The following is a 57,671-nucleotide window of genomic DNA, read 5'->3' as shown; positions in this document are numbered from 1 at the left end:
TACATTCGTAACGAAGAGGAACGCGGAGTAGCCAAAGTCCTAAACGCAGCTGCATTAACGTACGTTGCCGCCGCGCTAGTCTCCTTACTCGAACTGCTTCGTTTGATTACCGTCTTTTTAGGTAACCGCGACTAATACAAAAATACAGCACAAAAAGAAACCCCGGAAGGCTAAGAGCCAACCGGGGTATTATTTTGCCTCGCTTTAAAATAGGATATCAAAAAAGTCCGAAACGAACGTGCAACCAGCGGCAACTTACTATCTGTTCGGTAGATCAAACCAACCGTCCTCGTCACAGCAGGCTCCACAACCCTTACCTGAGCTGGCTGGAGAGGATTCGTCTGATAGAACGCCATCTCCGGCAGAAGGCTTACACCCATCCCTGCCGCCACTAAACCACGTATGGTATCAGTCTCCCCACCTTCGAATGCAATCTGTGGTTGAAATCCCGCCTGCAAGCACGCTTGCCAAACGATCGGTCTCAAAGAATAACCTTGACTGAATAGAACAAACTTTTCATTTTGAAGCTGCTCCAGTCGGATCTCAGATTCTCCTGCCAGCTGATGATTCTGAGGAAGTATTGCAAATAACTCTTCAGTCATAACAATATCTCCAGAGACATGCTCATCATTTTCCGGAAAAGGCGAAATAAATGTTAAATCCACCTCTCCAGATAATACGTCCTTTATCAGCGAAGGGTAAGAGCCCTGCTTAAAGCGAAACTTAACATGGGGATAGTGCTGGCGGAATTCTGCAACGATAGTCGGGATAAGATGCGTTCCAAGACTGTGAGGAAACCCTATACGAATCTCTCCACGTTCCGGATCTAGAAATTCATGCACTTCATTTACCGAATGTTCCAATTCCTTAAGAATACTATCCACCCGCTTGCAAAAGAGCTGTCCAACCGGCGTAAGCTGCAAATTACGCCCTTTTTGCATGAACAAGTCAACCCCAAGCTCTTGCTCCAATTGATGAATCTGACGGCTTACCGCAGACTGCGCTACATGAAGTTCCTCCGCCGCTCTTGTTACATGTTCTTTTTGGGCTACCTTTAGAAAATATTGCAGCTGTCTTAGCTCCACTCCATCATCGCCCCTGTCTTAGGCTTTTTTTAAATATACGAATAATAAGTCCATATAGGAAAAAGCCAGAAACCAAGCCTCCGATATGCGCAACCCAATTCACATTTGGTGTTGCAAACGACATAATGATCCCGATTACAAGCAAACCGTATAACGTCTTTCGCGAGCCTTCGTCCATCATCGCCCGTTGAATAACAGCAATGTATAAAAATGCGCCATAGACGGCGTAGATTGCTCCAGAAGCACCTACCGAGACCGTACCTACCTCTAATACTGAGCGACTGCTGATTGCAATCGTTAGAAAATTCGCAAGAACTCCACCTACCACATAAAGAATTGCATATCGCCACCAGCCAAGCAGGCGCTCCAGAGGCGGTGCAAATACCAGTAGAGCGAAGCTATTAAAGAATAGATGGGAAAACCCATTATGTAAAAAAATAGCCGCCACATAACGCCACAGTTCCTCTTTATACGGGCTAACATCAACTATAGCACCAAAATTAACAAGTGTTTGTATATTGGTGGATCCACCATTGAACGCCATGAGCATAAACATAATCACATTAGCTACAATGAGAAGACATGTTACCGGGTAATACCGGAGATAACTTTTCCAATTTTCATACCTAATAAATATCATTACACCCATCCCTTTACATTTATATCTTGCTCTGTTGGACATCTCCCTGTAAATAAGATTATAATTTATTGTGGCAGTAAGAGCCAATATTACAATTCGAGGAGGAAAACAAGGATATGACGCAAGAAAGAACAGGCGTAGCTACTTTCAAAAGCAGCCCCATCACTCTCGTAGGACCCAAGCTTACAGCTGGTGATCCCGCTCCTGATTTTGTTCTAAGTAAGAATCTACTGGAAGAAGTGTCTCTTAGTGATTATGCCGGTAAAATCAAGCTGATCAGTGTTGTACCTTCTCTAGATACTGGTGTATGTGATGCACAGACCCGCCGGTTCAATAGCGAAGCTGCAGAGCTAGGTGACGATGTAGTTATCCTCACAGTAAGTATGGACCTACCATTTGCTCAAGCCCGCTGGTGTGGCGCTGCAGGGATCGATCGCGTAATCACTCTATCCGATCACAAAGCAGCCTCATTCGGACAAGCTTATGGCGTACTAATCAAAGAATTTCGGTTAGATATGCGTTCTATTTTTGTGCTAGACAAGAACAACACACTCACCTATGTTGAATATTTGAGTGAAATGACTGAGCACCCTAATTACGAAGATGCTATAGCTGCTGTGAAGAGCTTGCTCTAATTCTCTAGAACAGTAAGTTAGCGGCCATTTTCGACAATACTTACTTATCACTGCAAGCATAAATGCCTTTGTCGTCCTTACAAGGGCGACAATGTGTTTATGCGAGAAATATAAGACATAAAGTATAGGTGTAGAACTTATACTTTCTTATATTTTGAAAAAAGCGGAAGAAGGTCCATCCTTCTCCCGCTTTTTTTGTAATAGAAAGATTTATCGATAATATCCAGAGCAGTCATCATTTTCGTAAACGCATTCATACAATCCCTAAGTAAGAAGGTTTAGTAAGAATCTCTGAAAATTAGTCTGCTTTGTATTTTCCTAATTTTTTGTCCAAAGATGCATATAACCGCTGAATGACACGGTAATTAGCACCCAAATCACCTAGCGAACCTCTAGATGCAGAGTACATATCTACGCCACAACGAACAGGTGTGGTATTGAGCACAGAGACAGTAATGTCCAGTGTACGGCCGAATGCCGTTCTCTTCTCCAGAGTGATCTCACCTACTGACTCCACTTCATGAAGCACCTTGAATCCAGGAATCTTCTTAAGCGTTGATGAAACTTCCTCCCAAGCTTTGTCTTTCGTAAGATTGTAATAACGCGTTTTTAATGTCGGATCTTTTGCGCGGTCGCTTGTTCCATCATGACTACGGAATAAACCGACCAAGGTTCTTTTTAACGACAAAATTCTTCCCCCTCTACAAATCCCAAGTTCATTATTCTAAGTGTAACACTCTTGTCTCAGGAACAAAAGGGTATTACTCACTTTCTCCTTGTTCCAGACACACAAAAAAGCGCCCGTTCCCAACTTTCACGGGATACAGGGCGCTTTGGCCTAAACAATAGAAAACCCGCTTATGCCGTCCGGCTACAGTGTCTTCTGAACCTGCTAGAGCAGGTGGGTGATCGCAGAAAACGTTTTTGAATTCCCCAAGTCATATAGACAGGGCTGTTCAGCTGCGCTTCGTGTAGATCTCCCAAGACATTATCATTGGTTCAAAACAACGAGCAACCGTAACGAACATCGCAGGATTTGTTATTATTATATTGCGTTTTAACGAAAAAGTAAACCTGTATGCGCTTTATTTTACACTGGAATTAAATTACTGACGATTTCCAATGTTTAATACTCGTCTTTGTTAAATACGTTTTACATCTTTATCCTCAACATCATCTTCATAATCATCATCGTCATCGTCGTCATCCTCTTGATTGTTCAAAGCAGCTTCTCGCTCTTCTTCCTCTTTCAGTTTCTTCTGCTCCACCTGCAATTGCAGTTTATTATAGGTAGCATAGAAGTTAAAGAAAGCAGCCATCGCAATCAACGTTGGAATACAGATGAAATACAGCGCTGGATATCTAAGACCAATATAAGCTAGCACTGCAGCTGCAATCAAAGTTGAGAACACGCGAATTGGACGTGCTATAGTCAGCAATATTGAGTTAGTCATCACTTGTTTAAAGCTCATTTGATAATGAACGACAATAGAAAAGAAGTTAAACATGGACACTGATAAAATAATCATGAGCACTAACATCAAAATACCAACAATTCTGAAGTTAGGCATTTGTGTCATGTAAACCGTTACATCGACGTACATAATAACGAACATCAATGTGTAGATAATTCCACCGAGCATACTTTTTAAATAATTCTCTTTATACCCCTGAAAAAACGTACGAAAAGTTCCTACATCCGTGTTCCCCATAACCCATTTGCGCACAACGGTAAATAAAGCCGCCGAAGCAGGAAATACTGTAAATGGCGCCAGAATCCCCATAGCCCAGTTCAATGTGAGCTGCTCATTTACTCCACCTGAGCTTGTCCCAAGCATCATCAATTTCATCAATCCAAAAAATAAAAACGGGGCGGAACATAGTGCCCATAAGATATTACTAGCTGCGATACGTGTAATCCATTCTGTGATGCGGTATAAACCACCCATTGCTCCTTTAAACTCCAATTCCCTTCCTCCTCTGTCTCTTGCATACTGCTTATCTTAACTATACCTCATTTGACCTACTCTTTTCCATAGCCCAACTTTCTGAATTCTAGGTCATCGTCTATACATTAAGTCTATAAAGTCCATATATTGGGATTGTGACCATAAGAATTCCCAAAATCACCACAATCTAAAGGAGGTTATTGTATGTCCTCACCTGTTGGCTACGGCGGCTGGACTTCGACTGGTACGATCCTCGTATTGTTTATCCTGCTCGTTATCATCACTCGTACTTTCATTTAAATAAGCTGCTAATTCAATAAACACCCTTATATTTCAGCAAAAAGAAGACGAGAACCGCTATTCGGCATCTCGTCTTCTTATATTTTGATAAATCATCCCCCGCGGGTTCTGATCAAGTATTAATTATCGAAATCTTCGCGTTTTGCTGGACGTGTGCTTGTGCTGCTTGGGCGAGTAGATGGTTTGCGGTCCGCACTGCGGTTCGCTCCACCATCACGGCTAGCTGCGCCATCACGGTTGCCTTTATAGCCACCGCCATAACCGCCACTGCCACTACCATAGTTACTGCCACCGCTGCTGTAGCCACCACGACTTCCGCCACCGTTGTTGTCACGGTTTCCACGGTATCCACCAGTGCTGCCACCGGAAGTTCCACGGTTACCACCATAACCACCATTAGGTTTGCGGCCACTGCGAATGTCGTTCTTACCGCCACGACGTTTAGCACGGATTGGATCTTCAGGAGTCAATTCAATTGCAGAATCCTTCTTATCACCAGTCAGAAGCTTCATTGCAGCTGATAGCAATTGAACGGAATCATATTGCTCAAGCAATTGAATAGAAATACCTTTGTACTCATTCAATTCACCGTTCTCAACCATTTCAAGCAAACGTTCTGCTGTTACGCGTTGTTTACCTTCAATAGCCTCAGCCATAGTTGGCAATGGTTTACGAGTAATACGGTGACGAGTAACGCGTTCGATCAAATGCAGGTGATCCATTTCGCGTGGAGTAACGAAAGACCAAGCTGTACCTTCTTTACCAGCGCGACCAGTACGACCGATACGGTGTACATAGCTTTCTGGATCTTGCGGCAAGTCAAAGTTAATTACATGAGTAACGCCGGATACGTCCAAACCACGAGCCGCTACGTCAGTAGCTACCAGCACATCAATGCTGCCATCACGGAATTTACGCATTACAGCATCACGTTGGTTCTGAGACAGGTCACCATGCAATCCATCAGCAGAGTATCCACGTTTTTGCAAAGCTTCTGCAAGCTCATCAACCCGGCGCTTCGTGCGTCCGAACACGATTGCAAGCTCAGGTGATTCCATATCAATCAAACGACTAAGCGCTTCGAACTTTTGACGTTCAGGTACTTCAACATATGCTTGATCAATCAGCGGAGCACTGATTTGTTTCGGAATAACGGAGACGTGTTGCGGGTTGTTCAGGAATTGCTGTGCAAGACGTTGAATGTTTGGAGGCATTGTAGCCGAGAACAACATAGTTTGACGCTCTTCAGGAACGAGCTTGAGGATTGTCTGAATATCTTCCATAAAGCCCATATCCAGCATTTCATCTGCTTCATCCAATACAACAGTTTGAACATCATCCAAACGAATGGTTTTACGGTTGATATGGTCAAGCAAACGTCCAGGTGTACCAATAATAATTTGTGGTTTCTTCTTAAGACCACGGATTTGGCGACCAATATCTTGTCCGCCATAAATTGCCAACGAACGAAGACCTTTAAAACGGCTTAGCTTACCGATTTCTTCTGATACTTGAATGGCCAACTCACGTGTTGGTGCCATGATAAGTGCCAGAATTTTTTCGTCTTCGCGATTAATCTTCGAAATGAGGGGGATACCAAAAGCAGCAGTCTTACCTGTACCAGTCTGTGCTTGACCGATCAGATCCGACCCAGTCAATGCCAATGGAATTGACTGCTCCTGTATCGGTGTTGCCTCCTCAAATCCTAACTCTGTGATTGCTTGTAGCACTTTTGGCTCCAAGCCAAATTCTGCGAATGTTTTCAAATTATTCATGCTCCTTCTATACAGTGGACATTCCACATGCTTGTCTGTATTCTTAAGTAGCGGTAAACACATTTATATGCTGTCCAATCATGCTCTTTTTTCTGCATGATATAGCGCTTTTGGGACGAAAAGCCTCCCTTTCATCAGGTACTTCATTGTACCTGAGCAACTGTAGCTTTACATCCGATGCAATGCAAAAATACCATTGTAACGTCCTACTCAAGAATATCCTGTACATTATATCACAACTCTAAGTAGGAATACCAGTGGGTTCCTTTCTTTTCATTGCATACATGGTTTATTTTTAAATTTATATATAGAGGTGGATTTGCTTGTTAAGACAGATTTGGAATTGTATTGCAGTTATTTTTGGGGCAGCGTTGATCGCCAGTGGATTTAATCTTTTTCTAATCCCTCATCGCTTACTCAGCGGAGGAGTATCCGGGCTTTCGATGTTAGTGGGTTACTTTACACCACTAAACATAAGCCTCTTGTACTTTCTCTTTAATATTCCATTGCTTGTAGCTGGTTGGTTCCAGCTAGGCCGGAGATTTATTATGCTAAGCATGTTATCCGTTGTGGCAACAACCTGGTTCTTGACGATCATTCCCGAATATTTGGTAGCTACTGATATGCTGCTTTCTTCTGTATTTGGTGGCGTGCTGGTCGGTATTGGCTGTGGCTTCAGCTTCCGTGCAGGTGGTTCATCCGGAGGTTTTGATATCCTGGGATCCATCATCACTAAATTCCGCGATTTCCCAGTTGGAAACGTGGTGGTTAGCTTAAACGGACTCGTTATTCTTGCCGCGGCATATTTTGATAACAACTGGAACTTGGCTCTTGCATCGATGGTATCTATATATGTAACTGGTAAGGTACTGGACATGATTCACATCAGCCATTTAAAGGTAACCGTATATATAGTAACAAATCGTACAGATGAGCTCCTTCAGCATCTAATGGGGCTTCAACGTGGTGTCACAAAGATTAAAACAGAAGGCGCTTATTCTCATGTTGAAAAGGACATGCTAATGACAGTAACAACCCGCTACGAACTTGCTGAACTGCAACGTATTATCCGCACGACAGATCCTCAAGCATTTGTAAATATTGTCGAGACAGTTGGTGTTATGGGCTCCTTCCGAAAAAGATAAAAACTGGCAATGAAAAGTATTAATTTGGAAAATGCACCAATCACAGAATTGTGATATATTATAATCACGCAGAACCCTAACAATTTCATAAAGATTGAGATTTACCCCTCTTTTTTCCAAGCACTTCGTTTTCCGATGATTACTGAATTCCATTCAGACCTATCGAAAAAGGAAAGGGTGATTTTTGTGGAAATGGAAACGGTAAAGCTGTCAGCAATCGTCATGAGGTGGTATCCTGATATGATGCCGTTTCTCAAACAGGACGAATTAAATTCCGTAATCGTTCTGCGTGACGGGCTTAGTATTCTGGAACCTGCAGATGCCATGGATATCATCCATTACAGTATCTGTGAACATCAGAATTCTGCGTATCTTCAATGAGTAAGCCGCAAGAGAAGTCTTGATAGTTGCCGCCTTAAGTTCGGCCATGTTGCCGTTTTGAGGCGGCATTTACTTTTTAACAATACGTTTAGAATCTGTGCGTCCCGGTTATATACATCAAGGATGGATTTTCAGACCCGATCTGAGCCAACATTATTACAACACTGTTCTTTTTAGAAGCAACCGTTCCTATATAATTTAGGAAATGTACATAAAGGGAGAGAATACGAATGAACATCACCTGGGCTCTACTGATGATGGCCTTGGGAAGTGTAGGCGTGCAACAGAATCAACATGACGCTGAAGTGGCAATTGCATTGAAGTCCGCCATGAATCCCCCCATCATCGCTACGCAAAATAATAATTCAAATGGTTCAACTCCAGCTCCAAATGCTACAGCAGAAGCAAATGACTCACAAAGCATGCTACACGCAGATCCTCAGCCGGATGCGCCAAAAGTAAAAGGCATCTATGTTACCGCATACAGTGCCGGTGGAGAACGAATGGAAAAGCTTCTTTCTTTACTTGATCAGACGGAACTAAATTCTATGGTCATCGACATTAAGGATGATGCAGGTTACATCACGTACAAAACCGATAATCCTGAACTTCAGAAACTCGGTAATCCGCAGCCATTTATTGGCGACATTAACAAACTGATGGAAAGATTGAATAAACATGATGTATATCCTATCGCTCGAATTGTTGTCTTTAAGGACTCTATACTTGCCAAAAAGAACCCGCAATTATCCTTTGTTAATGCAGACGGCACAGTATGGAAGAATAAAGGCGGCGATAGCTTTGTTAATCCTTATAATGAAGATGTCTGGAAGTACAATGTCGATATCGCCAAAGAAGCTGTCAAACTCGGCTTTAAAGAAATTCAATTCGACTATGTGCGCTTTCCTGAAGGATTCGAAAAACGTGCAGACACACTTAAATACACCAAAACCAGCGATTCTCGCGTAGATATCATTTCTAATTTTGTGAAATACGCAAAAGCAGAGCTTGCTCCACTTGGTGTTCGTGTATCCGTAGATATTTTTGGATATGCCGCATCTGCTCCTGCTGAGGGCATAGGACAAGACTTCGTTAAAATATCCAAGAATGTGGATGTCATCAGCCCGATGATTTATCCGAGTCATTATTCAACGGGATGGTTTGGAGTGAAAGAGCCTGACTTAGATCCGTATGCTACCATTAAAGGCTCCATGGTTGATACCCATAAGAAGCTTGATCCTCTAGGCAGCTACAAACCTGTTATTCGTCCTTGGATTCAAGATTTTACAGCAAGCTGGCTCGGAAAAGGTCATTATATTAAATACGGTAAAAAACAGGTGGAAGATCAAATACGCGCTTTAAAAGATGAAAATGTAGAGGAGTTTCTACTCTGGAACGCCAATAACCGATATACCTCCGATGTCGATTATGAGAAATAATGTATATAGCCCTAATTATGTATAATTGAAATCAGGTATGATATATAAAGATAAAGATAAAGATAAAGACCCGGCATTTGCCGGGTCTTTTAATGGAGAAAAAGGGAACTTTTACTGTAATCATTAAAAACCAACAAAGAATGAGGCAAAGAACGATGATACAAACCACCTCTTTAAAACAAAAAGCAATGCAATTCTTTCATATTTTATTTCCAATTCTGGTTACACAGATTGCTTTGTCAGCGATAACCTTCTTTGATACAAACATGTCAGGTAAGTTTGGTACAGCCGATCTGGCAGGTGTGGCGATAGGAACCAGTCTCTGGATCCCAATTCAAACGGGCTTAAGTGGAATCCTTATGGGGATTACCCCCATCGTCTCTCAGCTTATCGGAAGCAAAAAAGAAAAGGAAGTAGCCTATCAAGTCACACAGGGAATCTGGTTATCACTGATCGTCTCTGTAATTGTCTTACTAATCGGGAGCTTCGCCTTGTCACCTATCCTTAATTTTATGAATCTGGAGCCGACTGTAAGAGATGTTGCATTTCGTTTCCTAAATGCGATCTCCTTCGGAATTATCCCGCTGTTTGGATATACAGTTCTCCGTAGTTGTATAGACGCTCTGGGACAAACACGAGTGTCCATGTTGATCACACTCATAGCCCTACCCGTGAATGTTGGTTTGAACTACTTACTAATCTTCGGAAAATTCGGGTTTCCTCGACTTGGTGGTGTTGGAGCTGGAGTGGCATCAGCTATCACCTACTGGGTAATTTTTTCGGTTGCCCTGCTGTTCATTTATCGGGTAGAACCCTTTGCAAGCCTTAGAATCTTCCGAAAGTTCTTCTTTATATCGCTAAAAAGCTTCAAAGATCTACTGAAGATCGGTGTACCTATTGGCTTCTCGATTTTTTTTGAAACTGCAGTGTTCTCCGCTGTAACCTTGTTGATGAGTCGGTTCGATACTGTAACGATTGCAGCTCATCAAGCAGCCATTAATTTTGCAACTACGTTATATATGATTCCGCTCAGTATCTGTATGAGCCTTACCATTCTCGTCGGCTTCGAGACTGGATCCGGCAGGCAAAAGGATGCCCGTCAATATGCCATTATGGGAATTGGACTTGCGGCTATCCTCTCCCTGGCAACTGCACTCCTGCTCTTATTTGCTGGCCATCATGTAGCTGGTTTATACACTGATGAACCTGATGTCATATCATTAATTCAGCATTTCTTAATCTATGCGATCTTTTTCCAGATTTCCGATGCGATTGCAACACCTACACAAGGAGCACTTCGTGGCTATAAGGATGTTAATCCAGCCTTCATTATTTGCTTTATAGCTTATTGGGTTATAGGGCTTCCTACAGGCTATGTACTTGCTACTTATACGGATCTAGGAGCTTATGGTTATTGGATCGGCTTGATCACCGGCCTTGCGATTGGGGCTACATTGCTCTTGACTCGGCTTGTTAAAGTTCAACGCCGTTATGCCATACAATATACAGACGCTCAAGCACATCACTAATAATCAAAAGAATACAAAAAAGGAACAGTGCGAAATTCGCAGCTGTTCCTTTTTTGTGTGTTAATTATTGTGAAAGACGGGATGCAAGCTCGTACAACTCCACGTCAAAGTCTTTCTTCGTATTCACTACAAGATCGATATCTGTAAGGGTTAGTTCTCCCTTGATGATACCGCAACCTTTATCAGACTCACCTTCAATTAGTTTACGAACGGCAAAGTCACCAAGACGGCTAGCAAGGTTCCGGTCTCCAGGTGTTGGTGTTCCTCCCCGCTGAATATGTCCAAGTACAGTAACCCGTGCATCCAGAGAAGCATGACGATCTTTCAATGCTTGGGCCACATCTTCGCCTTTACCCACACCTTCTGCAACGATGACGATACTGTGACGTTTACCTCTGACAAAGTTGTCGCGCATACGATCCGCAACTTCATTCAAGTCATATGGCATTTCTGGCACGAGAATTGTTTCTGCTCCAGAAGCCAGACCTGCATGTAGCGCGATATCTCCACAATGACGTCCCATAACTTCTACAATGGAAGAACGCTCATGGGAGGACATCGTGTCACGCAGCTTGTTAATAGCATCTACAACAACACCAACTGCTGTATCAAACCCAATGGTGTAATCCGTGTAGGAAATATCATTATCAATAGTTCCCGGTAATGCCATCGTCTTGATACCGAGTTTACTTAGTTTATTAGCACCTTTATAAGAACCATCTCCACCTATAACCACTAGGCCATCGATGCCCATTTCATTAAGAATATCTGCACCCTTTTGCTGACCTTCTGGTTTTGTGAACTCCAGACATCTTGCAGATTGCAGAATGGTTCCCCCACGTTGAATAATGTCACCAACACTGCGAAGATCCATAGGGAAGATATCGCGATTCAGAAGACCTTGATATCCACGTTGAACTCCAAAAACTTCAATGCCATAATAAAGTGCGCTTCTTACAACCGCACGAACAGCGGCGTTCATACCTTGTGAATCTCCACCACTAGTCAGTACTGCAATTTTTTTGATTTTTGACATTCTGTTGTTCCTCCTTAAAGTTGTGCAATGCCCCATCCGTTGTATAGGTGAAGCTTCGCAGCCTTGTTACAAAAAACGATTGCGTATCCAGCGGCTATTAGCGAAGAAGAACAGCCTTGTAAGCGGACTTCCTCTCATCAGGCTTTTAGACACAGTGCGAACTTCCCGCTGTTCGCTAACTTTCGGATCAGATAAATAAAGTGCCAGCAATCCCTCAATCACCATACGATGCATAGATGATTCCGGAAGTTCACGTACATCCTTACGGGCCCACTCAACCATGGAAGCGATCCGACTTAACATGGTATCCGTGTCGTCATAATAATTGCAGAAATTAAGATCGCCGCCTGCTCGGTCCTCTTCCTGATCAATCAAATAATCCAGCATAATGTGCAATCCACAAACATGTGGAAAATATGCAGCTCGAATCGATTCCGAAGAAGACTTACTTAGCTTCGGATCACATGCAGATAGAAAAAGCATGAATACGCCTAAAGTAGAGCCCGTTGCAGCTGCAAACTCGTTCCAATGCAGATGCGGAGCACGGCTACCCTGCTGCTCCCACCATTCCTTCAGGGCTGTTTCCCTGAGTTCCGGGCGGATATGCTTATATACCTGCAAATCTGTATACAGCACAGCCAAATCACGAATCTCCGCTGCAGCAGCGGAATAACCTGGCAGCAAAGAGATCATCTCCTGGCATTTTCGAACTAGCCTATACAAGTACCCGCCGTCATTCTGTTCATCGCGAAGCGCATAATAATTGACAGGTTCAGCGTTTGGATCAATGGCATCCAGCATAGATTGATGCAGCAGCCTGAAATCTGCAGGATCAAGCGAAGTGCTGCGATCACATAAGTTATCTAGATAATCACTGATAGTTTGATAAGCAACAATAAGCGGAATAAGTATATGTCTCATCGATAAATTGCCGGCGGCATAAATACCTCCACCTATGCAGTGAAACTCCTTTGTTTCAATGCTGGCAAGTGCTTGCTTCCGGAGCTCGGGATCGGGAATCCCATTCGCATCTTGGCGCCAGAAGTGCAGACTTTCTCTCACTTCAGGCAGCACGTACTTATAGACCCTGTTCATAAGCCCAATAGGGCCACGCGGGCTAAGGTAACGGCCTTGCTCTAATTCACTCAATGATAGTGCCTCCACATTGTTGTCTCCTTATCCAAATCACCACTTATTATAATATGATCAGACGTATTTGTACAAACAACAAAATCACTTTCGTAAAATTATGAAAGATTCAGAAATAACGCAATTCAAGAATAAAACACATAACCCTCCATTGCTTTATGCTATACTAGCCATATTTCAATCTCAGAGGAGTGCACTTTCATGTTTTTAAAACGGACCGGAAGCCCTTACAGTGATCAGAATTGGCTTCGTTCCTTTCTTTTTACGATTTATGGCACTAGCGTTCTTGTAGTATCCTACTTTCCTTTATTCTACACACATTTAGGATTTAGCAGTTCTCAGGTGGGCTACTTGTATTCTCTCGGTCCCCTCATCTCCATCCTATCCAATCTCTTCTGGAGTATGATGAGCGATAAGCTAGGTACCATTCGAAAAATCATGTTTATTTTACTCGCTGGGCAATTAGTTACCGGACTTCTATTAGCCAGAGCAACCGAATTTTCTTCCGTTATGCTTATTTTGTCCTTTTTCTACTTCTTCTATTACCCAGTTTTTCCGCTTGCTGATACAATGGCCATCAAAATTGCGGAGCGACACGGACGAAACTTCATTACAATTCGTGTATTTGGCTCATTAGGCTATTCTTTCTTTGCTTTAACTGTCGGTTATGCGCTTAGAGCTTTAGGTGCTACTTGGAGTCTTACCTTATGTATTATTATCATTATAATCGCACTTCTAATTACAATTGGCCTCAAGGATGTCAAAAAAACTGTTCCAGAGCTCCCCAATCAGAAGGCTGTTACTACCAAACCAGGCAAGAAAGAGCATGGGCTTAAAGATATCCTTTTGCGAAAAGAAGTGCTGTGGTTCTTCGGATGTGTCTTTGTACTCGCACTGGGCCATAGAATGAACGAAGCTTTTCTCACCATCAGTTTAAAGAACCTGGGCGCTGGTGAGGAAGTGATCGGTTGGGCATTACTTGCCTCGGCACTAAGTGAAATCCCTGTATTATTTATACTCGGCAAATATGGCGACAAATTTAAAGAACTGCCCTTATTAATTTTAGCCAGTCTCATGTATGCCCTTCGCTTTCTACTAATGGCGCTCGCCGATCACCCAGGCTCTATAATCGCGATTCAAGCCTTGCATAGCCTGACATTTGGCGTCTTTTTTGTAACATGTGTCCGCTATATCACTCGGATTATTCCTGATCGTCTCCGAGCAACCGGTCTTGCAATCTACACAGTTGTTTGGTCAAGTGCAGCTGGACTTCTAAGTGGTACATTTGGTGGAATGATCTATCAGGAAGCTGGACGCTTCACCTTCTATATGGTAGCGGTTGGCTTCAGCCTTCTTGCTTTTGTAGGCTTTTTAGGACAGCATTTATTGGATACCCATCGAGATTCAATGCGCTATTTCAAAAATAAGAACAAAAAAGCTTCCCTATAATAGAACACTTCTGATACTCAAAAATATTAAAAGGTCTTTGCTATCCCTTCACTTGGGAATGCAAAGACCTTTCATCTAAATTGATGTCTATTAGACGTAAAAAAACACAGTTCCCGAAAGAACTGTGTTCTATAGTTGGTAACCACTCTCGCAAGGGCTTGCCAAGTAAATTATATATTTATCGTAGACAGCTTAACTGTCTTTGCCGTTTCTTATAATTTTACTACGTTTTCAGCTTGCGGTCCACGATTACCATCAGTGATATCGAATTCTACTTCTTGACCTTCGTCCAAAGTTTTGAATCCTTCACCTTGAATTGCTGAGAAGTGTACGAATACATCTTCGCCGCCTTCTACTTGAAGAAAACCATAACCTTTTTCTGCGTTAAACCATTTTACTGTACCTTTCAATTGAACAACCTCCTAAAAATAACCGCCATATATGGCGTATAACTATATTATACTGCAATCTTCTACTCAAATCAATCTATCTGGATCTTTAAATATGTGATTTAATTTGCTTTTCCCTTGACCAGTGCGTTATCATTGAGCCAAAAGCCAAAAATCGCCAGGGTGGTAATGATAATGATCAAAAAACATGAAATATACAAAACAGACAAATGGAATATGATGACGGTAGAAGTTCAAGGACGTTATATCGTACTTCGCGAAATCTCCGATCAATGGGGAGAAGAAACACATACTTTCCTTAGTCGTCCAGCTATGATGCAGTGGGTGAACAACCGATTCAACAAAGAATCTTATAAAGATAATGAAGAAGAGTATAAAAATATCATCGCAGCTTTCAAACAGGTATAACAGAATATGAACACAGAAAATATCGCGATTTATGTTGTCCTAGTCTTATGTCTAGGCGCAGTTCTAATTATGACCAAGGATCGTGTCCCGCCGCAGTTTAAGCGGGGCATGGCCTTAACTGCAGTCATTATGATTCTGTTCGCCTTCATCTTTGTTATTTATAGCTTATTGGCATAACTTATACTTTCATATATTTAAAGAAGACTAAATATTAATAATCAGGACTTAATAGGGCATAATAAGCCGACTCTACTTTCAAGAGGAGGATGTTATGCCTATTTCACCCAAGTCCATCCCTCTTCTACTTGTGCTCAGCTTGCTACCGGGTGATTTATCATCTACAGTATTGCCGAGGGAGATTATGCCTACTACATCTCATCATTCTAGGAGGGTTTCTATGGAAAAATTATTGAAAAGAAGCGAAGTACCTGCTGAGAATCGTTGGAAGCTTGAAGATGTGTTTGCTTCTCAGAAGGATTGGGATGCAGAATTTGCTGAAGCTAAATCCTTAATCAAAAAAGCTGCGGATTTTCAGGGTACACTAGATTCCGCGGATGCTCTAAAAAAATGTTTTGAAATGGATGACAAGCTGTCCATCCTAACTGAACGACTCTTCGTGTATGCACATATGCGTCAAGATGAAGACACAGCTAATCCTGACTCTCAAGCTTTGTCCTCCAAAGCGAAAAAGCTTGGTATTGAAGCAGGTGAAGCCTTATCTTTTGTAACCCCAGAAATTCTGGCGTTGCCAGTTGAGAAGTTGGACCAGTTCATCGCTGATCCGAACCTATCCGCTTATAAATTCACCTTAACAGAAATGAAACGTGAAAAAGCCCATGTGCTTTCTAAGGCTGAAGAAGCACTGCTAGCTCAGGTCGGAAATTTAGCTCAAGCACCTCAGAATATTTTCAGTATGCTGAACAATGCGGATCTGAAATTCCCTAAGATCAAAGATGAGGATGGCAAAGAAGTTGAGCTGACTCATGGCAACTATATCAAGTTTCTCGAAAGTAACGACCGTGAGGTTCGCCGAAATGCTTTTAAGGCAGTCTACGATACCTACCGGAAGCAGAAGAACACTATCGCAGCAACGCTTAGCGCCAATGTGAATAAAAATGTGTTCTACTCACGAATTCGCAAATATCCTTCTGTAATGGAAATGTCACTCTATGGTGATAACATTCCTAAAGAGGTTTACACCAACTTGATTGATACGATTCACGAAAGCCTTCCATTGATGCACCGTTATATGAAACTGCGTCAGAAGCTGCTGGGTGTCGATGAGTTACATATGTATGATCTGTTTGCACCGCTTGTTGATGAATATAAATTAGATATCACCTATGAAGAAGCCAAGAAAATCACTAAAGAGGGTCTCAAACCGCTCGGTGAAGATTATCTGAACGTGCTGCAAAAAGGCTACGACAACGGATGGATCGATGTGTATGAGAACGAGAATAAACGGTCCGGGGCTTACAGCTGGGGGCCATACGGTACGCATCCTTTCGTACTGCTGAACCATAATGATAATTTAAACAGTATGTTTACACTGGCACATGAGATGGGCCATGCATTACACTCGTATTTTTCGGATAACGCTCTGAATTATCGGGATGCGCAATATACGATTTTCCTAGCAGAGGTTGCTTCTACTACTAACGAGGCACTGCTAATGGATTATTTACTCAAAAAGTCTACAGATCCTAAAGAAAAAATGTATTTGCTCACCTACTATGCTGATCAGTTCCGGACAACGATTTTCCGGCAGACGATGTTCGCTGAGTTCGAGAAAATCATTCATCAGCGTGTTGAAGAAGGTGAATCGCTTACTCCACAAGATCTTTCGAGCATCTACTATGACCTGAATGTTAAATACTATGGTAAAGAAATGGTTGTAGATCAGGATATCGAGATGGAATGGGCGCGGATTCCGCATTTCTATAACAGCTTCTATGTTTATAAATACGCAACCGGCTTCTCAGCAGCGACTAGCTTTGCCAAACAAATTCTTGAAGAAGGTAAACCTGCGGTAGATCGTTACCTCGGCTTCCTGAAGAGTGGCGGCAGTGACTACTCCATAAATATTCTGTCTAAAGCTGGTGTTGATATGTCTTCTCCTGAGCCGATTCGCGAAGCGATGAGTGTCTTCGAAGATGTTATCGCTCAAATGGAACAGTTGACCAAATAAGGCAGAGAGCTTAGTATTGCATTAATCCCTTGCCCTATTTGGGCAAGGGATTTTATTCTGTTATATCCCCTGAGGAGGAAGAATTCAATGAGAATTCAATGGTCTTTAATTGCAGGTCTAATCTTTGCGCTGCTAACAGCCATATTTGCAGTCATCAACGTGGATCCCGTTCAAGTCAATTTCGGTTTTGATGTAGTTAATATACCGCTGATCCTAGTTATTCTGGGCTGCGCGTTAATTGGTGGAATCATCGTGGGTTCTTACGGTATTTTTCGCCAGTACAAACTACAAAAACAAATTAAAAGCTTAAATGCTGAGCTAACCAAACTTCGTGATGCCGACACTTCTTTAGATTCTTTTAACACAGACAATGATGGCCTAACAGGAGGACTTAACTAATGATTACTATTCAACCAAACGAAGATTACATACTCTCAATCCTAAAAAAATTGCTGGATACACCGAGCCCCAGCGGCTTCACAGCACAAGTAATGAACCTTGTTGCCGAAGAAGCGGCAGCATTAAATGTACCGCTAAGCTGGAATGAAAAAGGCGGCGTAATTCTAACCGTCCCAGGCCTAGATCCTTCCCGTACTATCGGCATCAGCGCTCACGTGGATACACTTGGAGGCATGGTTCGCTCTATTAAATCTGATGGTACACTGCGACTGACCTCTGTTGGTGGCTTCACTATGCACAGCATCGAGAATGAATACTGCGTGATCCATACCCGCAGCGGCAGAACCTATACTGGAACCATCTTAACCAGCCATCCATCCGTTCACGTATATCCAGATGCTCGTGATTTCAAACGTTCAGAGGAGAACATGGAAGTACGGATTGATGAGCTAGTATCTAACAAAGAAGATGTACTTAAGCTAGGCATCTCCGTTGGTGATTTCATTTCCTTCGATGCACGTGCGGTGATTACACCTAGCGGGTATATTAAATCCCGACATCTGGATGACAAAGCGAGCGTTGCTGCCCTTCTTGGCCTGCTGGAAAGCATGAAGCGCGAAGGTTGGAAACCGCTCCACAACCTTTCTTTCCTCATCTCCAACTATGAGGAAGTGGGACATGGCACAGCTTGGATTCCTGGCGAGATTAATGAAATGATCGCAGTCGATATGGGCGCCATGGGCGACGATCTTAGCTGTAAAGAAACCGATGTGTCCATCTGTGCAAAAGATTCTTCCGGCCCTTATGATTATGTTATGACTGGCCGTTTGATTGAGCTGGCAGAAGCACTTGCTATTCCTTATGCCGTTGATATCTATCCAATGTACGGCTCCGATGCTTCCGCTGCCCTTCGAGGCGGCAATAATATTCGTGCCGCACTGATCGGCCCAGGCGTACACGCCTCCCACTCCATGGAACGTACACATAAGCAAGCTGTAGTAAACACTGCTAAGCTTCTCGCTGCTTATGTGGGCACTAACTGAGGCAAGTACTGGCAAGTTAAAGCAGCTCTGGAGACGTAGACAATGGCTGATAGTCTCACTTCTGCTGCTCATGATAGCAGCATCAGCAATCTCGATGTTCCTGTTTTCCAGAAGCCACAAGGAAAATCACTTTGATGGTCTTCCACACGCTTACACTTATTTAGAGACCGTGAGTGCAGAAAATGTTCAACTCTATATGATGTCACTTTCACCCGAAGATATTAAACTCAGAGCCGCTGGTGCCCCCCTTCAGCAGGTGATTGCTTATGGGATTAATGGAGGCTTCTTCTATGGAGATGCACTTCTATCCATTGCTATCATGAATGATATCCCCACTAACGGTGTTAAAAAGGCGTACGGCTCCGGCTGGTTAAACGCTAAATATGCGCGCGGAACCCTGGTCTGGGATGGTGCCAGTCGTAGCTTTTCCGTACAGGTCGTCTCATCGGGAGAAGAATTGAACGTTACGGATCGCCAGCATTATTTTGCGCAAGGCGGCATTAGTATGAATCTGCAGGATGAGGATCTCTGGGAAGATGTGATAGCGAAAGAACATCTTCCTTATTCGGATGAGAAACGAATGCGCTCAGGCATGCTGTATGACGATAATGGCAAGCTGTGGCTGATTGTTACGCCAACACTCTCGACGGCGGCAGAGTTCCGTTCAGCCATCCTACAGAGCGTGCCTGCTGAAGGTCTCGAAGGTATTTTTCTAGATGGTGATGGCTCCTCACAGATGAATGCTGATGAAATCATCTTACCTGGCGACTCTCGTGCCGTGGTGCAAATGATCGCGGTGGACGGAACGAAATAAAGCAAAAAGAAGCGATACTCTACTATTAGAGATCGCTTCTTTTTGTGATTTTATTCAATCCCAGACTTGCTCCAGCTTATCTGAGTAATATGAAATGGCCTTACTATAACTTCTTATTCCTTCATCCGCTGAGGTTTCAGCCAGCAATTTAAGTAACATCCCCATAGCCAGACTATGATCTCCGAGATTGTGCAAGGTCATTGCAAGGAACACCGGAAATTCCTTATTCTCTGGGTACTCTTGAATGGCCTGCTCCAATATTGCTTTGGAATTCTCATATTCTCCGAGTGTTCGGTAGGTGCTACCCAGTCCCAATAGAGCGCCGACTCTCTGCTCCGAAGATAAGCCTAGTGTTAAGCTTTTCTCATAATAGGGTACTGCCTCGCGTTCCAGACCGAGCACATCATGCGTCCAAGCTAATTGATACAGAAGTTCTGCATCATTACTATTCTGCTCATATAGCTCTAACAGCATCACTCTGGCTTCTTCAGCTTTACCTTCGTTTCGCAGGGCTAAAGCTTCCACAAGTTGATTCTCCAAACTGAGCACTCCCTTATTGTCACACTTGGACAATCCGTTTTATGCTTTACCAGCGATTTTCTCTGCAAGCTCATTCAGATAGGTCCAGCGCTCCATTAGACGCTCCAGCTCGGCTTCGGCAAGCCTCTGCTCTTCCACTAACTCCTGCAGTCTCCCAGAGTCAGCAAACGCTGCTTCCATCTCCGCACCAATATCAGTCAAGCGCTGTTCTGCAAGCTCGATCTGCTCGTCAATTCCTTCATATTCACGCTGTTCCTTAAAACTGAATTTGAGTTTGGTCTTGGAAGCTGATGATGCCGCTGTGTTACTGACTGTATCTGTAGTCTCTTTACGCTTTGCATTCCCGTCATCTTTGTTCGATTCTGCATGGCGTGAAGGAACATTATTGGCCAGCCATTCTTCATATTCCGTATAATCGCCAACATGAAGCCGAATTTCTCCATTTTCAAAGGCAATCAGCTTGTCTATAGTCCGATCCAGGAAATAACGGTCATGGGATACGGTAAAGACGACGCCCGGGAATTCATCCAGATAGTCTTCTAAAACAGCCAACGTGCCAATATCCAAGTCGTTCGTAGGCTCATCCAACAGCAATACGTTTGGTGCTCCCATCAATACACGAAGCAGATACAGGCGTCTTTTTTCGCCACCAGACAGTTTGGAAATCGGCGTCCATTGCATCGCAGGAGGGAACAAGAAGCGTTCGAGCATTTGGCCTGCGGTAATGACGCTACCATCAGCTGTACGTATGACTTCCGCTTCTTCCTTCACATATTCAATAGCTCGCATGCTGTCATCCATATCCTGATGTTCTTGCGTAAAGTAACCCAACTTAACCGTCGCACCAAGCTGAACCTCTCCCTTATCCGGCTGCAGCTTACCTGCAATTAGATTCAGAAGTGTTGATTTACCGCTACCATTTGGACCTACAATACCTACGCGATCTTGTGGTACAGCAATATAGGTCAGATCTTTAATCAACTGACGACCATCTAGCGATTTCGACAGTTCATTGATTTCAATGATTTTGCGACCCAAACGTGTGGATGCCACCGAAATATCCAGCGAACCGTTCGAACTGCTTCCTGTACTTTCTTTCAGCTTCTCAAAACGGTCGATTCTTGCCTTTTGTTTCGTTGATCGAGCTTTAGCTCCACGACGAATCCAAGCAAGCTCCGTACGAAGCAGGTTCTTACGCTTTTGCTCCGCAGAGGCTTCACGCTCTTCACGGTCGGCTTTTAGCTCTAGAAAACGGGAATAGTTGGCCTCATAACGGTATAACTGTCCTCCGTCCAGCTCTAGCATGACACTTGCGACACGCTCCAGGAAGTAACGATCATGCGTTACCATTAAGAGAGCGCCGCGCCGTTTCTGTAAATATTGCTCTAGCCAAGCCACGGAGTCCGTATCAATATGGTTCGTAGGCTCATCCAGAATAAGAAGCTCAGATGGCGTAATCAGGGCAGCCGCAAGTGCTACACGTTTCCGTTGACCACCAGACAGCGTATCCATCAGCGCATCGAATTTCACTATACCCAGCTTAGTAAGTACGCTCTTAGCTTCACTCTCCAAATGCCAAGTACCTGCTGCATCGATAGCCTGCCCAATCCGCACCAGTCTGCCTTCCAGTTCTGCATTACCTGGCTCTTGTTCAAGGCGAGACATGATCTCCATATACTCACGCATGGTAGCAAGATCTGGATCATCTCCGGCGAAGACCTGTTGCAGTACCGTATTTGTCGGCTCATAAGGAGGGTTCTGTGCTAAGTACTGCACTCGAACATTATTTCCGATCGCAATTTGCCCACCATCCGGGGTATCCAGACCGGCAATAATACGTAAAAACGTTGATTTACCCGTTCCATTCACACCGATCAAACCAATTTTATCCCGATCGTCCATTCCAAATGAAGCATCACTAAAAAGTACTTTCTCTCCATAACTTTTGGAAAGATGTTCCACGGTCATAATATTCATGCTATTTCCTCGCTTGCCTTATATTTTCATAAAACCGGTCGCAGCATGAAGCTGCTATTCCACCGGTCTATCATCCTGACCTAAATTCAAGTAATCCATAGCCCCTTTAATAAAAAGACCCGCAGCGAAACCAGCGCGTTTATACGCATCTTCTTCCTTAAAAGATGGATCGAACAAAATATCCATCTTCAGTCGATCCAACATCCCTATGTAGGACTGCGCCATAAGCTCAGGCTCAGACACTCCGCCCTCCAGCAATACCTTCACCACTGCCTGCATATATTCTTCCATAAAAAGCGTCATATACGCCACAAGCTCTGGGTTATTGTTCGGTGCGCGGAAAAAGAGCTTCGTGTGTCGCTTACGCTCATAATAATAGTAAAGATGATGTTTGGCGATAATTGACAGTTTACCTGCCAAAGTATCACTAGCCTTCAGCTTTTCCTGTAATTGCTGAAGGAATCCCTCACAATCCCGGCGCGTTACCGCCATGAACAATTCTTCTTTACTCTTGAAGTATAAATAAACGGTGCCCTTAGCAATTCCGGCCTGAACCGCAATTTCCGACATCTTCGTTTCATAAAATCCACCTGAACCGAAGAGCTCGTATGCGGCATCCAGAATGGCAGTATGTTTATGATTGGACGTGCTGCTCATCGGTTCCTCCTTTAAAACATAATCCCACACAATAAGGCAATAGCCCCTCCGAAGATAGAGCTAATAGCATTGACTGCATCATTAGTCATCCACTTCCAGCCACGTGCGTATTCAACCTTTTTACCGCAGTGATGTGTACTTTCCACTTCGCGTCCGCATATGGTGCAACGATTCATCTGCTGAACGGTTGCCCCTAGAATAGAATCCGTGAACGCACCCGCAAGTCCTCCAGTAAGTCCTGCCAATGTAAGCAACAAGAAGGATTGATCTGGCATGCCGGATATCATCCGCAGCAGCCATGAAGATGCACCGATAAGTGCACCTCCTGCGGCGGCGGCCAGCGTACCCAGGCTGGATACACCACCCGAGGCACCGGCCGGAAGTATTTTACCTGTCAGGACAGACCGAGGCGGCTTCTTGCTGAGTGTGCCAATCTCCGTAGCCCATGTATCAGAGGTTACCGTTGCCATAACGCCGATAAATAAAAATTCCCAATGTTCCATCGGAACAATCGCATTCAATAGAACGAAAACCATCCCAAGCCCACCATTAGCAAAGACCTGCCCAGCATCTCGGCGACCTGTCTTGGCATAAGCCAGCTCAAGCTCTGCCTTATTATCATGATGAAGCTTAGACAACAGGCTTGAAGAGATGAAAAAAACCAACAATATTCCAAACCAAAAGGCATTTCCAGCACCAAAATAAATGGTCCCCATGGCTACCGCGGCAAGCATGCCGGAAAGGCTTAAGGATTGTTTCCTATAAGCCGCCCCCGCAACTAACAAAGCGCCAAAGGCGCCGATAATCCATAACATAGATTCATCTCCAACAGATGTTTTTAGCCGATCAGGCAAGTCCCCATCAGCTTGTCACCCCAGTACAATTCAAACGAATCTCCTGATACGGTAGAGCCTACACCTTCTGGTGTTCCTGTGAATATCACATCATCTTTACCCAGCCCGTAACGCGCAGCGATAAAATCGACAATTTTTTGGAGCGAAAAAATCATATTTTTAACATTACCTCGCTGAACTTCAACACCATTTTTTAAAACCGTGAAATCCGTTCCTTCCAGCTCTTCCTTGTCAGGAAACGCAATGTAAGGTGTGAGTGGAGCAGCGTTCTTAAAGCCTTTAGCCGGAGTCCAAGGCAGACCTTTCTTCTGCAGATCATTATGCACATCACGCAGTGTGAAATCCAGTCCCAGAGCCATAACATCCACCAAATCCTCCACGCTCATACCCGGTACATAATCACGCGCGATCCGTAGCACAAGTTCTCCTTCATAATGAACCTGACCTGAATCCTTTGGAAGCTGAATGACTGCTTTATCGAGGGAAACCGCCGCATGTGAGGGCTTCAAAAAAATGAGTGGCTCTACGGGGACATTATTTCCTAATTCCTCCGCATGTAGCTTGTAGTTCCGTCCAACACAATACAAATTATTAACAGCAGCGCACACAGACAATCAGCTCTCTTTCCCATCGAATTGGATTATTTATACTTTTAAAAATGTATCGCCCCATATATCCGGACGGTTTGTACAAATCATTATATCAGAATGCATATCTGCTAAGCGACGCATCTCTTTTCCTTTGTTCACTGTCCAAGCCATAATCTTCACACCTTGCTCCGTCAAAACCTTAGCCAATCTAGGATTTAAACGCGAGAAGCTAATCGACAAAAGAGAACACTCCAGTTCATGCAGCCTTCGAGCAGGATTACCAAACCTTGAATCAAAAATTAAGCCTGTACGAAAGCGGGGGTCTATTTCCTTGATTTTTTTCAACACATCTGTGTCAAAAGAGGTCAAAATCACGTCGTCCCGCATGCCTTTAGAGGAAATAAGATCCGTCACCTTCTGTTCGATGCCAGGATACATATTGCCCACTGTTTTCAGTTCAATATTGAGACGAAGTCTACCGGAGGCTAATGAGAGCACCTCTTCCAAGGAAGGCACCCGCTCTCCCCGAAAAGAACGCCCTTTCCAGCTACCCGCATCGAGACGCCGGATATGTTCCCAATCCATATTCTTCACCTTACCATGACCATTGGTTGTACGGTCCAGTGTAAAGTCATGAATGACAACAGGAACACCGTCCTTCGAGAGCTGGACATCCAATTCCATCCAGTGTACAAAAGGCATGGCAATGGCCATCCGGATCGCTGCTAATGTATTCTCCGGAGCTTTACCGGAAAATCCCCGATGGGCAACACATAAATTGTTCATCATAAGGACCTCCCAGGAACCCTATTTTGTAACTTGAGTCACTTTGCCGTCACTGTTGATCTTAACTCGACCAGCAGATAAAGACTCTATTTTTTTCAGCAAAAGCTGTCCGTTCACCTGATTCATGGGCACGGGCTGAGCTAGCTCAGCAGTCATAGGCTTCAGCTGTAATGAACATTGACCTTTTTTACTACATTCCGCCTGAAATACAGCAGTTTCCCAAGTGGCAGGTACCGTTGATCTCGTAAAAATAAAATTACCAGTGCTGTAGGCGATCCACTTGCCTTTGTACGGCTCCACACCTTGCAATACATGTGGGTGACCACCAATGACAAGATCAGCTCCCGCATCGACAAAGCTACGTCCAAGGGTCTGCTGAGTATTATCGAACTGCTCTACCCGTTCTTTACCCCAATGGACAACTACGACAACCAAATCAGCTTTTTGTTTAGCTGCAGCAATCGCTTTAAGTCCTTCTCTACTATCATATACTGAAGCAAGCCCGGGTTTATTTTTTCCCGCCATCCAATCAGATGCAGGAATCACCCGTGTGAACCCCAGCAAGGCGATCTTAATCCCTTTACGCTCAAAATATTGCGCTGAGAATGCTTCTTTACTATTGAGTCCAGCACCAACATAAGGAATGCCTCTTTCCGAGAGATGACTCAGCGTGTCTCGCAGGCCTTCCTCCCCTTGATCAAGCGTGTGATTGTTCGCCATATTTACTGCATCCACTCCGGCTGCTTTAAGAGCATCTAGTGCTTTGGGCGAGCCTTTGAATACGTATTGCTTATTAGCGGCGCCAACCCCACCCGTGGTCACAGGAGTCTCCAGATTCACAATCGTAAGATCATCCTTCTTGAACATTCCATCGAGCGCGGCATACGAATAGTCGTAACCTTTCTTTTCGAGCAATTCCCCGGCTTTCCCCGAAAAAATAACATCTCCACCAAAATTCAAGGTCACTGTATTGCCAGAAGCCTGGTCATCTGATGGAAGTCCAGACACAGAACCACCATCTGCGACTTGGGAGCTACCTTCATCTGGCGAAGGGGTCTCAGTTGGTACAGGCGCCTGTGTTTCAACATTTTCTTCTCTCTTTGGCTCTGGTGTAGGTGTAGCTTCCGGGGTTACCGTTGGTGAAGGGATGGGAGACTCCGTGGCTTCAGGCGTTGCAGTCACTATAGGTGCTGTCTCCTGAGCAGTACTATTCGGCGTAGGCGAAGCCGTCATTTGCGCCACTGGAGGTGGCTCAGAACTTCCCTTGAATCTGTCATCCATAAAACTATAGCTGAGCGCCACAATAATCAACAGAAGTAGACCTGCATTGACCCACATCCAGGCCGTTCTGCGCTTACGTTTGCTCTTATGTTTGTTCTTCTGTCTAGAACGCGATCGCGGCGGATACATTGTTTCTATGATCTCCTCTACTCTCAAATTGGTTCTATTATAGCATACCTAGCACCTGTCCCTCCAAATACGAGAGTCCATTAAAATAGTATAATCTAATATTTAAACAAAAACGGTGAAGCAAAAAAATCTTCGCTTCACCGTTCATTATATAATTCTAACTCTCCCGTAAATGAACAATTAATTCGATATACGCTTTGCAGCGCTTTGTGCTGTAAGCTTAGCCTGCTTAACACAATCGGGCATTGCCACTCCATCATATCCAGCTCCAAAGACATATATCCCAGGAAGTGTGGTCTCAAGCTCCCTATGGAATTTAGAAAGATTGTCAAGATGTCCAACAGGATACTGTGGCATCGAATGTTCCGAACGAGTAATTTCCGTGAATATAGGTTTCGCTGTAATGCCCATGATCTCTCGTAAATCCTTACTCACTAGCTCCGTAAGAGCCTCATCTGGAAGTTGAACATTCTGCTCATCTCCGGAACGGCCTACATGACAGCGCATAAGTACTTTATCATCTGGACTCGTATGCGGCCACTTCGTTGACGTCCATGTACAGGCAGTAATATTGCGCCCTTCCTTACGTGGCACAAGAAAACCTGCTCCAGCATCATCAATTTCGATATCCTTCTTGTCGAAGGCCATGACTAAGTTCGCAACCGATACATAATTTACCGCATCGAGTGCTGAAACATCCACATGTGGACGCAAAAGTTCGGCAGCAAAAGAATTTGGTGTGGTGATATATATTTCATCCGCAAGCAGCCGTTCGCCACTTTCCAGTTCTAGCTCATAACGAGAAGCATTAGTTCCTGTAGCATGTATAGAGACCACCGCAGCTTCAGTTCGCTGTTCTACATCATGCAGTTCATGAATCAAGCCATGCACGAGACTTTGTAGTCCTTTTCGAAATGTCAGAAAAGTGCTGTTCTTTGTGCTCGTATTTGTCTTGGAGAAATTCTGTTCTTTAATGATTCCACGAATAAGACCACCATACTGCCGCTCTACTTCTCCAAATTGCGGAAAGGTAGCCTGTAGGCTGACTTTGCGTAAATCCCCAGCATACATACCGGCTAATAGCGGTTCGGTCAAATTCTCCATCACTTCAGTACCTAAACGTCGCTCAATCAGCTGTCCGAGGGATTCATCGTCATTACTCCGCTTAGGAGGAAGGATCAAGTCCATCAGCGCGCGTATTTTGCCACCGAATGAAACCAGAGCACTTGATAGAAATGGCTTTAGTTCAGTAGGAATTCCAAGCACAAGACCGGAAGGCATAGGATGAAGCTTGTCACGCTGTAGTATATAGGTCTTCTCTGCCTTTGGATTTGTGTTCACAAGCTCGTGATCTAGCTCTAATTCCTTAGCCAATTCAATCATCTCTGTTTTGCTAGCTAAAAAAGAATCCGGACCCTTCTCAATCACAAATCCATCCCGGTGCAATGTTTCGATCTTCCCACCAAGAGTCTTGTCTTTCTCTAGCAGTACAATATCAGGTTTCACGCCAGCTTCTTTGTAAAACTTACGAATGTAAAAGGCGGCGCTGAGTCCACTCAGCCCACCGCCTATGATAACAATTCGCCTAGAGGGACCAGTCATGACTGACCGGCCGACATTTGATTCAGTCTTGTACGAACAACATCGCTCAATACGGACATGTACGCAGGATCGCTGTTTAATGATTCAATCCGCATAAGACGCATATCCAGCTCTGAAGCTACGGCTGTTGCCTCGATATCAAGGTCATACAGCACTTCTAAATGATCGGATACGAACCCGATCGGTGCCACTAGAACATACTCTACCTGTTCCTTGCTAAGCTGCTGAAGTGTATCCAGAATATCTGGTCCAAGCCATGGTTCAGCAGTCCGTCCTGCACTTTGCCACGTAAACTGCCAATTGGTTATCCCCGCTTGATCTGCAATAGCCTTTGAGGTCTCCAATAGTTGATCTTTATAAGGATCCCCCATAGCTAGAATACGCTCTGGAAGACTATGCGCGCTAAATAATACCCTTATCTCATCGCGAGTAGCGCCTGCTTCGATATATTGATCTATTTTCGCAGTTACTCTCCGGCTTAGAACATCGATCAATACTGGGTGCATATGGTAACTCTCCACAAAACCCATGTTGATTTTACATGCATCAGCCTTTTCCTGAGCACGTTTGATGTAACCACCCACGCTCATGCTTGAATAGTGAGGGGCAAGCACAACACCAACCGCTTGGGTAATGCCGTCCTTCGCCATAGCCTCGACGCCGTCCTCAATAAACGGATAGGCATGCTTCAAACCCTGATAGCAGACAAATTCAACATCCGCCCCAGCTTTATCCGCGTTTAATGCTGCCTGTAATGCAGCTACTTGACGGTCTGTGTTCTCCCGCAGCGGGAATACACCCCCGACGATCGCTTCATAGCGATCTGTTAATTCTTTAAGCTGCTCCGCTGTCGGCGGATTACCTCGCCGAATATGAGTGTAATATGCTTCAACGTCTTCTAAGCTTTTAGGAGTGCCATACGACATGACGAGAACACCTATTTTTGCTGTCACGGATTCCATCCCCTTATAGATTTAATAGGCTATTTTTAAGAACGCAGTTTGGCTGATTCTTTCAATACTTCCTGTGAATATTCGTGAATATATTCCGTTAATTCTCTAAGCTTCTCTAAAGAAGCCTCCGGGAATAAGCCGTGACCCAGATTGAAGATATATCCCGGCTCTTGTACCCCTTCATCAATTAACGCTTTCGCTTGCTCCTTCAAGACGTCCATCGGCGCTGTAAGTAAATACGGATCCAGGTTGCCTTGAATCGCAAATTTCCCACCGGTTCTGCGGCGACCTTCGGACAAGCTCACACGCCAGTCCACCCCGATTACATCCGCTTGAAGCTTCGTAAGACTCGATAGCAATTCGCCAGAGCTTACGCCAGGAAAGTATATTTTCGGTACATCAAGATCGGATAATTCGGAAAAAATACGAGAAACCGTCGGTAACACATACTTTTCAAAATCGCGAGGCGCAAGGGCACCGACCCAGCTGTCGAACAATTGAAACGCTTTTCCACCACTACGCACGTGACTGCGGAGGTAAGCGATAATCATATCGCCGAGCTTGTCCATTAACATTTCCCAGACACGGGGTTCACTGTACATTAGCTCTTTAGTCCGAATATATCCTTTGGAAGGTCTGCCTTCGATCAGATAGCTGGCAATTGTAAACGGTGCGCCTGCGAAAGTAATCAAGGGCACGTCCAGCTCCTTATCCAGAATTGCAATCGTCTCCAAAATATGTCCGAGATCGCCTTCAACATCAATGGGCTTCAGTCTCTCGACATCTGCTGCAGAGCGAATCGGATTCTCGATCACAGGGCCAATATCTTTGACGATATCAAATTTCACACCGATAGAAGCGACCGGATTCATAATGTCTGAATACAAAATGGCCGCGTCCACACCTAGCTTGCGCACAGGCATCAAGGTTACTTCAGCCGCCAACTCAGGCTGTTTGCAGATTTCAAGCAATGAGTACTTTTCCTTGATTTTACGGTACTCGGGATCATAACGGCCGGCCTGCCGCATGTACCATACGGGAACGTGCTCCGTATCCTGCTTTCTGCAGGCGCGGATAAAAGTGTCGTTGTAGGTCATGATAAGATCTCCATTATATTTTATAAGATTTTTTAAAATAAACGCTTACCGTCCTAATAAGGACGCCGATGGCGTTTATGCTTGATCGGCATACTTACTATTATGCCCTTTTTAAAAGGTTGTAACAAGCAAAACGAAGATCGTGGAATGACAATCCTATGACATTACTATGACATGTATTGCACTTTTGAAGCTAAAAAAATGATATACTGATAAAATGTCTATTTTTCTGTGAATCATGTATTTTCTGAAATTCTTTGAAAGGAAGTGAAAGCACTTTGAAGAAATGGGAGACATGGAAGGTCAACCTCTTAGTGCTTTGGTTCGGACAATTCTTGGTAAATGCCGGAATGACGATGATTACACCGTTCCTGACCTTGTATCTTGCTAAGGATCTTGGAGTTCAGGGTGAGCATGAAATTGGAATTTGGGCGGGCCTTATTTTTGCCGCAAACTTTTTAACTTCTTTCATTTTCCAGCCACTATGGGGAAAACTTGCTGACAAATATGGACGTAAAATCATGCTCCTGCGCTCCAGCTTTGGCATGGCTATCGTTATGGTGTTGATGGGCTTCGCACAATCCCCTATGCAGCTGCTCTTACTGCGACTGCTAAACGGTACAATCTCCGGCTTCAATCCTGCTTCCATCGCACTCGTTTCGGGTACTACTCCGAAAGCACGTATGGGATTTTCGATGGGGCTGATGCAGTCGGGTTCTGTTGCAGGTACCATCCTTGGACCACTTATTGGTGGTTTTCTTGCTGATTTAATCGGATTTCGTCCGATCTTTTATGTCGTTGGCGCCTTGCTCTTCATCGCCTCTCTGCTGGCATTATTTCTCGTTAAAGAGAAATTCGATCGTGCAGAAGCCGCACAGGAGCCACAGGTGTCAGTAATGGAGGGCTTGAAGGAATTGATCAAAATCCCTCAGCTCCCGGCGCTGTTTGGTGTAACCTTTTTGCTGCAATTTGCAATGATCAGCCCCATGGCCTTGCTGCCACTGTACGTTGAAAAGTTAAATGGGCCTGCTGAGAATATAGCCTTTTTAGCCGGAATGGTCAGCGCAGTTACAGGGATCTCCAACATGCTGGCTTCCCCCTTGCTCGGCAAGCTGAGTGATAAAGTCGGCGCACACCGCATTCTGACCTACGCGTTAATCGGGGCCTCGCTATTCCTGATTCCGCAAGCATTCGTTACTAGCGTGTGGCAGCTAATTATTGTCCGTTTTCTCATGGGGATTTTTATGGGCGGCCTATTGCCCAGCGTTAATGCGCTTATCCGGTCATATACCCCTGACGGGAAAGAAAGCCGCGCATTCGGCTTCAACGGCAGCACATTGTCACTGGGCAATATGCTGGGAGCTATCATAGGCGGCTTTCTATCTGGTTATATTGGTATTGAGGGACTGTTTATCATCTCCGGAAGCTTGTTGCTGTTAAACACCTTATGGGTTCGGGTTAAGCTATACAAAGCTACTCCGCCACGGCTATTTCGCTAATCTTCTGCTATTTCACCATAGCCAACGCCAGTCCATCATAGGCTGGCAGACAAGTGCTGATCAGACGGTCATCGGTGGCGATCATTTCATTGAAATGCCGTACAGCCAGAATGGCAGGTCCATTTCGATCAGTATTTAGCGTCCGTCCGCGGAGAAAGATATTATCACCAGCAATAATCGCTCCTGGATTAGCCATCTTGATGGCATATTCCAAGTAATTGGTATAGTTAATCTTGTCTGCGTCGATAAAGAAGAAATCGAACTTAGCGCCCTCTGCTTCAAGTGCCTTCAGGCTGTCCATTGCAGGACCGATTCTATATTCCGTAGAATCACCGAATCCGGCCAGTTCTAAATTACGGCGAGCAAGCTCGGCATAATCGGCCCTCAGCTCTAGTGAAGTCAGCGTGCCACCTTCAGTAAAGCCGCGAGATAAGCAAATCCCGCTGTAGCCACCAAGTGCGCCAATCTCCAAAATACGCGTGGAGCGAGACAATCTAACAAGCATAGTGAGTAGTCTTCCGTACCCCGGCTCGACAGACACCTCCGGCATACCCGCTTGGACGATAGCTTCTTTTACCTGAAGCAGGATTTCGTCCTCGGTATAAAGTTGTTCACTGTATTCTTCTTGGGTAAGCATAAAGATTCTCCTTTGATGATCCCCCGTTTTCTCGAATGAAGGGATGACGGGGAAGATTTTATGATTTATGGAATGCCGGGCATTGTGAAGTGTCCCGCATTCCCCTATACTTGTATGGATGCTTTTCTTATGGTATTGGCTTTTCTTATTGTACTGGCTTTTTGTATTTATCTACAAGTTAAACGGAGTTGAGAGTATTTGAGCAAATTACAATTAATCGCTACTGCCCCTATGGGATTAGAAGCTGTAGTAGCGCGCGAATTAAACGAACTGGGTTATGAGACCACGGTCGAGAACGGTCGTGTATTGTTCAGTGGTGATTATATCGACATCTGTCGCTGTAATTTATGGCTGCGTACATCCGACCGCGTATTAGTAAAAATGGGTCAATTCCCCGCTAAAACCTTCGATGAGTTATTTGAGGGTGTTAAAGCGCTGCCTTGGGAAGACTGGATTCCCGAGAATGGAGAATTCCCGGTTGAAGGACGATCCCATAAATCACAACTAACGAGTGTACCCGCTTCCCAAGGGATTGTCAAAAAAGCTATCGTCGAGAAGCTGAAGCTCTCCTATCATACGGACTGGTTCCCAGAGAACGGACCTCGATATGTGATCGAAGTGATTCTGTTAAACGATATCGCGCTTATTACGCTAGACACTACCGGACCTGCTCTTCACAAACGCGGATACCGCAGACAGGCTACAGAAGCGCCACTGAAGGAAACGATGGCAGCCGCTTTAATCCAGCTTAGCCGCTGGAATGGCCACCGTCCGCTATATGATCCATGTTGTGGTTCGGGAACATTGTTGATCGAAGCCGCGATGATCGCTTGGAATATCGCACCGGGACTACGGCGTTCCTTCCCTTCAGAACATTGGCCAGTCATCCCTAAGTATCTGTGGGAGGAAGCTCGCGAAGAAGCTTTCGATGCCGTGCGAGATGATTATCCATTGCAGCTAACCGGCACGGATATCGATCCTGCTGCTATAGAAATTGCTGAAGCCGCTGCTAAAAGCGCCGGCCTGTCCGGAGAAATAACCTTCACCGTGATGGCTGCCGCCAAAGCAAGACCCCAAGGCGAATACGGCTGTATCATTACCAACCCGCCATATGGTGAACGGATCAGTAATGATAAAGAGGTGGAGAAGCTGACTCGCCAGTTTGGTGAAATGATGCTGTACCTACCGACTTGGTCATTCTTCGCGATTAGTCCTTATAAGGAATTCGAACAATATTACGGCCGTAAAGCGGACAAGCGTCGCAAGTTGTATAACGGACGTATTGAGTGTCAATATTATCAATACTTGGGTCCACTTCCACCTAGAAATCCGAAATAATTCGGAAGACAATTACGCCAAGCATGAACGGCTTCGGCGTCCTTAAAAGGACGGTAAGCGTTTATGCGAGAAATATAAGAACGGACATCTACCTCGATTGAGGACGGTGTCCGTTTCTTCTTACATACTCAACTTCTGTGCTAGGAGGCTTTAACGTGTCACGAGATCCATTTAGTAGGATCAGCTCATCCATAACGGATAGAATGATCACTATTGTCCGCTCCCGTTATATTGGTTACATCCTTTTTCTTGTCCTTATGCTCGCTAAGCTAATGTTTCTTCACAGCGGCCTGCATGCCCCTAATATTGATATGAACCGTCTCGACAAGCTCATTGCTCTCGGTTCAGTTATGCTGTTATCATTTTGGGTGTTATGGCTCCCTCGACGTGGACAAACCATAGCCCTGATAATCATAAACGTGCTCCTGACATCTCTTATTTATTCTGATATTGTCTACTATCGCTACTTTCAGGATTTCATCACCGTTCCCGTTCTTTTTCAAGCCGGACAGATGGATGCACTTGGCGGAAGTATCTTTGCACTACTCCGTCCCTCTGATCTCTACTTGTTCGCGGATTGGCTGATATTTCTGGTTTACACCATTTGGGTAGTGTTATTCCGTCGGAACACGCCTGCCTATAATAATGGACAGCCTTCCTATTATGCTCGCACAAGTCTTTTTCGTCCCTCTTCACGCTTTATGAGAGGACTAAGACGGAGCGTTAACGGGGTCGTTGCATTGGTATTAGGCTGTATTCTGACCTTTGGCCCTATCCACTCTTACGCCACTACGTGGGCCAAGGGTTTATTCACTGGTAACTGGTGGAGCTTGGCGATGTATAACGTTACTGGACTCATTGGATTTCACGGTTATGATATTTACTTGTATGCCAAAGATCATTTAGGCCCGCAGCCTGAGCTTTCACAAAAGGAAGCCAGCTCCATGAAGCTCTGGTTCAATGAACACAATGCTGAGCAAAGTGTTCTTAACGACAGCTTTGGAAAATACAGCGGAAGCAACATCGTTGTTATTCAGGCCGAAGCTTTTATGAATTTTGTAGTGGGACGATCGATCAATGGACAAGAGGTCACACCTAATTTGAACGCTCTAATCAAAGAGAATACCTACTTCAGTAATTACTATCATCAGACCTCACAAGGACGAACCTCCGATGCGGATTTCGCCTCGAATGGTTCACTGTATCCGCTGGTCTCCGGCTCAGTATTTGTCCGTTACCCGGATCATCAATTTGACACGTTACCTGCCATTTTGAAGTCCAAGGGCTATAGCACCAATGCCTTCCATGCGTATGAAGGAAGCTTCTGGAATCGGCAGATTATGTATAAGGCGATGGGGTACGACCATTTTTATAGCAAAAAAGACTTTAAGATCGACGAACCCCTAGGCTGGTCATTGGGAGATAAATCATTCCTGCGGCAGTCCCTAAATATTATGGATTCTGTAGAATCGATCCAGAAGCCCTTTTACTCTTTTTTGACTACACTATCTAGTCATCACCCATATTCTCTCCCTGCGGCTAAGCAAGGGCTTGATACCGGGGAGTTTAAAGGTACCATCTTCGGAGATTATTTGCAGGCTGTTCATTATACAGATGAAGCTCTAGGTGAATTGGTGAGTGATATGAAGCAGCGTGGGTTGTGGGATAACACGATCCTTGCCTTTTATGGAGATCATGATAACTCGATCCAAGAAACCTCTTATTACGAACAATTTCTTGGTAAAAGCTTAAATAAGCTCGACATGCATCAAATCATGCATCAAGTTCCATTACTCATTCATCTGCCGGGTAATAACACCTCGGTGATTGATTCTAATCCGGCTGGTCAATTGGATCTCACACCTTCCTTACTCCATCTGCTTGGGATCTCACAAGATCCTTATTATCTCATGGGTAATAATCTGTTCAGTGGCAAAGAGCGACTTGTGACACTGCGAACCGGTGCCTTTGCCGATGCGAAGCGCTCCTATCTTCCAAGTGAAAATGGACAATTCAACAGTGGCACCTGTTATAGCCTCGACAGCCGCGAAGCCATTGACGTTGCGGGGTGCAGCACCGGGTTCGAGACAAGTAAGCAGCGACTGCAAATCTCAGACGATATCATGAAATACGATGGCATCAAGATGCTCCGAAAGGAAGAATCTGCACCATAAAAATTTCATTTATAAAACAAAAAGCCCTAAACTCCGTCATCAACACGGGTTTAGGGCTTTTTAAGTTGATGGATAAGACCTCTGCATTATTTCTGAACGGCCGGTTGCTTGATAAAAGCTTCTACCTTCTTCAACACTTCTTCCTCTGTTGGAGCACTTACATAACGACCATTAACATATACAAAGGCCCGTTTGCCACATGGACCACAGTACGACTTACAGCCGACCTTGATCTCTGCATCAGGCGCCATCTTTTGCAGTTTGGGTATGATACTCTTCAATTTCATAAAATTACATTCATCGCACACTTGTATATCGTTAGCCATGGAGCAACCCTTCTTTATGTCCCAAATTTAAGGCGAAACGTTTAGTGATCGCCGTGATTACCTTTAGACGGATTAGTAATGACAAAACCTTCTTCAGGAAGATATAAATAATCAACGACCACACCATCAAGGAGCGGTTGATTCGGATCAAGAATAACATCGATTTCTTTATCTGTCGAGACTACAACATCATTCTCATTAGGCGTGTCCAAATCCAGTCCGTAGTGAGCATGATCACCGTGAGCATGCGTAATCGCTACACGAAGCTTCAACTCGCTGTTTCCTTCAAGTTCCATTTGTTTCTTTATCACTTTAGCCGCATTGCGGGTAATTTTGACCTTCATCTATCATCCATCTCCTAGTACTTAAATTAAATACTCAATTACCTATTTTAAAGGTAAATGATATCTAAAAGCAACTATATTAACAAATTAGATACACAATCCGAGGTAGATCTCACTTCACTGCCTCATTTTCCGGCCTGAAGTGCCGGGTATTTCCGTCCCATCCGTGACACGAACCAGCCCATAAGAAGCATCGTCACACCAATATCATCGATCGGTAAAAAAGGCATAAAATCCGGCAACACCCAATAGAGCATCACTGGGATTGTGAATAAAAGCTTGTCCCCTATTGCGACTTTAGGGGAGATCACATATCGCCAGGAACTACTGAAGATAGTAGACCATTGTTTCAGTGACAGCAATTTTTTCAGTTTCATAGTGACCCTCCTCCCAAGTAAAAAGGATACAGCCGCGGATAACATGTAGTGACGACAGCGGCCATACCCTATGGTTTATGTTACGCAAGTCTACTGTAATTGTTTCATAATTATTTCACATTGGATAGTATCGTCCCCAAAATTAGACCCGTTTCTAGCGCCATATCCTCAAAATCTGCCAGTGGCAACGGATTTTTACCGATCCCCAGCTCTACTGTAAATCCTGGTTTACGAAAGGTCTGGATGAACCAATCCTTATACCCGGCATCGCTGCCAGTTAATTCGACTGCACGATAGCTGCTCGCAGCGGCCAACCGTGTTGCTAATTCGCGGCTTTCGGGAGGCTCATATCCCCGGTAATTCCAGTAGATTTCTCCTCCTTGGCTATGCAAAGACACTGCAGCTTCTCCGGGCGCGTTCTCAGCAAGTACCGCTAGAGCGGCTGCCTCAGGTTCACTTAGCGCCTCAGGACCACTGTAATCACGCGGAGAGGGCAGGATTACACCACGGCGTTCTCGTTCCTCTTCCCAATGAGCAGGGAACTGATCCCCGAGATCCACACCGCGTATATTGGCCTTCCAATGGCGAAAACTCCGCCGTCCCCCGTTCCATTTCATAAGGTCCTCATAATAAGGGTGGCCTGGTAAAACGCCCTCCTGCACTAACTCCACGCCGTCAGGGTTAGCCATGGGTACAGCCCATAGGGTCCAATTATTGTACCATTCCTCTGGACGATGACCATTCCATGCCAAACCTTTAGCATAAGCTGCTGCATACTCTTCTATGAACGACATCAGGCAAGGCGAGGTCAGCCATTCATTAGCATGTAGAGCCGCATTAACATGCAAATGGCGGGTTCCATTGCCTATTTTAAGCACATGAATTGGCTTGCCGAGCACACTGTTGCCAATTGGATATGCTTGTATAAAAGGATATTGTGCAATCAGACTGCTGATATCGTTCTCAACATCAACCGGACCGTACTCTCCACGTAAGAATACCACTCGCTCTGGAATCGGAGGCGGAATGACGAGCACTTTTCCCGGTGTACAAAAGCGCCCTGAGGACACACCTGGATTAAGCTTCTCCAAATCATCTAAACTCACATTGAATAATGAGGTTATGCGTTCAAGATCGTCCCCTTCCTGCACCGCATACCTTTTACGTGGCGAAGACGGCAGAAATAAAACCTGGCCCGGATATAAATAAGACTGTCTCCCAACCCATGGATTGCCTTGAATGACATGCTCAGGGGTTAATCCATGCAGGGCGGCAATTCGGCTTACGGTATCTCCCCTGCTTGCAATATATTGTCGCATTAGGTCTCATCCTCTCGGCCTTAAATTGCTGATACGGTGGATACAAAAATAGCAGCAAACAGCACTTAACTCTATTGTATGCAAGAGCCACTACCCTGCATGAAGGAGAAATGAATCACAAGAAAATAGGCTGGGAATTATGCTTCCCAGCCTATTTTATCTTACACTCCGTAGAGTTTGTCCCTATTCAATTCAACATTGCTCTGCTTATAACGTGGATACTTGCCATACTACTGGGGTACGTTTAATTTGTTCTCCAAGCCAGTCTCGGGCAATTCGCTGAAACATTTCAGCATCACCACTGCAGAAGAACTGATGAATTGGACTTTCATCCCCGATGGACAGCTTGCCTTTATCGTATAAAATCGTGCTGATCTCACGAGCTGTCTCATCTGCGGAACTGATCAGTTTGACTCCCGGTCCCATGGTCTCTCCAATAGGCTCAACAAGAAATGGATAATGAGTGCATCCTAAAATTAAAGTATCGATGTTATTATCTTTAATGCCTTCCAATGCCTGCTCTACAATTTCATAACTTATCTCAGAGCGGAACATGCCTTGCTCAACGAGTGGGACAAGTGCTGGGCAGGCTTGACTTACAACCTCAACAAAAGGAGACAGCTGCTTTAGTGCGTTAGTATAAGCCCCGCTGCCGATGGTTCCTATTGTACCGATCACGCCGACATGTCCGCTTTTGGTCGCGCTAATTGCAGCACGGGCTCCGGGATGAATCACCCCAATGACAGGGATAGAGACCTTGGCTGAGATATAATCGAGTGCCGCTGCTGTTGCGGTATTACAAGCGATAACAATCATTTTAGGATTAAACTGGATCAAATAATCTACAATTTGTTCTGTAAACAGTGTTACTTCCTCGGTCGAACGGGGTCCGTACGGAGCTCGGGCCGTATCTCCGAAATAAATGATTTTCTCCCGCGGGAGCTGCCTCATCACTTCTTTGACAACTGTTAGCCCTCCCACACCTGAGTCTAATATTGCAATAGCTTGCTGCACGAACACACCGCTTCCTTCTACTTGTTTTGTGTAGCTTATGTAAGCCGAAAACAAAATGTACCTGACTTTCAGCCCCAATTGCAGATATTACTCCTTTTGGACTCTTAGTTCAAGCCAAGACTTTTTCCATCATTTAACAGGTCTATAAGAATGAAATAAAAAAGCCACCTTCCGCCCAATGCGAAAAAGCGGCTCTATTAAAAGAGAATAAGTACTTTTTGACCGTAAAACCAAACACTCCATCCACTGTTTCATTATGCGATTTCGTTATTATCCTTGTCATCTGGCTGAGCTTCTTCAAGACTAGCTTCTTCACTGCTTACTTCTTCATTTACAGGCGATACCTCTAACTCCGTTACCTCTTCCAAAGTGGCCGCTGCCTCTTGAATCGTTTCTTCCGTAGCAATTCCACTTACTGCTACAGTAGCAGTATCTTCTTCTGCAGCAGTAGAACATGATTTGCTCCATTCGCGAACCTCATGGACTACATGACCTAAAGAATCCTTAGCTTTGTCATACAGCTCAACGCTCTTGTCTCCAGCCTGCACGGCAATTCCCTGTACCTTTTCAATGCCAGCAGCTGTTCCTTCCGCAATATCCTTGCGCAGCTCTTTACCTGGCTTAGGCGCGAACAGAAGTGCTGTCACTGATCCAACCACACTTCCGACTAAAGCTCCCCATAACAAACCTTTTGTGTCCTTTTTCATCGTTTCATCTCTCCTTTAAATTCATTGCTCCCCGCTCTACCGGGCTAATGCCTATATCTGCTATATCATAAGCAGGAAGAGTTTGTCTTGTGACTAATTATTACAACTTTTCAGAAGTTTTGTCTGTTACATTTTTGGGTGCAATTGCGTATCGGCAGCATTGTCCGCCTTCTGCCATACATTCACTTCGTGTAACCTTAGCATCCAGCAATTCCTCAAATAGGCTATGCTCGCATTGACAAGCTTTACGATACTGAGTAGCCACCTGGCGAATCGGGCAGTTGTATTCTTTTATGACATACGAACCATCCTCTTCACGGTTCCACTCTGCCATATATCCACCAGCATTTTGGATCGACGATAACTCAGCTACTCGCTCTTCCAAATTCCGGCGTTCCATCATGGGTGCATACTGGGTGAGCATCCGGCGACGGCGTCCCTCAAACAATGTATTAACAGCTTCCAATCCACTGCCATAATCCAATTCACGCAGAAGCTCCAAAGCCAGATTGTGATAGCTTTTTGGAAAATACTCTTCGGACTTCTCCGTTAAAGAATACATATGTAAAGGCCGCCCCATCGCTTGCCGAACCACTTTTGTCTTAGCAAGTCCCTCCTGCTCCAGCTGAAGCACATGACGACGGACACCCATCTCTGTAATTCCCAATTCTTCTGCCAGCGCGCCGATGGTCAGTGGTCCTTTCGTCTTCAGGAGCGTCATAATCAAGTGTCTTGTCGATCCATTTTCCTGCCCCATCTTCATCATAAAGGAACCCCCTCTCTTTCACGGCTACCGCCTATTTTATATGATTCTATCTTATGCTATTATAGCGTTACACCGGACCCAAGTTCCTGATCCAAATAATTCCCTACTTCAACAGCAAACTTCTCTAGCACCTCTGAAAGGATTGGTGTGAGCGGGTGTAGTGCTTCTCTTTCCCAGGCAAAATAATCCTGCACGAGCGGCTTACGAAGTGCGACAAGCTCTATCAATCGCTCGTAGATCTCACTTTTACCTAGCACTTTTTCTTCATGTATAATTGAAATGATATCCTCATAACTTCCGGCATCACGCATAATAAAACCGTCAATCAGACAACTACCAACGTCCGTAACCACCTCTATCGCCAGATGAAGGCAGCGTTCTTGTATTAGTCCGGTTAAAGTATTGCCATCCCATGAAGCTGTTACAGTCCGAAGACCTGTAGTTATATCTGGGATTTGAGCAAGAATGGTTTCGATTTGTTTGCGGTTGACATAATACACAGCAAAACCCCCATGTCAAAAATAGTTAGAGAAATCTGCATTATCCCTACTTACCGCGTTTGCCGCGGCGTTTCAGCCAAAAGAACATAATGAAACATGCCGCAAGAAAAACGACCAAATAAGTTAACGCTTCCATCGGATACTCGAGCTCACGCATTCCTGTCACCGCTTCCGGTATAAAATGATGATGCTTGTTAATCAGCAGATCGCTTAAATTACGTAATCGACAGCAATTGAAAGTTCTTTAACTTCATTAATATGAGCTATAACTTCCTTATGCGCCGGATGAACCTGATAAGCCTGTAAATCATCCAGAGAAGCTACCACCGTAACTAGAGCAATATCAAAGGATCGATCAGAATGAATGATATCAGCACCCACTTCAATCGAAAGGAGCTGCGGGATTTTACCTTCCATATTTCGCAGTACGGCTACCGTTGCCTCAACGCTTTCTTCGGACCGGTCCTTCAATTTAAAAAACACAATATGCTTGATCATTCTATCTCGCTCCCTGTTGTAATATTGTAATTAGATATTAAAAATATATCATAAGCGTACGCGTTCTGGAAGAAACTTAAAAAGTGATGTCAGAAATAGCAGCATTAACCATTGCCGATGTATATGAAAGTGTTGTAGTATATTTTTAAAAAATCGGAGGAATTATGCCTAGTAACCAACAAGAAACTCATAATATCCAGGCGTGGTCTCTGATCAACCGCAAATATCTTGGACAAGGCGTTCGTGTAAAAAGATTCCGCCGTCCAAAGCGCAGCCAGATTAGAAACCGTGTGTTACTTGCTGTATTGATGGCTAAGGATATCAAACTTTCACGACTCGCAGAAGATCTTGGTATATCCTCTCGCAGCGTAAGCGCCTGGGTATACGAAGGTCGTATCCCTTCCAACAATAACATTGACAAGACCTGCCGCCTACTCGGGTACCCGCCCCACATTTTGTTCAATGAAGCACTGATTCGTCAGAGTCCAATTGTATGTCAACCAACTCCTTCACGATTTATGAAAAGAAGTATTACCAGTTCGCCTCGCAGCAATGTGATTCTAACCGGCCTCTGTATGGTTTACGATTTTTCCGTAACCGATGTAAGTATTTGGATAGGTGTTCATCCCGGGACGTTTCGAAAATGGTTGCATAGCAGCCATCTGCCTACCCCTGCTCTGCAGGAAAAAGCCGAAACCTTCTTCCGAATTCCACGACATATTCTATTTGCAGACTGCGGAACGCTCTAATGTGATCCTATCGCTTAATAAGTTCAAGGCCAGCCCTTCTTCCTTAATTAGGAGAAGGGTTTTTTGCCATATTTTTTTCTTAAAAAAGGGTCATACTACTGTTTAGGTACATTGTTCAGTACTAAAGAACGGAACAGGAGGCGTAAGATGAGACTTGACGGAATACTATCTGAAGGCTACACCGATACTTGGGACGTGGCCCCCGGTGTCATCGGACTACGAACCATGTTCGTAAATTGCGCATTCATCGGCCAGCCCAATTCGGACTGGATCATTGTAGATACGGGACTTAGCTCTTACACAAACAGAATTATAGATTATGTTAAGGAGAAGTATGAGAAGCCTCCGGTGGCAATTATCCTGACTCATGGGCATTTTGACCATATCGGGGGTGTGAAAAAGCTTATTGAGGAATGGAATGTACCTGTGTATGCTCATCCACTAGAGCTTCCTTATCTAACAGGTAAAGCGGATTATCCTCCAGCCGATCCGGCCGTAGGCGGCGGGCTGATGAGTATGGTGTCCTCATTATTTTCACATCATGGCATCGACCTTGGATCATCCATACATCCATTACCAGAAGACAGAACCGTCCCCGGAGCAAAGGGCTGGAAATGGATCCATACACCTGGACATAGTCCCGGACATACTTCACTATTCAGACCAGAAGATAAGGTGCTTATTGCTGGTGACACCTTTCTTACAGTCAAACAAGAGTCCGTATTCGCAGTGGCTACACAGCATCAGGTGGTGCACGGTCCACCCTCTTATTTCACGACGGACTGGGAAGACGCGGAAAAGTCGGTCCGCACACTTGCGTTGCTAGATCCTCAAATCGTTCTCTCTGGACATGGGGTGCCTATGGAGGGTGAAAAATTATCTACTCAGCTTGCTCATTTATGCAAGAATTTCAAAGAAATGGCGTTACCGGGTCAAGGGAAGTTCGTGTGATCGTTTGATTTCCTTGCTAATATAGACCTTAGGACGTATTGATGGGAAGATCCCTGAGGATCTCTAAGTATCTCCATATGGGTACCAGTCTTTATAATTTCCGTGTGCTCAAAATGCTGTTTTAAATCAGCTTCACTAAAAAAATGAGCATACTTTCCTGCTTTATATTCATAGGTCGCAGGTTCCAAACATGCTCCACAGCCGTAATTCGGATCCTCATCTGAAAAAGAAGTAAAATAAAGCAGACCTCCGGGATGGAGCTGTTCCAGACAATTTGTTAGCAACCTACGACGATCCTCAATAAGAAATAGATGTAACAAGTCATAGCAGTAGATAGCATCAACCTTTGTCTCGAGACTGCAGTCTAACACGGAACCGGAAATAAAAAAGCATGCGGAGTCCCACTCGGCCGCAATCGTAAGTGCGGCTCCGCTTAAGTCAATACCAGTAGTCTCAAATTCACTGGAGAATACCTTCGTATTCCGTCCATAACCTGCTCCTGGCACCAGTACAGACTTCACATTATGCTTACGAAAGAGCTCCTTTGCCTCCAAAGCCGTAGGGCTTGGATCAGTTCCCCAGATCATTCCTTCCTGAGCGAACCGCCGGTTCCAGTAATCGGACATTCGTCATCGCCTCACTTCGCTTTAATTGCCCACCACTCTATACCAATATTGATATATCTCCTTAAATCCGAGCTTGTCGTACAAAGCCGAAGCTCCAGAATTAGCTTGTACAACCTGCAAAAAAGCGGTTGTTGCACCCTGCGTCTTGCCCCAGTGTAGCAATGCAAGCAGCAGTTGTTCCGCCATACCTTGTCTACGCTGATCGGAAGCAGTGATAATATCGAAGAGACCTATGTAGCCGTTCTGAATAACACCCAGACCACAAGCGGTAGGAACGCCATTGTTAAACAACAGAATATAGCCCTGCTGCAAAAGACAAGCGGATAACATTCTAGTTAAGGTGCTCCCATTGTCTTTTGAGAGCGCAGAGAGCTTTGTAAATGCATTTAACCACTCTTCAGTCAAGCTCTCCTGAACTTGTATCTCATATCGAAGATCAGGAGTAGCTAATCCCTCCAGTTCTAATAGCCTAACAGATGATGGCTCGACAACTGTGTAACCACGCTCTGCTAGCGCCTCATCCAGGTTCGCAGGCTGGATATACGGCGTTATTTTAAATACTGGCTTTAGTCCAGCATCCTTATAGTACTGCTCAGCAAGATTAATTTGTTTTGTAAGATCCGCAAGAGAGCTTTCTTCTCCGTATAACGGATTGACCGAATTGGCTCTTTTCGTATATCCAGCTGCTGTGCGCAGAACCCAGCCATTCAGGAGAACGCTCTGCTCCGCTGGCCAAGTATTAAGTGTGATTTCTTCAATCGCTTTATACAAGTTATCTCCTCCTTATTAGCCATGTTCCCGCTTATTACGCATCGCTGGCAGCAGCTTCACTGCTTCATCAGCATACGAAGTATAATAGTCATATTCGGGAGACTCCTTACCATAAATGGCTATTTTCCCCTCATTGTTGTAATGGACACCCCAGCCGAATCGCTTCGGAAGTAGAGAGGCTCGCAGGCATGGATGGTTTCTAGAGAATAGCTCCTTCCATATTTCTTCCCTACGGGTCACACGATCTTCTAGCGGAATTTGTTTATGGCGTACATGAACCTCAAACAGAAGCTCTTCATGATTGTATTTGTAAGGCTCATTAATAAGCAGCTCATATTGAATCACATGCGCAGGCGGGAGTGTACGACAAGACATCGGCGGGATTCCCGTTTCCTCAGGACAATCCTCTGCTACACGTATGAAAGTGTTTGTATAACTCATGGGCATCACCTCTATTTTTAATTGAAATATATTCCTTCTATGATAATTCATAGTCACTATAATTGCACAGCAAAAATCCGGAACCTCAACCTCCTGGATTCCGGATTTTCATCTGCTATTTCATCTGAATTTCTATTCCTCAGCCGCTGCCGCAAGGAGTTCTTCAACAGGCCACGGAAGTGGATTATTAAACGTTGTCCAATCCTGCTTCAACTCATCTTTCGTCAACAAACATCGATCCAATCTTGCTTCGATTTGTGCTGAGTCCATACTAACACCGATAAACACGATTTCATTCATTCGATCGCCCCACAGCTCATCCCACTTGGCTTTCATTTCAGGTTCGCTTTCCAATACCTCCTGCTGCTGATCCTCAGGCATTGTAACTAGCCAGTAGCCGGCAGGTCCGAACTGAATCGAGGGTCCAGCCTGGCTGATACTCGCTGCAAGATCACCCTCTGCGGCAACCCATACAATCCCTTTCGCTCTGACAACTTCCTTCGGCCAGTGACTAAAGAAAAAACTTAACCTTTGCGGATGAAAGGGGGTTCTCCGGCGATAGACAAAAGAAGATATTCCGTATTCCTCCGTCTCAGGCGTATGTGTCTCCTTGTTAAGCTCCGTAATCCAACCGGAGGACAAGCTTGTTTTTTCAAAATCAAATAATCCAGTATTAAGAATCTCCTTCGGATCTACCACTCCGTTAACCGTACGGATCAGCTTGGCTGTCGGCTGAAGTTTGCGAAGCACAGCTTCAAGCTTGTTAAGCTCTTTTTCTTCTAGCAGATCACACTTATTAAGCAATAACACATCACAAGTTTCGATCTGATCAATGAGCAAATCCACAATATCGCGATAATCGTCTTCGCCAGCCGTTTGATTACGATCGATCAGACTATCACCAGAAGAGAAGTCATGCCAGAATCGGCCAGCATCCACAACGGTCACCATCGTGTCCAATTGAGCGAGTGAAGTCAAATCAATATCCAGTTCTGGGTTCGCATAAGTAAAAGTCTGTGCCACCGGAACAGGCTCGCTAATGCCAGATGATTCAATGAGGATATAATCAAAACGGCCTTCAGCTGCCAGCTTTTGTACTTCGACAATCAAATCGTCGCGGAGTGTACAGCAGATACAACCGTTAGACATTTCCACTAATTTCTCTTCCGTTCTAGAAAGTACATTACCTGACTTCACCAGGTTGGCGTCCACATTCACTTCACTCATATCGTTAACGATAACAGCAACTTTCAAGCCTTCACGGTTGTGCAAGACATGATTTAGCAGTGTTGTTTTTCCTGAGCCTAAGTAGCCACTTAGCACCGTAACGGGGATTTTTTTCATTCCGATCACTCCTATCATTGATTAGCATTTATGTTGGGTATTTATAGCTCCTACCGTGTTTCGCGATGTAATGTAACTCTTTTCAGACGTGGACAATATTTCTTCATTTCCATACGTTCTGGGTGATTTCGCTTATTCTTGGTAGTGGTATAGTTACGATCTCCTGTCTCCGTGCATGCCAAAGTAATGATTACTCTCATTGTTCCATCTCCTTTTTTAAATCGTAATAATTACGATTAACATATCGTACACGTTTTATTCACAATCTGTCAACTATGATCTTGTAAAAATTCCAACTCTCTTAATTTTGTGGTCTTTCTTACGGACAAATCACGTATAGATGGAAATATAAAAATATGATTCTTGTATTTCCAAGAGGATCAGGCAGGAGTGGAGATCATGAAGATACCAGTAATTATTTTGAGCGGGTTTCTGGGGAGCGGGAAGACAACTCTGCTGTTGTCCCTGCTGAAAGAGAGCAAGGTAAGAGGTCTGAACCCTGGCGTAGTTATGAATGAGCTGGGAAAGAGAGATGTAGATGGGTATATTCTGCAGGAGCATACGGGTACAACCGTGACTAAGCTACTGGACGGATGTGTATGCTGTAGCCGTAAAGAGGATTTGGCAGACAGCCTGCTGGTACTGCTAAGAGGACGCCCCGATGCTATTTATATCGAGCTTACTGGCGTAGCGAATCCGGAAGAAATCGCCAAAACATTACAAGAAGCCGCTCTACAAGAAAGGGTCGAATTGCATTTTACGATCACCTTATTGGATGCAGAAAACGCCTTGGAATATAACAGCAGACTCTCCTCTGACAAACAGCTGGTTCGTACCCTTCGCAAGCAGCTGTCCACCGCTGATCTCATTGTCGTTAATAAGAGCGATCTTGTAGAGCCTGAAACCTTATGGCGAATTGAAAAAGGTGTCCGAAAACAAAATACAGAGGCCGAAATCGTTTATACCCATTACAGCGAAATCAACCTTTCACCGATATTATCAGGAATCACCCCACGTAAAATCATCGCTCCCGCGCCACAACGAGCACCTCAAACCTTTAAAGGCGCAACTCTTAAACAAATGAATTCAGAACAGGGAGCTACAGCAGTAAAAGAACGGCAAGAAGAGCCCCACGCTTCTTTTTCCCAAGTGACCGCCATCACGTTAACCATTCCGCAAGCAGGGACTAAAATGCCTTCCAAAGAACAGCTAGAGGCTTTCTTTCAAGAATGGGGTGACAACCTGCTCCGTGCCAAAGGCCATATCCTTTTGTCCGAACAGGAACCGGTTCAACTTGTCCAATATGCGGGAATGCGTACAAGCTGGGAGGCATCACGTTACCCTGGAATGCCTTATGTGGTATTCATCGGGATAAATTTAGATGAGGAACTGCTGGCAGATCGGTGGTCCACCTTATTCGAACCTTGACTACCCTTTCCCCTTTAAAACTACTGCCGCTGCTTCTACCGATCTCATTCCTGATTATCATTGGTTTTATATGGGTGCCAAATCAACTGGAGCTACTAGATAACGCGTATATTGACACGTTCAAAACCGGCTTTATCGGGATTTTGCTAGAAGCCTTGCCGTTTGTGTTAGCAGGAGCTTTATTATCCTCGCTGCTTCGTGTCTTTATCCCAGATGAAATGATCTCCCGTTGGATTCCACGGCAGGCGCTTCCGGCCATTTTATTCGCTTGCCTGCTCGGAATTATTTTTCCAGTATGCGAATGTGGAATGATCCCTCTCGTCCGTCGACTAATCCATAAGGGGATGCCTGTCTACGTGGCGATCGTGTTTATTTTATCCGGACCCATCCTAAATCCAGTCGTCTACGGAGCAACACTGACGGCATTTCGCAACCACTCAGAACTGGCCTATGCCCGGATGGGTCTAGCTTTTGTAGTCGCCTGTATTATAGGTTTGATTATCTATGCAACGGTGAAAAAGTCGCCGATACGCCTTAGCGTTCAGCGGGAAACCGATAACACTCATCATAATAATTCTCGTGGAGGAAAGTTAGCCGCCGTCTTCGTGCATACCTCGGATGAGTTTTTCGAGATGGGAAAATACTTAATCATTGGCTGCCTATTGACCGCTGGCATTCAGACGTTTATGGTTCAGGACAGTTTGGCTGCGATCGGAGATAAGCCGCTCGGGTCTTATTTTTTCATGATGGGACTGGCATTTGTGCTTTCGCTCTGTTCCACCTCAGATGCCTTTGTAGCTTCCACCTTTGTACATTCTTTTCCAGCAGGAGCACTGCTCGCTTTTATGGTATTTGGGCCGATGTTAGATTTCAAAAATTCATTGATGTTACTCTCGCTGTTTAAGACCAAATTCGCTCTTTATCTGTTCTTTCTTATCTTTTCGAGCGTATTTATCGGAGCCGTACTCATGTCTTTATGGCTGTAATCATAGAGGTGGCAAGCAGATGCTTACCCCATTGTTAGGAGGAAGCGCATGAATGACTCTCGAAGCATCCGATTTCACTATTTGTTAAGGGCGGTCATTCTGCTCGCCTTTGCTCTCTATATTGGGCATTTAGTGCAGCAGGACGCTTTGCATTATTATGTAGCGCCTAAGCTAGCACGCTGGGTTCAGTTATGTCCGATTCCTCTGACACTAATGGCGCTCAGCTTGGCCATTCAAGCCTTATTTGGTAAGGGAAATGTGCTATGTGACTGCGAGCATCGCCTCCCTCATTCCATATTTAAAAGTACAGCGCTTTATGGGTTATTCCTGTTTCCATTGCTGCTTGGATTTGCACTTCCTGATCGTGCCTTGGGAAGTATGGCCGCTAGTAAAAAGGGGATTTCGTTCTCCTCTTTACCATCAGAGACTACCAACGCTGTTAGATTCGAATCGATTGATCCTTATCATGAGGAGCTCACTGAGCTAGCTAAGATTCTATATGCGCAGCCTACTATCCCTGTGTATTCTGATATTTTTTCTGAAACACTAGGCGCTATTGACATGTATAAACAACAATTTGAAGGCAAAGAAATTTCCGTTTCCGGTTTTCTATATCGCGATGACAGTGAAACGCCAGAGAATGCTTTTGCCATTGGCAGATTTCTGGTTCAGTGCTGTACCGCCGATGCTACTCCGTTTGGGATGTTGGTTGATTCCGGCAAATTAAAAAGCTTGCCCACCGATACCTGGATAGAGGTTCGGGGCAAGCTTCAAATTGTGCAATACAAAGGCCAAGAAATGATGCAAATACGCGCAGAAGCAATTACACCTATCGCGCAACCAACAACACCCTACATTTACACGAGTGCTGACTCCATCACCGCATGGAAAGCTTTGACGAATACGGCCAAATCTACTAAATAATTGCGTCCAGCTCATTCTCATCATTCACAGACCGGTTAGGGTTAAATACTTCAACCATAATACGGGCGGGTATACAGATGATTTGCTGCTTTGGCCTAGAGATAAACCCCATTTCCAAAGCGATTCGCAAAGGAGCGTCAGAATACGTCATTTGGATCCCGTAATCAAATACCTTTAAGGTATTGTGACCAAACTTCGATTGAATATCTATAATTTGCTCTTCTTTAGTCAAAGATACGGTCTTGTATTCCTTACCATCGACCGTAATTATAGCTTTCAAATCGCCTTGTTGATACTGTTCATTATGGGTGTCCCACCACTTGATTCCGTAAATCAAACCCGCTGCGAATAGAGCTAAAAAAATGATTACAAAATCGCCACGCTTCATCTTTAACAAGGTATGGATCCTTTCATTGACAATATATTCGTAATAATTACGATTACAAATATATTAATCTTACGCCCTTTTGTCAATGACACTCCTCATCCTTAACGAATCCGAGGAGACCAATCTTTTAACACTCTGTCAAGCTCCTTTATGGAGATAGGCTTGGAGATGAAATCCTGCATTCCTGCACTCAGACACATGTCTTTATCTTCATTTCTGGCAAAAGCTGTGGCTGCAATAATAATGGGAGACAGCCCAAGCTTCTCACGTATGATTCCTGTTGCTTCTATCCCATCCATAATAGGCATCTGAATATCCATAAAGACGAGATCATAATCCTTGGACAGCACAGCTCGAACCGCTTCCTCGCCATTGGATGCAATGTCAGGGAAGTATCCCCTCTTTTTCATATACGCCAGCATCAGTTGCTGATTCACAGGATGATCTTCAGCGATGAGAATAGACATCGGTCCATATTCTCCCGTATCAGATGCTTTGGCGTTAGGTTTATTGCTTTTGTCTGTGTCCACTGAAGGGTGGAGCGTAACCTTCTGATTCCATTCCTCTTTCGGCAAAGAAACCTCCACGGTGAAAAAGAACTCTGAACCATGTTCCTCACAACTCCTCACACCAATCGCTCCTCCGAGCAGCTCCACCAGCTTTTTGCTAATGGCCAGTCCAAGTCCTGTTCCGCCATATTTTCGATTAATGGAAGGATGCAATTGCGAGAACGATTGAAACAATAACCCTTGACTGGCAACCGGGATCCCCAAGCCCGTATCTTTAACCATGAATTTAACGATAATATTTCCTGACTTTCGAGAAGCCTCCAGGCTGGCAGAAATACTAATTTCACCTGTCTCCGTAAATTTCACCGCATTTCCCACTAAGTTCACGAGAATTTGGCGCAATCTCGCCTCATCCGTCACAATGACAAATGGAAGATCAGGTGCAATATCGATAGTCAGTAACAACCCTTTCTCTTTGACCTTCGGATAGAATAGCTCACTAACGTTCTGTATCACTTCACGCAAATCCACCATTTGCAGTTCAAGTGTCATCATGCCTGCTTCAATTTTGCTGAAATCCAGCACTTCATTCAAAATATGAAGCAATGCTTCTCCGCTACTTGTAATGATTTGTGTGTAGTAGCTCTGCTCTTCATTTAGCTCTGTCCCTGAGAGCAAGTCTGCCATTCCTATAATACCGTTCATAGGCGTACGCAGCTCATGGCTCATGATCGCTAGAAACTCCGATTTCGCCCGATCCGCTTCCTCTGCAGACTCCTTCGCTCGCACAATCTCCTTCTCTTCTGTGATATCTCGGAAAACCACTACAGCCCCGATCCGCTCTTCTCCATCAAAAAGAGGAGTCATGTGATATCTGACCAAAAAGCTGGAACCATCTTGCCTCCAAAACACACCCTCTTTCTCATCAAAAGAGCGATTATTGAAGTGCGAGGGAATCAGCGTCTTCTGAAGGCCCAAGAATGGCTCATTATCCAGCCAAGTCTGATGAATCGTATGGAATTTGCTGTTCAACCATTCCGTTGGATCGTATCCTAGCATAGTAATCGCCGCTGGATTGATGAACATCGTATCCCCTTCAAGATTCATACCAAATATGCCTTCAGATACCGAATTCAATATTAGAGCATGCTCGTTACTTAACTTCTCTATTTCTTCAAAATGCCGCGCCCGTTCCGCAATGTCCCGGGTTACACACACAAGCTCCCGTCCTCCAAAGGTCTCCGAGTAAATATAGCGAAGTGTTGTTTCCGTCCAAATGTACGTTCCATCTTTGCACAGAAACCGAAAGGTCACAGGGTCGAGCTTCTTTCCTTCCATACAGTTGCTAAGATAGGACACCACTTTCTCCTTGTCTTCAGGATGTATGTAATCAATACCTCTCGTTTCGTACATTTCTTCCGGTGTATAGCCGAACATCGTCTGGCAAATGGGTGATGCATACAGATAGATGAGGTCTCCGTCCGCTGTATTACGTGAAATGAAATCCATTGAATTTTCCGACAGGAGTCGGTAATTCTGCTCACTATCACGCATCTGTTCCTCCATACGATGACGTTCAGTCACATCCTGGGCAATCCCACTGATCTGTAGCACTCTTCCTTCCTCATCTTTAGTCACTTCCCAGTGTGCATCCAGAAACTTCAATTTTCCATCTGCACTTTTAATTCGAACCATAACTTCGCCATTCGTCCCATTCGCTAAAGACTGGTGAACCAGCTTTTGAAGTCTAGTAAAATCATCTGGATCAATACAGGAAAGCACTCGTTTGTAATCAAAATAGGAATGATTGCTGTCGTCCAATGAAAAGCCAAAAATGTTACGCATCTCTCTAGAAACCGTCAACCGCGTTTTCGTCGCATCCCATTCCCACGATCCCATTTTCGCAAGATATTGGGCTTGCGCCAGCATATCCTCATATTTCTTACGCTGCGTAATATCACGGCCGATCGTTAATATCTGCTTGATTTCCCCCTGCTCATCACGTACCACCTGTGAGCTGCTCTCAATCCACAAATAATGTCCGTCTTTATGCCGGGCCCTGCGTGTATACACATCCGTATCAGAATAGAGCTTTCCGTGTTTTGTCATTTCAAGGGCATCTTCTGCGTGATAATACTCAGGTCTTTTCGTACCGATCATTTCATCTGGAGGATATCCTAGCAACAACTCCACTGAAGGAGAAACGTAGTGCAGTGTACCATCTGGTCCGCCAAAAGAAATCATATCCGGCGTATTTTGTGTGATCAAATTATATAAATGCTGATCTTCCTGAATCTTATCTTCCGCAAGCCTTCGGTCTGTGATATCCGTAAGTTCTGAGATCAAGACAAGGGGTTCACTAGAGTTCTCCTGAAGAATCAGAAATATATGTTGAGCTACCCAGATTATCTCGCCACCCTTACATAAGAACCGTCTTTCTAACTCTATTGCGGTCCCAGGATCTGCTAAGAGATTGTTCAGGATAACGTAATGATCATCTTCAGCTACATCGTCTGGATAAATAAGATCTAGATAGCCCATATTTAAAAGCTCTTCTTCAGAGTAACCAAGCATATGGCAAAGTGCTGGATTGGATTGAATCAAGGTCCCTTCCTTGGGAGAGACTACAGCAACCCCTATAGAAGACCGTAAGTATAGTTGCTTAAAAAGAAATTCAGACACCTGTGCAGCCTCCTCTTTTGGTATGGGGACAAACTTTATTACAATTTCGTAATCTATTCCAGTATACCTTTTTTTCGGTAATTAAGCTTGATAGTTGAGTCCTAAATGATAGGCCGGTGAAAAGCAATGAGATTGCGCGTTATCGTCATAGACAAAAAAATAAACAACAAGTCCCGAGTAATCAGGAAAACTGCTGTTTATACATATCACAAGAATAAGGACTATTCTCTTATTAAATTCTCTTGCTGAAGCTTCTTAATTTTCTTACGGATAGGTGCGCCTGCTCTTAAAAAAACAAGTCCTAAAAGGATTAAAAGCCCGCCTAGAACAACGTTTATCAAACTAATTCTGCTAGATGAATTAAAATAATTCGTTACCCCAATGAGAATGTTGGCTAAACCAACAATGAACTCTAACCACATGACAGAATTCCAAAGTGTATTGATTCGCTTAAAGTGTATTATTTTGGATTCCAGATCTGTGTAAATATCAAACGCACCTTCGGATGACTTCTTTCTAAGATAAATCCAGCGAACATAGCTGCTAACACACTCTACTCCATTTTCTTCTAGAAACTTGAGGTATGCCATGCTTTCCGGATGAGTAGGCACATTATCTAAAAGCTCAATTCTATACGTATACTCATTCTTAGGCGAGTCAGTAAACACATATTTACAAAAGGAGTAGCTTGAAAGGGCTAACCCTTTGGCAGACATTTCATTAAGCCACTGTTCTTCCTTCTCAAAATCCCAAAACAGCTTGCGAACCACATGTTTCATTTGGACTCACCTCCAGCTATTCTCTTCCCATTAGCAATCAGTTCTTCCAACCGGATAAGCTCCCCCTGAATCACTGTCTTCCCTAATTCAGTAATTTCGTATTCCTTTCTTCGGGAGCCTTCTTCCCCTTCTATAGCTCTTATCCAGTTTTTCTCAAGCAAGGTGTTGATAGCTCCATATAAAGTGCCCGCTCCAAGTTCCACTCGACCATGACTTAAATCCTTCACATTCTGCATAATCGCGTAACCGTGCATTGCGGTGTATAAAGACAATAAAATGTAAAATACAGCTTCCGTTAAGGCTCCTCTTTCTGAGCTTTCAGGCATGATTCCATCTCCATTCTATTACTGTTAGCGATATATCGGTTACCGTAATAATATTATTACGGAAGCCGATATAATTGTCAATACAAAAATACCTATTTTTAGTAAACCTAACCGATCATAACCACGAAAAAAAGCCTATAGCCCATGGATATAGACGGTTCATGATCGCAATCCCCTCAACTTGGATCTACCCCATCTAATTAAATCTATTCCTTCCACTACGCATGGGGTGTATCGGACTTAGAAGCCGCTAGAATTGGACCACCATCACTTTCTTCAGACATAAAAAATAGGCTTATACAACTGCCCAAGAGCAATTGTATAAGCCTATTTGATGATGCGGTCGAGAGGACTCGAACCTCCACGATATTGCTACCACACGGACCTGAACCGTGCGCGTCTGCCAATTCCGCCACGACCGCACATTATGTACACCAATGAAATAATCACTGTACATAAGACTATACTCTTTTTTCGGATAAATAGCAACATATTTTAAAATCGATGTACAGATAAATCTAACAACAGCGATATAACATATTCAATCCCCATAGGCATAACCAATCACAGTTATTCAGTTTATATATTTCACTTATAAGAGGCTGTTATGATACAACATAATTAAAGAATGTGCTACGTCGGAAATATCACTGTAATTCCAAACCAGAAAGGACGAATACGTATGAACCAGCAGTGGAACACCGGAACCTATGATACTGATATGGCCTTTGTGTCTCAGTTTGGAGAGTCATTGATTGAACTTCTTCGCCCCCAGCCTGGCGAACAAATTGTTGATTGGGGCTGCGGAACTGGTGATTTGGCAGCAGCCATCGCTGCTAGTGGTGCCACTGTAACAGGTATTGATGCTTCAGCCGAAATGATTCAGACTGCCCGTGACAAACATCCCCAGCTAAACTTCATCTTAGCAGATGGGCAAAACTATGTGGCGGAACAGCCAGTCGATGCCGTGTTCAGCAACGCTGCTCTACACTGGTTGACCGACGCGAACGGAGCAGCTGCTTCTATCACAACTAGCCTACGAACAGGCGGACGTTTTGTTGCCGAGTTCGGTGGGCTGGGCAATATCGCTTCTATTGTCACTGAGCTTCCAAATGCTTTTGCCGCTATAGGGTGTAGTGATAAGCTTCAATTACCTTGGTACTTCCCTAGCATCGGACAATATACAACACTACTAGAACAACATGGACTGACTGTTGACCTCGCCCTTTGTTTCGACCGTCCAACCCCACTAGAGGCTGGAGTGCAAGGGTTCCAGTCCTGGCTGAACACTTTTGCTAATGGAATCTTAAGTGTCCTAACACCATCTGAACGAGAAGAAGTCCTCTCTTATATGGAACAAAAACTTAGACCGACATTATTTCAGGATGGCCGCTGGGTGATGGATTATCGAAGAATCCGGGTCGTCGCTTACAAACGCGTCTAACAATGAAGGGCGTGGCTTCTTCCTATGCTAGAGTAAAGGACTGATTAAAATCAGCCCCTCCTCATCAAACCGTACGTGAGGTTTTCCCTCATACGGCTTTCCGATGTTCTTCTTTCATGCGCATACGGTCTACAATAATGTTTTTAATCCACACTGTTTGGCAATGAACTTCACTTCGTTTAAAGTCCCTATCCATCTTCTTCTTTGTCTTTTCTTGGCGTACCATCTTGCAAACCTCTGTAGAATATACCAATCCAGTTTGGCTAATCTCTTCTGGCTATAGTTCGTATAGTAGTAATTTCTCCATCCCTGTATTTTCGGGTTGAGCCATTCTACATGTTCTTGAAACGACCTCACTCGCATTCTTGGCGGAGCTAATCGTTCTTTGACCACTTCTCGAATACGTTCTTCTGCCTTCTTCGTTAACCATTGCTGAGTTGTAAAGTATACTTTTCCTTGCGAGGTTTCCGCTTTTGTTTTTCGGTGGTGCATTCCTAAGAAGTCGAATCCTTCATCTCCCGTCCATATGCCCACTATTCGCGTTTTGGTTGGATGCAGGGTTAATTCCAGTCGCTCCATTATGGTTTGGACAAGCTTGTAGGCTTGTTCTGCGTCTTTCTTCGTCTTGCAAACAATCACCAAATCATCTGCATACCTTGTTAATTCCCCGAGTCCATTTCCGTGCTTTTTCCATACCAAGTCGAAATAATTTAAGTAAATATTCGCTAGTAGTGGAGAGATTACACCGCCTTGTGGTGTGCCTAAATCTGACCGACGGATACTTCCTTCCTCCATAACTCCTGCACTAAGCCACTTCCTTATTAACTTCAATACTCTTCTGTCGTTGATACGCATTTCTACCAACTTCATGAGTTTCTCTTGGTTAATGTTATCGAAGTAACCTTGGATATCGACGTCTAATACCCAATTTCCTTTGCGGTTACAGGCTTTCCGGATGCGGTCGAGCGCTTGTTTGGCACTTCTTTTTGGTCGAAAACCAAAAGATACTTCTTGAAAATCCATTTCGAAGATGGGTTCAATCACGAGCTTCGTTGCCATCTGTATGACTCGATCTCGTACCGTTGGGATTCCTAAAGGTCGCTGTTTTCCATCCTTTTTCGGGATGTAGTGTCTTCTGACAGGTTGCGGTTGGTAGTTGCCCTCTCGTAAAACTTGCTGACATTCTTGAAGAAATTCCACTTCGCCTTGCCTTTCAATTTCTGCAATGGTTATTGCATCCACTCCAGCTGAGCCTTTATTCGCACGGACTCTTCGCCATGCTTCTAGAAGGATATCCTCTCGGTACACTTTGTCATATAGTGCGTGAAACTTACGTTTCTTGTTTTCCTTGGCAGCATGACATAGCTTTCTCTGGAGTTGTTGAACTTTTTCCTTTGGTGTCGTTAGCCTTTTGGCATTCACTCACTCGTACCTCCTTTAAGAGCGTAAACAAAGCAGGACTCCTTCCCTCCCTAAAGTTATGTTGTCTTTAGGTTCTTAGGTACTATGTGCCCCTCGGACTCCCTTCCCACAGGCGGTTCACTTCGTCTTTTGAACTTATAGAGCACCTTTTTACGGACTTCT

61 protein-coding genes, 1 tRNA gene and 1 other RNA gene (1 of these 63 running past the window's edge) are annotated in these 57,671 nt (G+C 44.4%); 23 read left to right on the top strand and 40 right to left on the bottom strand.

Features of this window, described 5'->3' with window-relative positions; translation table 11 throughout:
* Positions 1-135, top strand: the 3' portion of a protein-coding gene (locus tag NYE25_RS00315) for a zinc metallopeptidase (RefSeq protein ID WP_042186846.1). The gene continues 537 nt to the left of window position 1, outside the view; 135 of the gene's 672 nt are visible here — the last part of the coding sequence; its start codon lies beyond the left edge, outside the window; it ends in the stop codon at positions 133-135.
* A 35-nt stretch (positions 136-170) separates the two neighbouring features.
* Here NYE25_RS00315 and NYE25_RS00310 read toward each other — a convergent pair whose 3' ends face one another.
* Positions 171-1,085: a LysR family transcriptional regulator gene (locus NYE25_RS00310; RefSeq protein ID WP_042186843.1), complete on the bottom strand. Its 915-nt coding sequence runs from the start codon at positions 1,083-1,085 to the stop codon at positions 171-173.
* A gap of 4 nt (positions 1,086-1,089) precedes the next feature.
* Positions 1,090-1,725 carry a rhomboid family intramembrane serine protease gene (locus NYE25_RS00305; protein ID WP_341053678.1) on the bottom strand — a complete coding sequence of 212 codons (636 nt, stop codon included), beginning with the start codon at positions 1,723-1,725 and terminating at the stop codon, positions 1,090-1,092.
* Positions 1,726-1,841: 116 nt separating this feature from the next.
* On the opposite strand from NYE25_RS00305, the gene tpx reads away from it, so the two are divergent.
* Positions 1,842-2,360: a thiol peroxidase gene (tpx, locus tag NYE25_RS00300; RefSeq protein WP_042186841.1), complete on the top strand. Its 519-nt coding sequence runs from the start codon at positions 1,842-1,844 to the stop codon at positions 2,358-2,360.
* Positions 2,361-2,658: 298 nt separating this feature from the next.
* Here the strand turns inward: tpx and NYE25_RS00295 are convergent, their stop codons facing one another.
* The 3 genes from NYE25_RS00295 to NYE25_RS00285 all read right to left on the bottom strand — a co-directional run bounded on the left by NYE25_RS00295 (position 2,659) and on the right by NYE25_RS00285 (position 4,327).
* Positions 2,659-3,048, bottom strand: coding sequence for a DUF1499 domain-containing protein (locus NYE25_RS00295; protein WP_042186839.1), 390 nt, complete (start codon positions 3,046-3,048; stop codon positions 2,659-2,661).
* A gap of 159 nt (positions 3,049-3,207) precedes the next feature.
* Positions 3,208-3,399: non-coding RNA, 6S RNA (gene ssrS, locus NYE25_RS00290), on the bottom strand.
* Between the two features lie 103 nt (positions 3,400-3,502).
* Complete coding sequence (locus NYE25_RS00285) at positions 3,503-4,327, bottom strand: YesL family protein (protein ID WP_042186837.1); 825 nt, start codon at positions 4,325-4,327, stop codon at positions 3,503-3,505.
* Between the two features lie 186 nt (positions 4,328-4,513).
* On the opposite strand from NYE25_RS00285, the gene NYE25_RS00280 reads away from it, so the two are divergent.
* Positions 4,514-4,609, top strand: coding sequence for a hypothetical protein (locus tag NYE25_RS00280; protein WP_042186834.1), 96 nt, complete (start codon positions 4,514-4,516; stop codon positions 4,607-4,609).
* Between the two features lie 119 nt (positions 4,610-4,728).
* Here the strand turns inward: NYE25_RS00280 and NYE25_RS00275 are convergent, their stop codons facing one another.
* Positions 4,729-6,375, bottom strand: a complete 1,647-nt coding sequence (locus NYE25_RS00275; RefSeq protein WP_076283171.1) for a DEAD/DEAH box helicase — start codon at positions 6,373-6,375, stop codon at positions 4,729-4,731.
* 332 nt (positions 6,376-6,707) lie between these two features.
* Between NYE25_RS00275 and NYE25_RS00270 the strand changes: the two genes are divergently transcribed.
* The 4 genes from NYE25_RS00270 (at position 6,708) to NYE25_RS00255 (ending at position 10,878) form a co-directional block, all read left to right on the top strand.
* On the top strand, positions 6,708-7,529 hold the full coding sequence (locus NYE25_RS00270; protein ID WP_076283172.1) for a YitT family protein: 822 nt from the start codon (positions 6,708-6,710) through the stop codon (positions 7,527-7,529).
* A gap of 192 nt (positions 7,530-7,721) precedes the next feature.
* Positions 7,722-7,910: a hypothetical protein gene (locus tag NYE25_RS00265; RefSeq protein WP_036689649.1), complete on the top strand. Its 189-nt coding sequence runs from the start codon at positions 7,722-7,724 to the stop codon at positions 7,908-7,910.
* 230 nt (positions 7,911-8,140) lie between these two features.
* On the top strand, positions 8,141-9,349 hold the full coding sequence (locus tag NYE25_RS00260; RefSeq protein WP_076283173.1) for a putative glycoside hydrolase: 1,209 nt from the start codon (positions 8,141-8,143) through the stop codon (positions 9,347-9,349).
* A gap of 155 nt (positions 9,350-9,504) precedes the next feature.
* Positions 9,505-10,878 carry an MATE family efflux transporter gene (locus NYE25_RS00255; RefSeq protein ID WP_341144810.1) on the top strand — a complete coding sequence of 458 codons (1,374 nt, stop codon included), beginning with the start codon at positions 9,505-9,507 and terminating at the stop codon, positions 10,876-10,878.
* Positions 10,879-10,942: 64 nt separating this feature from the next.
* Here NYE25_RS00255 and pfkA read toward each other — a convergent pair whose 3' ends face one another.
* Complete coding sequence (gene pfkA, locus NYE25_RS00250; protein WP_042126307.1) at positions 10,943-11,914, bottom strand: 6-phosphofructokinase; 972 nt, start codon at positions 11,912-11,914, stop codon at positions 10,943-10,945.
* 66 nt (positions 11,915-11,980) lie between these two features.
* Positions 11,981-13,063 (bottom strand): tetraprenyl-beta-curcumene synthase family protein, encoded by a 1,083-nt coding sequence (locus NYE25_RS00245; RefSeq protein ID WP_283911226.1) that lies wholly within the window; start codon positions 13,061-13,063, stop codon positions 11,981-11,983.
* Positions 13,064-13,264: 201 nt separating this feature from the next.
* Between NYE25_RS00245 and NYE25_RS00240 the strand changes: the two genes are divergently transcribed.
* The gene (locus NYE25_RS00240; RefSeq protein WP_341144809.1) at positions 13,265-14,512 is read left to right on the top strand and encodes an MFS transporter; all 1,248 of its coding nucleotides are present in this window, start codon (positions 13,265-13,267) and stop codon (positions 14,510-14,512) included.
* A 212-nt stretch (positions 14,513-14,724) separates the two neighbouring features.
* On the opposite strand, the gene NYE25_RS00235 is transcribed toward NYE25_RS00240, so the two are convergent.
* The gene (locus NYE25_RS00235; RefSeq protein ID WP_042126303.1) at positions 14,725-14,922 is read right to left on the bottom strand and encodes a cold shock domain-containing protein; all 198 of its coding nucleotides are present in this window, start codon (positions 14,920-14,922) and stop codon (positions 14,725-14,727) included.
* A gap of 174 nt (positions 14,923-15,096) precedes the next feature.
* Here NYE25_RS00235 and NYE25_RS00230 point away from each other — a divergent pair, with 174 nt between their 5' ends.
* From NYE25_RS00230 to NYE25_RS00205, 6 genes are all read left to right on the top strand, one after another.
* Complete coding sequence (locus tag NYE25_RS00230) at positions 15,097-15,330, top strand: hypothetical protein (RefSeq protein WP_036689271.1); 234 nt, start codon at positions 15,097-15,099, stop codon at positions 15,328-15,330.
* A 6-nt stretch (positions 15,331-15,336) separates the two neighbouring features.
* Positions 15,337-15,507: a hypothetical protein gene (locus NYE25_RS00225; protein ID WP_167348490.1), complete on the top strand. Its 171-nt coding sequence runs from the start codon at positions 15,337-15,339 to the stop codon at positions 15,505-15,507.
* 220 nt (positions 15,508-15,727) lie between these two features.
* A complete protein-coding gene (pepF, locus tag NYE25_RS00220) occupies positions 15,728-17,518 on the top strand; it encodes an oligoendopeptidase F (RefSeq protein ID WP_042186822.1) in 1,791 nt (596 codons plus the stop codon).
* Positions 17,519-17,605: 87 nt separating this feature from the next.
* Positions 17,606-17,917 carry a LapA family protein gene (locus NYE25_RS00215; protein WP_042186819.1) on the top strand — a complete coding sequence of 104 codons (312 nt, stop codon included), beginning with the start codon at positions 17,606-17,608 and terminating at the stop codon, positions 17,915-17,917.
* A 2-nt stretch (positions 17,918-17,919) separates the two neighbouring features.
* The gene (locus tag NYE25_RS00210) at positions 17,920-18,960 is read left to right on the top strand and encodes a M42 family metallopeptidase (RefSeq protein WP_042193612.1); all 1,041 of its coding nucleotides are present in this window, start codon (positions 17,920-17,922) and stop codon (positions 18,958-18,960) included.
* The gene (locus NYE25_RS00205; RefSeq protein WP_341144808.1) at positions 18,944-19,774 is read left to right on the top strand and encodes a hypothetical protein; all 831 of its coding nucleotides are present in this window, start codon (positions 18,944-18,946) and stop codon (positions 19,772-19,774) included. Before NYE25_RS00210 ends, NYE25_RS00205 begins: the two co-directional genes overlap by 17 nt.
* 54 nt (positions 19,775-19,828) lie before the next feature.
* Here NYE25_RS00205 and NYE25_RS00200 read toward each other — a convergent pair whose 3' ends face one another.
* The 10 genes from NYE25_RS00200 to hemE all read right to left on the bottom strand — a co-directional run bounded on the left by NYE25_RS00200 (position 19,829) and on the right by hemE (position 30,240).
* The gene (locus tag NYE25_RS00200; RefSeq protein ID WP_445667111.1) at positions 19,829-20,314 is read right to left on the bottom strand and encodes a tetratricopeptide repeat protein; all 486 of its coding nucleotides are present in this window, start codon (positions 20,312-20,314) and stop codon (positions 19,829-19,831) included.
* A gap of 39 nt (positions 20,315-20,353) precedes the next feature.
* On the bottom strand, positions 20,354-22,291 hold the full coding sequence (locus NYE25_RS00195; protein WP_341144807.1) for an ABC-F family ATP-binding cassette domain-containing protein: 1,938 nt from the start codon (positions 22,289-22,291) through the stop codon (positions 20,354-20,356).
* A gap of 54 nt (positions 22,292-22,345) precedes the next feature.
* Positions 22,346-22,948 (bottom strand): TetR/AcrR family transcriptional regulator, encoded by a 603-nt coding sequence (locus NYE25_RS00190; RefSeq protein ID WP_076283179.1) that lies wholly within the window; start codon positions 22,946-22,948, stop codon positions 22,346-22,348.
* Positions 22,949-22,959: 11 nt separating this feature from the next.
* Positions 22,960-23,763 (bottom strand): DUF92 domain-containing protein, encoded by an 804-nt coding sequence (locus NYE25_RS00185; protein ID WP_341144806.1) that lies wholly within the window; start codon positions 23,761-23,763, stop codon positions 22,960-22,962.
* A gap of 23 nt (positions 23,764-23,786) precedes the next feature.
* Positions 23,787-24,410, bottom strand: a complete 624-nt coding sequence (locus NYE25_RS00180) for a fumarylacetoacetate hydrolase family protein (RefSeq protein WP_042186808.1) — start codon at positions 24,408-24,410, stop codon at positions 23,787-23,789.
* 36 nt (positions 24,411-24,446) lie between these two features.
* On the bottom strand, positions 24,447-25,178 hold the full coding sequence (locus NYE25_RS00175; protein WP_445253225.1) for a glycerophosphodiester phosphodiesterase: 732 nt from the start codon (positions 25,176-25,178) through the stop codon (positions 24,447-24,449).
* Between the two features lie 21 nt (positions 25,179-25,199).
* A complete protein-coding gene (locus tag NYE25_RS00170) occupies positions 25,200-26,588 on the bottom strand; it encodes a CapA family protein (RefSeq protein WP_341144805.1) in 1,389 nt (462 codons plus the stop codon).
* Between the two features lie 180 nt (positions 26,589-26,768).
* Positions 26,769-28,190, bottom strand: a complete 1,422-nt coding sequence (gene hemG, locus NYE25_RS00165) for a protoporphyrinogen oxidase (protein ID WP_341144804.1) — start codon at positions 28,188-28,190, stop codon at positions 26,769-26,771.
* Positions 28,187-29,143 carry a ferrochelatase gene (hemH, locus tag NYE25_RS00160; RefSeq protein WP_139328657.1) on the bottom strand — a complete coding sequence of 319 codons (957 nt, stop codon included), beginning with the start codon at positions 29,141-29,143 and terminating at the stop codon, positions 28,187-28,189. Before hemH ends, hemG begins: the two co-directional genes overlap by 4 nt.
* Positions 29,144-29,178: 35 nt before the next feature.
* Positions 29,179-30,240 (bottom strand): uroporphyrinogen decarboxylase, encoded by a 1,062-nt coding sequence (gene hemE, locus NYE25_RS00155; RefSeq protein ID WP_341144803.1) that lies wholly within the window; start codon positions 30,238-30,240, stop codon positions 29,179-29,181.
* 278 nt (positions 30,241-30,518) lie between these two features.
* Between hemE and NYE25_RS00150 the strand changes: the two genes are divergently transcribed.
* The gene (locus NYE25_RS00150) at positions 30,519-31,739 is read left to right on the top strand and encodes an MFS transporter (RefSeq protein ID WP_076298549.1); all 1,221 of its coding nucleotides are present in this window, start codon (positions 30,519-30,521) and stop codon (positions 31,737-31,739) included.
* 7 nt (positions 31,740-31,746) lie between these two features.
* Here the strand turns inward: NYE25_RS00150 and NYE25_RS00145 are convergent, their stop codons facing one another.
* Entirely contained in the window at positions 31,747-32,376 is a 630-nt protein-coding gene (locus NYE25_RS00145) for an O-methyltransferase (RefSeq protein ID WP_076283186.1), read from the bottom strand.
* Positions 32,377-32,574: 198 nt separating this feature from the next.
* Between NYE25_RS00145 and NYE25_RS00140 the strand changes: the two genes are divergently transcribed.
* Together NYE25_RS00140 and NYE25_RS00135 are read left to right on the top strand one after the other, a co-directional pair.
* On the top strand, positions 32,575-33,714 hold the full coding sequence (locus NYE25_RS00140; protein WP_076283187.1) for a THUMP domain-containing class I SAM-dependent RNA methyltransferase: 1,140 nt from the start codon (positions 32,575-32,577) through the stop codon (positions 33,712-33,714).
* A gap of 203 nt (positions 33,715-33,917) precedes the next feature.
* On the top strand, positions 33,918-35,888 hold the full coding sequence (locus NYE25_RS00135) for an LTA synthase family protein (RefSeq protein ID WP_341147657.1): 1,971 nt from the start codon (positions 33,918-33,920) through the stop codon (positions 35,886-35,888).
* An 86-nt stretch (positions 35,889-35,974) separates the two neighbouring features.
* Here NYE25_RS00135 and NYE25_RS00130 read toward each other — a convergent pair whose 3' ends face one another.
* From NYE25_RS00130 to NYE25_RS00090, 9 genes are all read right to left on the bottom strand, one after another.
* Complete coding sequence (locus tag NYE25_RS00130) at positions 35,975-36,214, bottom strand: DUF1450 domain-containing protein (protein WP_042126265.1); 240 nt, start codon at positions 36,212-36,214, stop codon at positions 35,975-35,977.
* Positions 36,215-36,255: 41 nt separating this feature from the next.
* Positions 36,256-36,558 (bottom strand): HesB/IscA family protein, encoded by a 303-nt coding sequence (locus NYE25_RS00125; protein ID WP_042126263.1) that lies wholly within the window; start codon positions 36,556-36,558, stop codon positions 36,256-36,258.
* Positions 36,559-36,683: 125 nt separating this feature from the next.
* On the bottom strand, positions 36,684-36,935 hold the full coding sequence (locus NYE25_RS00120) for a hypothetical protein (protein WP_341144802.1): 252 nt from the start codon (positions 36,933-36,935) through the stop codon (positions 36,684-36,686).
* A 110-nt stretch (positions 36,936-37,045) separates the two neighbouring features.
* A complete protein-coding gene (locus NYE25_RS00115; protein ID WP_076298551.1) occupies positions 37,046-38,254 on the bottom strand; it encodes a M14 family metallopeptidase in 1,209 nt (402 codons plus the stop codon).
* 207 nt (positions 38,255-38,461) lie between these two features.
* The gene (gene racE, locus NYE25_RS00110; RefSeq protein ID WP_076283405.1) at positions 38,462-39,268 is read right to left on the bottom strand and encodes a glutamate racemase; all 807 of its coding nucleotides are present in this window, start codon (positions 39,266-39,268) and stop codon (positions 38,462-38,464) included.
* Between the two features lie 254 nt (positions 39,269-39,522).
* Positions 39,523-39,975: a YtxH domain-containing protein gene (locus NYE25_RS00105; protein WP_341144801.1), complete on the bottom strand. Its 453-nt coding sequence runs from the start codon at positions 39,973-39,975 to the stop codon at positions 39,523-39,525.
* A 100-nt stretch (positions 39,976-40,075) separates the two neighbouring features.
* Positions 40,076-40,741 (bottom strand): helix-turn-helix transcriptional regulator, encoded by a 666-nt coding sequence (locus tag NYE25_RS00100; protein ID WP_341053662.1) that lies wholly within the window; start codon positions 40,739-40,741, stop codon positions 40,076-40,078.
* Between the two features lie 59 nt (positions 40,742-40,800).
* Positions 40,801-41,241 carry a DUF86 domain-containing protein gene (locus NYE25_RS00095; RefSeq protein ID WP_042186787.1) on the bottom strand — a complete coding sequence of 147 codons (441 nt, stop codon included), beginning with the start codon at positions 41,239-41,241 and terminating at the stop codon, positions 40,801-40,803.
* A 210-nt stretch (positions 41,242-41,451) separates the two neighbouring features.
* Positions 41,452-41,739, bottom strand: a complete 288-nt coding sequence (locus NYE25_RS00090) for a Dabb family protein (RefSeq protein ID WP_341144800.1) — start codon at positions 41,737-41,739, stop codon at positions 41,452-41,454.
* A 164-nt stretch (positions 41,740-41,903) separates the two neighbouring features.
* On the opposite strand from NYE25_RS00090, the gene NYE25_RS00085 reads away from it, so the two are divergent.
* Together NYE25_RS00085 and NYE25_RS00080 are read left to right on the top strand one after the other, a co-directional pair.
* Entirely contained in the window at positions 41,904-42,488 is a 585-nt protein-coding gene (locus NYE25_RS00085) for a helix-turn-helix domain-containing protein (protein ID WP_076283191.1), read from the top strand.
* A gap of 147 nt (positions 42,489-42,635) precedes the next feature.
* Positions 42,636-43,439 carry an MBL fold metallo-hydrolase gene (locus NYE25_RS00080; protein WP_341144799.1) on the top strand — a complete coding sequence of 268 codons (804 nt, stop codon included), beginning with the start codon at positions 42,636-42,638 and terminating at the stop codon, positions 43,437-43,439.
* Here NYE25_RS00080 and NYE25_RS00075 read toward each other — a convergent pair.
* The 5 genes from NYE25_RS00075 to rpmG all read right to left on the bottom strand — a co-directional run bounded on the left by NYE25_RS00075 (position 43,421) and on the right by rpmG (position 46,821).
* On the bottom strand, positions 43,421-44,065 hold the full coding sequence (locus NYE25_RS00075) for a class I SAM-dependent methyltransferase (protein WP_341144798.1): 645 nt from the start codon (positions 44,063-44,065) through the stop codon (positions 43,421-43,423). The two genes, NYE25_RS00080 and NYE25_RS00075, sit on opposite strands and share 19 nt — an antisense overlap.
* A 21-nt stretch (positions 44,066-44,086) precedes the next feature.
* Positions 44,087-44,836, bottom strand: coding sequence for a GNAT family N-acetyltransferase (locus tag NYE25_RS00070; protein ID WP_341144797.1), 750 nt, complete (start codon positions 44,834-44,836; stop codon positions 44,087-44,089).
* A 15-nt stretch (positions 44,837-44,851) separates the two neighbouring features.
* Positions 44,852-45,277 (bottom strand): DUF6157 family protein, encoded by a 426-nt coding sequence (locus tag NYE25_RS00065; RefSeq protein ID WP_341053657.1) that lies wholly within the window; start codon positions 45,275-45,277, stop codon positions 44,852-44,854.
* Positions 45,278-45,409: 132 nt separating this feature from the next.
* Positions 45,410-46,621 carry a GTP-binding protein gene (locus NYE25_RS00060; RefSeq protein WP_341144796.1) on the bottom strand — a complete coding sequence of 404 codons (1,212 nt, stop codon included), beginning with the start codon at positions 46,619-46,621 and terminating at the stop codon, positions 45,410-45,412.
* Between the two features lie 50 nt (positions 46,622-46,671).
* On the bottom strand, positions 46,672-46,821 hold the full coding sequence (gene rpmG, locus NYE25_RS00055) for a 50S ribosomal protein L33 (RefSeq protein ID WP_076283195.1): 150 nt from the start codon (positions 46,819-46,821) through the stop codon (positions 46,672-46,674).
* A gap of 199 nt (positions 46,822-47,020) precedes the next feature.
* Here rpmG and NYE25_RS00050 point away from each other — a divergent pair, with 199 nt between their 5' ends.
* From NYE25_RS00050 to NYE25_RS00040, 3 genes are all read left to right on the top strand, one after another.
* A complete protein-coding gene (locus tag NYE25_RS00050) occupies positions 47,021-48,049 on the top strand; it encodes a CobW family GTP-binding protein (RefSeq protein ID WP_341053655.1) in 1,029 nt (342 codons plus the stop codon).
* Between the two features lie 68 nt (positions 48,050-48,117).
* Complete coding sequence (locus NYE25_RS00045) at positions 48,118-49,035, top strand: permease (protein ID WP_371915715.1); 918 nt, start codon at positions 48,118-48,120, stop codon at positions 49,033-49,035.
* A 48-nt stretch (positions 49,036-49,083) separates the two neighbouring features.
* The gene (locus tag NYE25_RS00040) at positions 49,084-49,959 is read left to right on the top strand and encodes a TIGR03943 family putative permease subunit (protein ID WP_341144795.1); all 876 of its coding nucleotides are present in this window, start codon (positions 49,084-49,086) and stop codon (positions 49,957-49,959) included.
* Here the strand turns inward: NYE25_RS00040 and NYE25_RS00035 are convergent.
* The 5 genes from NYE25_RS00035 to NYE25_RS00015 all read right to left on the bottom strand — a co-directional run bounded on the left by NYE25_RS00035 (position 49,952) and on the right by NYE25_RS00015 (position 55,065).
* Entirely contained in the window at positions 49,952-50,347 is a 396-nt protein-coding gene (locus NYE25_RS00035; RefSeq protein ID WP_341055596.1) for a NusG domain II-containing protein, read from the bottom strand. The two genes, NYE25_RS00040 and NYE25_RS00035, sit on opposite strands and share 8 nt — an antisense overlap.
* A gap of 101 nt (positions 50,348-50,448) precedes the next feature.
* Positions 50,449-53,538, bottom strand: a complete 3,090-nt coding sequence (locus NYE25_RS00030; protein ID WP_341144794.1) for a PAS domain S-box protein — start codon at positions 53,536-53,538, stop codon at positions 50,449-50,451.
* Positions 53,539-53,759: 221 nt separating this feature from the next.
* Positions 53,760-54,317 (bottom strand): DUF2812 domain-containing protein, encoded by a 558-nt coding sequence (locus tag NYE25_RS00025; protein WP_341144793.1) that lies wholly within the window; start codon positions 54,315-54,317, stop codon positions 53,760-53,762.
* Positions 54,314-54,643, bottom strand: coding sequence for a PadR family transcriptional regulator (locus NYE25_RS00020; protein ID WP_042186765.1), 330 nt, complete (start codon positions 54,641-54,643; stop codon positions 54,314-54,316). Before NYE25_RS00020 ends, NYE25_RS00025 begins: the two co-directional genes overlap by 4 nt.
* 338 nt (positions 54,644-54,981) lie before the next feature.
* Positions 54,982-55,065: transfer RNA gene (locus NYE25_RS00015), tRNA-Leu, on the bottom strand.
* 260 nt (positions 55,066-55,325) lie between these two features.
* Here NYE25_RS00015 and NYE25_RS00010 point away from each other — a divergent pair.
* Entirely contained in the window at positions 55,326-56,087 is a 762-nt protein-coding gene (locus tag NYE25_RS00010) for a class I SAM-dependent methyltransferase (RefSeq protein ID WP_341144792.1), read from the top strand.
* Positions 56,088-56,216: 129 nt separating this feature from the next.
* Here the strand turns inward: NYE25_RS00010 and ltrA are convergent, their stop codons facing one another.
* A complete protein-coding gene (gene ltrA / locus NYE25_RS00005) occupies positions 56,217-57,509 on the bottom strand; it encodes a group II intron reverse transcriptase/maturase (RefSeq protein WP_341144791.1) in 1,293 nt (430 codons plus the stop codon).
* Between the last annotated feature and the right edge of the window lie 162 nt (positions 57,510-57,671).

Origin of the sequence: Paenibacillus sp. FSL E2-8871 (genome assembly GCF_038000345.1) — a bacterium.
Lineage (GTDB): Bacteria > Bacillota > Bacilli > Paenibacillales > Paenibacillaceae > Paenibacillus_AQ.
This window is presented reverse-complemented; position numbering and strand designations above follow the sequence as displayed.

What these genes read in the sequence shown, in the direction of transcription:
- NYE25_RS00305 (WP_341053678.1), bottom strand. Translation starts at nt 1,725, where the DNA reads ATGATATTTATTAGGTATGAAAATTGGAAAAGTTATCTCCGGTATTAC.
- tpx (WP_042186841.1), top strand. Translation starts at nt 1,842, where the DNA reads ATGACGCAAGAAAGAACAGGCGTAGCTACTTTCAAAAGCAGCCCCATC.
- NYE25_RS00280 (WP_042186834.1), top strand. Translation starts at nt 4,514, where the DNA reads ATGTCCTCACCTGTTGGCTACGGCGGCTGGACTTCGACTGGTACGATC.
- NYE25_RS00265 (WP_036689649.1), top strand. Translation starts at nt 7,722, where the DNA reads ATGGAAACGGTAAAGCTGTCAGCAATCGTCATGAGGTGGTATCCTGAT.
- NYE25_RS00260 (WP_076283173.1), top strand. Translation starts at nt 8,141, where the DNA reads ATGAACATCACCTGGGCTCTACTGATGATGGCCTTGGGAAGTGTAGGC.
- NYE25_RS00255 (WP_341144810.1), top strand. Translation starts at nt 9,505, where the DNA reads ATGATACAAACCACCTCTTTAAAACAAAAAGCAATGCAATTCTTTCAT.
- pfkA (WP_042126307.1), bottom strand. Translation starts at nt 11,914, where the DNA reads ATGTCAAAAATCAAAAAAATTGCAGTACTGACTAGTGGTGGAGATTCA.
- NYE25_RS00240 (WP_341144809.1), top strand. Translation starts at nt 13,265, where the DNA reads ATGTTTTTAAAACGGACCGGAAGCCCTTACAGTGATCAGAATTGGCTT.
- NYE25_RS00230 (WP_036689271.1), top strand. Translation starts at nt 15,097, where the DNA reads ATGATCAAAAAACATGAAATATACAAAACAGACAAATGGAATATGATG.
- NYE25_RS00225 (WP_167348490.1), top strand. Translation starts at nt 15,337, where the DNA reads ATGAACACAGAAAATATCGCGATTTATGTTGTCCTAGTCTTATGTCTA.
- pepF (WP_042186822.1), top strand. Translation starts at nt 15,728, where the DNA reads ATGGAAAAATTATTGAAAAGAAGCGAAGTACCTGCTGAGAATCGTTGG.
- NYE25_RS00215 (WP_042186819.1), top strand. Translation starts at nt 17,606, where the DNA reads ATGAGAATTCAATGGTCTTTAATTGCAGGTCTAATCTTTGCGCTGCTA.
- NYE25_RS00205 (WP_341144808.1), top strand. Translation starts at nt 18,944, where the DNA reads ATGTGGGCACTAACTGAGGCAAGTACTGGCAAGTTAAAGCAGCTCTGG.
- NYE25_RS00195 (WP_341144807.1), bottom strand. Translation starts at nt 22,291, where the DNA reads ATGAATATTATGACCGTGGAACATCTTTCCAAAAGTTATGGAGAGAAA.
- NYE25_RS00190 (WP_076283179.1), bottom strand. Translation starts at nt 22,948, where the DNA reads ATGAGCAGCACGTCCAATCATAAACATACTGCCATTCTGGATGCCGCA.
- NYE25_RS00185 (WP_341144806.1), bottom strand. Translation starts at nt 23,763, where the DNA reads ATGTTATGGATTATCGGCGCCTTTGGCGCTTTGTTAGTTGCGGGGGCG.
- NYE25_RS00175 (WP_445253225.1), bottom strand. Translation starts at nt 25,178, where the DNA reads ATGAACAATTTATGTGTTGCCCATCGGGGATTTTCCGGTAAAGCTCCG.
- NYE25_RS00170 (WP_341144805.1), bottom strand. Translation starts at nt 26,588, where the DNA reads ATGTATCCGCCGCGATCGCGTTCTAGACAGAAGAACAAACATAAGAGC.
- hemG (WP_341144804.1), bottom strand. Translation starts at nt 28,190, where the DNA reads ATGACTGGTCCCTCTAGGCGAATTGTTATCATAGGCGGTGGGCTGAGT.
- hemE (WP_341144803.1), bottom strand. Translation starts at nt 30,240, where the DNA reads ATGACCTACAACGACACTTTTATCCGCGCCTGCAGAAAGCAGGATACG.
- NYE25_RS00145 (WP_076283186.1), bottom strand. Translation starts at nt 32,376, where the DNA reads ATGCTTACCCAAGAAGAATACAGTGAACAACTTTATACCGAGGACGAA.
- NYE25_RS00135 (WP_341147657.1), top strand. Translation starts at nt 33,918, where the DNA reads ATGATCACTATTGTCCGCTCCCGTTATATTGGTTACATCCTTTTTCTT.
- NYE25_RS00130 (WP_042126265.1), bottom strand. Translation starts at nt 36,214, where the DNA reads ATGGCTAACGATATACAAGTGTGCGATGAATGTAATTTTATGAAATTG.
- NYE25_RS00125 (WP_042126263.1), bottom strand. Translation starts at nt 36,558, where the DNA reads ATGAAGGTCAAAATTACCCGCAATGCGGCTAAAGTGATAAAGAAACAA.
- NYE25_RS00120 (WP_341144802.1), bottom strand. Translation starts at nt 36,935, where the DNA reads ATGAAACTGAAAAAATTGCTGTCACTGAAACAATGGTCTACTATCTTC.
- NYE25_RS00115 (WP_076298551.1), bottom strand. Translation starts at nt 38,254, where the DNA reads ATGCGACAATATATTGCAAGCAGGGGAGATACCGTAAGCCGAATTGCC.
- NYE25_RS00105 (WP_341144801.1), bottom strand. Translation starts at nt 39,975, where the DNA reads ATGAAAAAGGACACAAAAGGTTTGTTATGGGGAGCTTTAGTCGGAAGT.
- NYE25_RS00100 (WP_341053662.1), bottom strand. Translation starts at nt 40,741, where the DNA reads ATGATGAAGATGGGGCAGGAAAATGGATCGACAAGACACTTGATTATG.
- NYE25_RS00090 (WP_341144800.1), bottom strand. Translation starts at nt 41,739, where the DNA reads ATGATCAAGCATATTGTGTTTTTTAAATTGAAGGACCGGTCCGAAGAA.
- NYE25_RS00085 (WP_076283191.1), top strand. Translation starts at nt 41,904, where the DNA reads ATGCCTAGTAACCAACAAGAAACTCATAATATCCAGGCGTGGTCTCTG.
- NYE25_RS00080 (WP_341144799.1), top strand. Translation starts at nt 42,636, where the DNA reads ATGAGACTTGACGGAATACTATCTGAAGGCTACACCGATACTTGGGAC.
- NYE25_RS00075 (WP_341144798.1), bottom strand. Translation starts at nt 44,065, where the DNA reads ATGTCCGATTACTGGAACCGGCGGTTCGCTCAGGAAGGAATGATCTGG.
- NYE25_RS00065 (WP_341053657.1), bottom strand. Translation starts at nt 45,277, where the DNA reads ATGAGTTATACAAACACTTTCATACGTGTAGCAGAGGATTGTCCTGAG.
- NYE25_RS00060 (WP_341144796.1), bottom strand. Translation starts at nt 46,621, where the DNA reads ATGAAAAAAATCCCCGTTACGGTGCTAAGTGGCTACTTAGGCTCAGGA.
- rpmG (WP_076283195.1), bottom strand. Translation starts at nt 46,821, where the DNA reads ATGAGAGTAATCATTACTTTGGCATGCACGGAGACAGGAGATCGTAAC.
- NYE25_RS00050 (WP_341053655.1), top strand. Translation starts at nt 47,021, where the DNA reads ATGAAGATACCAGTAATTATTTTGAGCGGGTTTCTGGGGAGCGGGAAG.
- NYE25_RS00040 (WP_341144795.1), top strand. Translation starts at nt 49,084, where the DNA reads ATGAATGACTCTCGAAGCATCCGATTTCACTATTTGTTAAGGGCGGTC.
- NYE25_RS00035 (WP_341055596.1), bottom strand. Translation starts at nt 50,347, where the DNA reads ATGAAGCGTGGCGATTTTGTAATCATTTTTTTAGCTCTATTCGCAGCG.
- NYE25_RS00025 (WP_341144793.1), bottom strand. Translation starts at nt 54,317, where the DNA reads ATGAAACATGTGGTTCGCAAGCTGTTTTGGGATTTTGAGAAGGAAGAA.
- NYE25_RS00020 (WP_042186765.1), bottom strand. Translation starts at nt 54,643, where the DNA reads ATGCCTGAAAGCTCAGAAAGAGGAGCCTTAACGGAAGCTGTATTTTAC.
- NYE25_RS00010 (WP_341144792.1), top strand. Translation starts at nt 55,326, where the DNA reads ATGAACCAGCAGTGGAACACCGGAACCTATGATACTGATATGGCCTTT.